Source organism: Bacillus salacetis (assembly GCF_003581585.1).
In the GTDB taxonomy this organism is placed as follows: domain Bacteria; phylum Bacillota; class Bacilli; order Bacillales; family Bacillaceae_B; genus Rossellomorea; species Rossellomorea salacetis.
Window position 1 is genome coordinate 115,344 of record NZ_QXIR01000005.1, and the last position, 57,671, is coordinate 173,014.

Annotated in this window: 59 protein-coding genes and 1 riboswitch (2 of these 60 cut by a window edge); all 59 genes read left to right on the forward strand. The window is 43.3% G+C overall.

Annotation, left to right across the window (positions count from 1 at the left end):
* A protein-coding gene (gene hslU / locus D3H55_RS05695; RefSeq protein ID WP_119545951.1) for an ATP-dependent protease ATPase subunit HslU crosses the window boundary here: on the forward strand, nt 1–489 show its 3' end. Its footprint begins 924 nt before the window's first position; only the last 489 of its 1,413 coding nucleotides appear in the window; the start codon falls outside the window, past its left edge; the stop codon is at nt 487–489.
* A 149-nt stretch (nt 490–638) separates the two neighbouring features.
* Nucleotides 639–1,418, forward strand: coding sequence for a GTP-sensing pleiotropic transcriptional regulator CodY (gene codY, locus D3H55_RS05700; RefSeq protein ID WP_119545952.1), 780 nt, complete (start codon nt 639–641; stop codon nt 1,416–1,418).
* A gap of 189 nt (nt 1,419–1,607) precedes the next feature.
* A riboswitch (cyclic di-GMP riboswitch) is annotated at nt 1,608–1,702 on the forward strand.
* Between the two features lie 432 nt (nt 1,703–2,134).
* The gene (flgB, locus tag D3H55_RS05705) at nt 2,135–2,524 is read left to right on the forward strand and encodes a flagellar basal body rod protein FlgB (protein WP_119545953.1); all 390 of its coding nucleotides are present in this window, start codon (nt 2,135–2,137) and stop codon (nt 2,522–2,524) included.
* 2 nt (nt 2,525–2,526) lie between these two features.
* Nucleotides 2,527–2,988, forward strand: a complete 462-nt coding sequence (gene flgC, locus D3H55_RS05710; protein WP_119545954.1) for a flagellar basal body rod protein FlgC — start codon at nt 2,527–2,529, stop codon at nt 2,986–2,988.
* 11 nt (nt 2,989–2,999) lie between these two features.
* The gene (gene fliE, locus D3H55_RS05715; protein WP_119545955.1) at nt 3,000–3,305 is read left to right on the forward strand and encodes a flagellar hook-basal body complex protein FliE; all 306 of its coding nucleotides are present in this window, start codon (nt 3,000–3,002) and stop codon (nt 3,303–3,305) included.
* A 53-nt stretch (nt 3,306–3,358) separates the two neighbouring features.
* Nucleotides 3,359–4,945 (forward strand): flagellar basal-body MS-ring/collar protein FliF, encoded by a 1,587-nt coding sequence (gene fliF / locus D3H55_RS05720; protein WP_119545956.1) that lies wholly within the window; start codon nt 3,359–3,361, stop codon nt 4,943–4,945.
* A gap of 11 nt (nt 4,946–4,956) precedes the next feature.
* Complete coding sequence (gene fliG / locus D3H55_RS05725; protein WP_119545957.1) at nt 4,957–5,973, forward strand: flagellar motor switch protein FliG; 1,017 nt, start codon at nt 4,957–4,959, stop codon at nt 5,971–5,973.
* A 1-nt stretch (nt 5,974) separates the two neighbouring features.
* Complete coding sequence (gene fliH, locus D3H55_RS05730) at nt 5,975–6,748, forward strand: flagellar assembly protein FliH (RefSeq protein WP_240628496.1); 774 nt, start codon at nt 5,975–5,977, stop codon at nt 6,746–6,748.
* Complete coding sequence (fliI, locus tag D3H55_RS05735) at nt 6,745–8,058, forward strand: flagellar protein export ATPase FliI (RefSeq protein WP_119545959.1); 1,314 nt, start codon at nt 6,745–6,747, stop codon at nt 8,056–8,058. The genes fliH and fliI overlap by 4 nt, the downstream gene beginning before the upstream one ends.
* A gap of 5 nt (nt 8,059–8,063) precedes the next feature.
* Entirely contained in the window at nt 8,064–8,507 is a 444-nt protein-coding gene (fliJ, locus tag D3H55_RS05740; protein ID WP_119545960.1) for a flagellar export protein FliJ, read from the forward strand.
* Nucleotides 8,508–8,515: 8 nt separating this feature from the next.
* Nucleotides 8,516–9,115: a MotE family protein gene (locus tag D3H55_RS05745; protein ID WP_119545961.1), complete on the forward strand. Its 600-nt coding sequence runs from the start codon at nt 8,516–8,518 to the stop codon at nt 9,113–9,115.
* A 31-nt stretch (nt 9,116–9,146) separates the two neighbouring features.
* Nucleotides 9,147–10,481, forward strand: coding sequence for a flagellar hook-length control protein FliK (locus tag D3H55_RS05750; RefSeq protein WP_119545962.1), 1,335 nt, complete (start codon nt 9,147–9,149; stop codon nt 10,479–10,481).
* Between the two features lie 9 nt (nt 10,482–10,490).
* Nucleotides 10,491–11,132: a flagellar hook assembly protein FlgD gene (gene flgD, locus D3H55_RS05755; RefSeq protein WP_119545963.1), complete on the forward strand. Its 642-nt coding sequence runs from the start codon at nt 10,491–10,493 to the stop codon at nt 11,130–11,132.
* 16 nt (nt 11,133–11,148) lie between these two features.
* A complete protein-coding gene (locus D3H55_RS05760) occupies nt 11,149–11,544 on the forward strand; it encodes a TIGR02530 family flagellar biosynthesis protein (protein ID WP_205685392.1) in 396 nt (131 codons plus the stop codon).
* A gap of 71 nt (nt 11,545–11,615) precedes the next feature.
* On the forward strand, nt 11,616–12,821 hold the full coding sequence (locus D3H55_RS05765) for a flagellar hook protein FlgE (RefSeq protein WP_168412976.1): 1,206 nt from the start codon (nt 11,616–11,618) through the stop codon (nt 12,819–12,821).
* 50 nt (nt 12,822–12,871) lie between these two features.
* Nucleotides 12,872–13,093: a flagellar FlbD family protein gene (locus tag D3H55_RS05770; protein WP_119545964.1), complete on the forward strand. Its 222-nt coding sequence runs from the start codon at nt 12,872–12,874 to the stop codon at nt 13,091–13,093.
* Nucleotides 13,083–13,508: a flagellar basal body-associated protein FliL gene (fliL, locus tag D3H55_RS05775; protein WP_119545965.1), complete on the forward strand. Its 426-nt coding sequence runs from the start codon at nt 13,083–13,085 to the stop codon at nt 13,506–13,508. Before D3H55_RS05770 ends, fliL begins: the two co-directional genes overlap by 11 nt.
* 31 nt (nt 13,509–13,539) lie before the next feature.
* Nucleotides 13,540–14,538, forward strand: a complete 999-nt coding sequence (gene fliM / locus D3H55_RS05780) for a flagellar motor switch protein FliM (RefSeq protein WP_119545966.1) — start codon at nt 13,540–13,542, stop codon at nt 14,536–14,538.
* Nucleotides 14,528–15,733, forward strand: a complete 1,206-nt coding sequence (fliY, locus tag D3H55_RS05785; RefSeq protein WP_119545967.1) for a flagellar motor switch phosphatase FliY — start codon at nt 14,528–14,530, stop codon at nt 15,731–15,733. Before fliM ends, fliY begins: the two co-directional genes overlap by 11 nt.
* A gap of 18 nt (nt 15,734–15,751) precedes the next feature.
* A complete protein-coding gene (locus tag D3H55_RS05790) occupies nt 15,752–16,114 on the forward strand; it encodes a response regulator (protein ID WP_119545968.1) in 363 nt (120 codons plus the stop codon).
* Between the two features lie 82 nt (nt 16,115–16,196).
* A complete protein-coding gene (gene fliO, locus D3H55_RS05795; protein ID WP_240628497.1) occupies nt 16,197–16,853 on the forward strand; it encodes a flagellar biosynthetic protein FliO in 657 nt (218 codons plus the stop codon).
* A complete protein-coding gene (gene fliP / locus D3H55_RS05800; RefSeq protein WP_119545970.1) occupies nt 16,846–17,511 on the forward strand; it encodes a flagellar type III secretion system pore protein FliP in 666 nt (221 codons plus the stop codon). Before fliO ends, fliP begins: the two co-directional genes overlap by 8 nt.
* A gap of 13 nt (nt 17,512–17,524) precedes the next feature.
* Nucleotides 17,525–17,794 carry a flagellar biosynthesis protein FliQ gene (gene fliQ / locus D3H55_RS05805; RefSeq protein WP_119545971.1) on the forward strand — a complete coding sequence of 90 codons (270 nt, stop codon included), beginning with the start codon at nt 17,525–17,527 and terminating at the stop codon, nt 17,792–17,794.
* Between the two features lie 4 nt (nt 17,795–17,798).
* On the forward strand, nt 17,799–18,575 hold the full coding sequence (gene fliR / locus D3H55_RS05810; RefSeq protein ID WP_119545972.1) for a flagellar biosynthetic protein FliR: 777 nt from the start codon (nt 17,799–17,801) through the stop codon (nt 18,573–18,575).
* A 1-nt stretch (nt 18,576) separates the two neighbouring features.
* Entirely contained in the window at nt 18,577–19,659 is a 1,083-nt protein-coding gene (flhB, locus tag D3H55_RS05815; RefSeq protein WP_119545973.1) for a flagellar biosynthesis protein FlhB, read from the forward strand.
* Nucleotides 19,660–19,683: 24 nt separating this feature from the next.
* Complete coding sequence (flhA, locus tag D3H55_RS05820; protein WP_119545974.1) at nt 19,684–21,720, forward strand: flagellar biosynthesis protein FlhA; 2,037 nt, start codon at nt 19,684–19,686, stop codon at nt 21,718–21,720.
* Nucleotides 21,717–22,868 carry a flagellar biosynthesis GTPase FlhF gene (gene flhF, locus D3H55_RS05825; protein WP_119545975.1) on the forward strand — a complete coding sequence of 384 codons (1,152 nt, stop codon included), beginning with the start codon at nt 21,717–21,719 and terminating at the stop codon, nt 22,866–22,868. Before flhA ends, flhF begins: the two co-directional genes overlap by 4 nt.
* The gene (locus D3H55_RS05830; RefSeq protein ID WP_119545976.1) at nt 22,865–23,737 is read left to right on the forward strand and encodes a MinD/ParA family protein; all 873 of its coding nucleotides are present in this window, start codon (nt 22,865–22,867) and stop codon (nt 23,735–23,737) included. Before flhF ends, D3H55_RS05830 begins: the two co-directional genes overlap by 4 nt.
* On the forward strand, nt 23,734–24,825 hold the full coding sequence (locus D3H55_RS05835) for a protein-glutamate methylesterase/protein-glutamine glutaminase (RefSeq protein WP_119545977.1): 1,092 nt from the start codon (nt 23,734–23,736) through the stop codon (nt 24,823–24,825). Before D3H55_RS05830 ends, D3H55_RS05835 begins: the two co-directional genes overlap by 4 nt.
* A gap of 5 nt (nt 24,826–24,830) precedes the next feature.
* Nucleotides 24,831–26,906 carry a chemotaxis protein CheA gene (locus D3H55_RS05840; protein ID WP_119545978.1) on the forward strand — a complete coding sequence of 692 codons (2,076 nt, stop codon included), beginning with the start codon at nt 24,831–24,833 and terminating at the stop codon, nt 26,904–26,906.
* A gap of 17 nt (nt 26,907–26,923) precedes the next feature.
* The gene (locus D3H55_RS05845) at nt 26,924–27,361 is read left to right on the forward strand and encodes a chemotaxis protein CheW (RefSeq protein WP_119546013.1); all 438 of its coding nucleotides are present in this window, start codon (nt 26,924–26,926) and stop codon (nt 27,359–27,361) included.
* An 81-nt stretch (nt 27,362–27,442) separates the two neighbouring features.
* Entirely contained in the window at nt 27,443–28,078 is a 636-nt protein-coding gene (locus tag D3H55_RS05850) for a chemotaxis protein CheC (protein WP_119545979.1), read from the forward strand.
* Nucleotides 28,075–28,572 carry a chemotaxis protein CheD gene (locus D3H55_RS05855; RefSeq protein WP_276310206.1) on the forward strand — a complete coding sequence of 166 codons (498 nt, stop codon included), beginning with the start codon at nt 28,075–28,077 and terminating at the stop codon, nt 28,570–28,572. The genes D3H55_RS05850 and D3H55_RS05855 overlap by 4 nt, the downstream gene beginning before the upstream one ends.
* 94 nt (nt 28,573–28,666) lie before the next feature.
* The gene (locus D3H55_RS05860) at nt 28,667–29,422 is read left to right on the forward strand and encodes a FliA/WhiG family RNA polymerase sigma factor (protein ID WP_119545980.1); all 756 of its coding nucleotides are present in this window, start codon (nt 28,667–28,669) and stop codon (nt 29,420–29,422) included.
* A 93-nt stretch (nt 29,423–29,515) separates the two neighbouring features.
* A complete protein-coding gene (locus D3H55_RS05865; RefSeq protein ID WP_168412977.1) occupies nt 29,516–30,061 on the forward strand; it encodes a hypothetical protein in 546 nt (181 codons plus the stop codon).
* A 152-nt stretch (nt 30,062–30,213) separates the two neighbouring features.
* Nucleotides 30,214–30,924 carry a 30S ribosomal protein S2 gene (rpsB, locus tag D3H55_RS05870; protein WP_119545982.1) on the forward strand — a complete coding sequence of 237 codons (711 nt, stop codon included), beginning with the start codon at nt 30,214–30,216 and terminating at the stop codon, nt 30,922–30,924.
* 195 nt (nt 30,925–31,119) lie between these two features.
* The gene (gene tsf / locus D3H55_RS05875; RefSeq protein WP_119545983.1) at nt 31,120–32,004 is read left to right on the forward strand and encodes a translation elongation factor Ts; all 885 of its coding nucleotides are present in this window, start codon (nt 31,120–31,122) and stop codon (nt 32,002–32,004) included.
* A gap of 106 nt (nt 32,005–32,110) precedes the next feature.
* Nucleotides 32,111–32,836, forward strand: coding sequence for a UMP kinase (pyrH, locus tag D3H55_RS05880; protein WP_240628494.1), 726 nt, complete (start codon nt 32,111–32,113; stop codon nt 32,834–32,836).
* Nucleotides 32,836–33,393, forward strand: coding sequence for a ribosome recycling factor (gene frr / locus D3H55_RS05885; protein WP_119545984.1), 558 nt, complete (start codon nt 32,836–32,838; stop codon nt 33,391–33,393). Before pyrH ends, frr begins: the two co-directional genes overlap by 1 nt.
* A 329-nt stretch (nt 33,394–33,722) precedes the next feature.
* Entirely contained in the window at nt 33,723–34,517 is a 795-nt protein-coding gene (uppS, locus tag D3H55_RS05890; protein ID WP_119545985.1) for an undecaprenyl pyrophosphate synthase, read from the forward strand.
* Entirely contained in the window at nt 34,514–35,308 is a 795-nt protein-coding gene (locus D3H55_RS05895) for a phosphatidate cytidylyltransferase (RefSeq protein ID WP_119545986.1), read from the forward strand. The genes uppS and D3H55_RS05895 overlap by 4 nt, the downstream gene beginning before the upstream one ends.
* A gap of 57 nt (nt 35,309–35,365) precedes the next feature.
* Nucleotides 35,366–36,517: a 1-deoxy-D-xylulose-5-phosphate reductoisomerase gene (locus D3H55_RS05900; RefSeq protein ID WP_119545987.1), complete on the forward strand. Its 1,152-nt coding sequence runs from the start codon at nt 35,366–35,368 to the stop codon at nt 36,515–36,517.
* A 147-nt stretch (nt 36,518–36,664) separates the two neighbouring features.
* Nucleotides 36,665–37,921 (forward strand): RIP metalloprotease RseP, encoded by a 1,257-nt coding sequence (rseP, locus tag D3H55_RS05905; RefSeq protein WP_119545988.1) that lies wholly within the window; start codon nt 36,665–36,667, stop codon nt 37,919–37,921.
* Between the two features lie 128 nt (nt 37,922–38,049).
* Nucleotides 38,050–39,756: a proline--tRNA ligase gene (locus tag D3H55_RS05910; RefSeq protein ID WP_119545989.1), complete on the forward strand. Its 1,707-nt coding sequence runs from the start codon at nt 38,050–38,052 to the stop codon at nt 39,754–39,756.
* A 321-nt stretch (nt 39,757–40,077) separates the two neighbouring features.
* Nucleotides 40,078–40,311: a hypothetical protein gene (locus tag D3H55_RS24050; protein ID WP_119545990.1), complete on the forward strand. Its 234-nt coding sequence runs from the start codon at nt 40,078–40,080 to the stop codon at nt 40,309–40,311.
* Nucleotides 40,312–40,391: 80 nt separating this feature from the next.
* Complete coding sequence (locus D3H55_RS05920; protein ID WP_119545991.1) at nt 40,392–44,714, forward strand: PolC-type DNA polymerase III; 4,323 nt, start codon at nt 40,392–40,394, stop codon at nt 44,712–44,714.
* A gap of 409 nt (nt 44,715–45,123) precedes the next feature.
* Complete coding sequence (gene rimP / locus D3H55_RS05925) at nt 45,124–45,594, forward strand: ribosome maturation factor RimP (RefSeq protein ID WP_119545992.1); 471 nt, start codon at nt 45,124–45,126, stop codon at nt 45,592–45,594.
* Between the two features lie 38 nt (nt 45,595–45,632).
* Nucleotides 45,633–46,757, forward strand: coding sequence for a transcription termination factor NusA (nusA, locus tag D3H55_RS05930; protein ID WP_119545993.1), 1,125 nt, complete (start codon nt 45,633–45,635; stop codon nt 46,755–46,757).
* An 11-nt stretch (nt 46,758–46,768) separates the two neighbouring features.
* On the forward strand, nt 46,769–47,038 hold the full coding sequence (gene rnpM / locus D3H55_RS05935) for an RNase P modulator RnpM (protein ID WP_119545994.1): 270 nt from the start codon (nt 46,769–46,771) through the stop codon (nt 47,036–47,038).
* A gap of 11 nt (nt 47,039–47,049) precedes the next feature.
* Entirely contained in the window at nt 47,050–47,370 is a 321-nt protein-coding gene (locus D3H55_RS05940; RefSeq protein WP_119545995.1) for a YlxQ family RNA-binding protein, read from the forward strand.
* Nucleotides 47,371–47,374: 4 nt separating this feature from the next.
* Complete coding sequence (infB, locus tag D3H55_RS05945; RefSeq protein WP_119545996.1) at nt 47,375–49,519, forward strand: translation initiation factor IF-2; 2,145 nt, start codon at nt 47,375–47,377, stop codon at nt 49,517–49,519.
* The gene (locus D3H55_RS05950; RefSeq protein WP_119545997.1) at nt 49,519–49,797 is read left to right on the forward strand and encodes a DUF503 domain-containing protein; all 279 of its coding nucleotides are present in this window, start codon (nt 49,519–49,521) and stop codon (nt 49,795–49,797) included. The genes infB and D3H55_RS05950 overlap by 1 nt, the downstream gene beginning before the upstream one ends.
* A gap of 48 nt (nt 49,798–49,845) precedes the next feature.
* Nucleotides 49,846–50,205, forward strand: coding sequence for a 30S ribosome-binding factor RbfA (rbfA, locus tag D3H55_RS05955; protein ID WP_119545998.1), 360 nt, complete (start codon nt 49,846–49,848; stop codon nt 50,203–50,205).
* 361 nt (nt 50,206–50,566) lie between these two features.
* A complete protein-coding gene (truB, locus tag D3H55_RS05965; RefSeq protein WP_119546000.1) occupies nt 50,567–51,472 on the forward strand; it encodes a tRNA pseudouridine(55) synthase TruB in 906 nt (301 codons plus the stop codon).
* Nucleotides 51,473–51,491: 19 nt separating this feature from the next.
* Complete coding sequence (gene ribF / locus D3H55_RS05970; protein WP_119546001.1) at nt 51,492–52,442, forward strand: bifunctional riboflavin kinase/FAD synthetase; 951 nt, start codon at nt 51,492–51,494, stop codon at nt 52,440–52,442.
* Nucleotides 52,443–52,570: 128 nt separating this feature from the next.
* Nucleotides 52,571–52,840, forward strand: a complete 270-nt coding sequence (rpsO, locus tag D3H55_RS05975) for a 30S ribosomal protein S15 (RefSeq protein WP_006837488.1) — start codon at nt 52,571–52,573, stop codon at nt 52,838–52,840.
* A 360-nt stretch (nt 52,841–53,200) separates the two neighbouring features.
* Entirely contained in the window at nt 53,201–55,321 is a 2,121-nt protein-coding gene (pnp, locus tag D3H55_RS05980; protein ID WP_119546002.1) for a polyribonucleotide nucleotidyltransferase, read from the forward strand.
* A gap of 183 nt (nt 55,322–55,504) precedes the next feature.
* A complete protein-coding gene (locus tag D3H55_RS05985; protein WP_119546016.1) occupies nt 55,505–56,503 on the forward strand; it encodes a polysaccharide deacetylase family protein in 999 nt (332 codons plus the stop codon).
* Nucleotides 56,504–56,536: 33 nt separating this feature from the next.
* On the forward strand, nt 56,537–57,671 hold the 5' portion of the coding sequence (locus D3H55_RS05990) for a M16 family metallopeptidase (protein WP_119546003.1). 110 nt of this gene lie beyond the right edge of the window; the window shows 1,135 of its 1,245 coding nt (coding positions 1–1,135); the start codon lies at nt 56,537–56,539; the stop codon falls past the right edge of the window.

The window sequence follows — 57,671 nt, forward strand, 5'->3', positions numbered from 1 at the left end:
CTTCCAATCGTGGAGGGGTCCACAGTGGTGACAAAACATGGCTCTGTGAAGACAGACTATATGCTGTTCATTGCTGCCGGAGCATTTCATACTGCAAAACCTTCAGACTTGATTCCCGAGCTTCAGGGCCGTTTTCCGATAAGGGTCGAGCTGAAGAAGCTTTCCGTTGAGGATTTTGTCAGGATCCTTGTTGAGCCGGATAATGCTATTGTAAAACAATATATAGCACTTTTGGAAACAGAAGGTATACAAATTGAATTTTCTGACGATGCTATTCGTAAGATGGCTGAAATAGCCTTTTCGGTGAATCAGAACACGGATAATATCGGGGCAAGGCGTCTTCATACAATCATGGAAAAGCTGCTTGAAGACCTCTCATTTGAGGCACCTGAAATCACCATGGAAAAGATCACTATCACACCTTCCTACGTAGAAGACAAACTTGGAGCAATTTCTCAGGATAAGGACCTGAGCCAGTTCATCCTGTAAGTTTGCCGTTCAGCCTCAAAGGGTAAAAAGTAATGGCAGACTTAAAAGTTTGAATAAGTTAAACTATCCTGATTGCGGACTATACCACTCAATCGCGGATCTTATTATATAAATATAGAAACTATTCAGTTGCACTAGGAGGAAAAGAAATGAATTTACTAAGTAAAACAAGAACCATCAATGCAATGCTGCAAAAGGCAGCGGGAAAACCGGTAAACTTTAAGGAGATGGCTGAAACACTAAGTTCAGTCATCATTGCCAATGTTTTCGTTGTCAGCCGCCGGGGAAAACTTCTTGGCTTTGCAGTCAATCAGAAGATAGAAAATGAAAGAATGAAGAAGATGCTTGAAGACCGTCAATTCCCTGAAGAATATACAAACAGCCTGTTTAACATCCAGGAGACTTCTTCCAACCTGGATATTGACAGCCAATATACAGCCTTTCCTGTTGAGAACAGGGAATTGTTCCAAAATGGCCTTACAACCATTGTACCGATCATTGGCGGAGGAGAGCGCCTCGGTACTTTGATCCTTGCCCGATTGGAAGACAGCTTTGATGACGATGACCTGATCCTTGGGGAATATGGCGCCACTGTAGTCGGTATGGAAATCCTCAGGGAAAAATCAGAAGAGATTGAAGTGGAAGCCCGCAGCAAGGCAGTTGTGCAAATGGCTATCAGTTCCCTTTCTTATAGTGAACTTGAAGCGATCGAGCATATTTTTGAAGAACTTGATGGAAACGAAGGATTGCTAGTTGCCTCCAAGATTGCTGACAGAGTCGGAATTACACGCTCAGTCATCGTCAATGCACTCCGTAAGCTTGAGAGTGCCGGTGTCATCGAGTCCCGTTCACTTGGTATGAAAGGAACATATATCAAGGTCTTGAATGATAAATTCCTCGTTGAATTGGATAAATTGAAGACGAATTAATGAGAAAGCCGCTAGTCCAAAAGGATTGGCGGCTTTTTTTATTTCTTGAAAAAATAAGGAGAATTTATGAAAAAAAACTCGAAAAGAGGTACAAAGTCCTAATACTATTCTTAAGGAAAGGGTTGAAATTGCCGACGCAAATAGTACAATAAGATTACACACTATTTCCGACAAATTTCTACAACATTTCACAGAAAATGGCAAACTCATCTGAAAAGAGAGGACGCAAAGCCACGGGCCTAAAGGCAATTTCAAGATTGTTTATTGGCAGCCGGGTTACCTAATGGAGACAATGCATTTATGCGGAGCGATCTCATTGGGGGTCGCTATATTTTTAGGGATTTTTTATGGGTTATTATCCCATTTAATTGGATAATATTCCTTAAAGACTTCTCATCATATACCGGTTATAGTTTTGTAATGTGCCTGTAATAAAGAAAATGTTTTTAGTGGCGAGATCTTTAGGAAATAGTGGAAATAAATGAGGCGGATAGTCCTTTTTAAAAAGCTGACATCCATCAAATAAGATTCAAATGGAGTATTTTCTTAGAAAATATGGAAAAAGTCCTTCAAAAAAATGAATAATAAGTAGGAATATAATTATCAAATTAATCATAGACACCTATTTTTCTTAATATTACAATAGAGACTGTGATTCCGTAAAAAATGTCAAATTTCATTAATCTTTGACAAAATTCTGGTTAGAGGTGTAAAAAATGAGCTTGTTTTCCAGCACCATTCAATCACTCGAGAATGGTTTGAATTATTCTTCTGCTAAACAAAAAGCCATATCCCAAAACATTGCCAATGTCGACACTCCCAACTACAAAGCAAAGACAGTGAGTTTCAAGGAACAGTTGAATGCTTCCATATCAACTATGGAAGCAAATAGAACCAATCCCCGCCATTTTGAATTCTCCGGAAGTGGGAAGGGCACTCTTAATATCAGGAATAACCCATTTCAATACAACCATAACGGCAATGGAGTTGACATAGATAAGGAAATGTCAGAAATGGCTTCCAATCAAATATATTTCAATGCCCTTTCCGACAGGATGAATGGCAAATTCAATTCTTTGAAAACTGTAATAAGGGGAGGTAAGTAAGAATGTCGATCTTTCATAGTATGAATGCATCAGCTTCCGCGCTTTCAGCACAAAGGCTTAGAATGGATGTCATCTCATCCAATATGGCAAATGCAGATACGACAAGGGGGAAGATGGTTGATGGGGAATGGCAGCCTTATCAAAGGAAATCAGTTGTTTTCCAGCCGAAAGGAAACCAGTTTTCTTCGTTTTTAAATAAAGCCATGGGCTCAAAAGATTCAGAGACTGTCGGAAGCGGTGTCCGTGTTTCAGAAATAAAGGAAGATGAAGATACTCCTTTCAACCTTGTATACGATCCTGAGCATCCGGATGCCAATCAGGAAGGATATGTCCGCCTTCCAAATGTCGACCCGCTTCGTGAGATGATTGACTTAATATCCGCTACCCGTTCGTATGAAGCAAATGTCACGGTCTTTAATGCTAACAAATCCATTATGATGAAATCACTGGAAATTGGAAAGTAAGGAGGATACTTATGGCGATACATAATATATATTCTGCAACGGATAACAGATTAGGTCCGTCGTTTGAGAAAAACAACATTAAACCTGTACAGAATCAACAGAATTTCGCTGACTTCCTGAAAACATCAATTGAAGAAGTGAACGCGAGCCAGAAAGAATCAGATATGCTTACCGAAAAGCTGGTAAGAGGGGAGAATGTCGACCTGCATCAAATTATGGTCGCTTCGCAAAAAGCCAGCATTACACTGCAGACTACGATGGAGGTCCGCAACAAAGTAGTGGAGGCATACCAAGAGATCATGAGGATGCCGATGTAACTTGTACGGTTATGAATGCCGCGTAAATCAGACAGAGTAACCGGGGGATTATGATGAATGAAACTTTAAATAAATATAAAGAACAATTAAATACATTCTGGTCATCACGGACAAAGAAACAAAAGGCTGTGTATGGCGGTGTTTTGCTGGCCGTCATTTTGGCGGTCGCCATTACAGGTTTCCTCTCAACGAGGACTGATCTTGTGCCGCTATACAGTAATTTGGCCCCCTCGGAGACAGGAACGATAAAAGAAAACCTGGACGGAAGAGGCATTGTTTCGGAAATCACAGATGGCGGTTCGACAATCATGGTGCCGAGCGAAATGGTGGATACATTGAAAGTTGAACTCGCGGCAGAAGGAATACCGAATTCCGGAAGCATCGACTATTCGTTCTTCAGTCAGAACGCCGGATTTGGTATGACTGACAATGAGTTTAACGTCATGAAGCTGGATGCCATGCAGACTGAGCTTGCCAACCTTATGAAAGGAATTGAAGGTGTACAGGATGCCAACGTGATGATTACACTCCCTGAAAAAGGTGTATTCGTCAGCGATGACACAGAGATGGCCTCTGCTTCAATTGTCCTGAATACCAAACCTGGTTTCAATTTTGACCAGAAGCAGATCAAATCCTTATACCACCTGGTATCAAAAAGTGTTCCTGACCTTCCTACTGATAATATCGTCATTATGAATCAATTATTTGAGTACTTTGAGCTGGAAAATGAAAATTCTTCCTTTGGAGGAAGCGTAGTCCAGCAAATGGATGTTAAGGACAGGGTGGAAAAGGATATCCAGAAACAGGTTCAGAGCATGCTGGGGACATTGATCGGCTTCAATAAAGTCGTTGTTTCTGTTACCACCGATATAGACTTTACCCAAGAAAACAGGGAAGTAAACGAGGTAACACCTGTAGATGAAGAAAATATGGAAGGAATCGCTGTGAGTGTCCAGAGAATCACTGAAACATTCACCGGTAATGGACAAGCAGCGGGAGGTGTCCCTGCTGCAGAAGATAGTGGAGACGGACTCGGTACGTATGTTGAGGGCGAAAATTCCAATGGCGACTATGAAAGAATTGAAGAGACGATAAACAACGAGGTTAATAGAATCCGGAGAGAGATAGTCGAAAGTCCTTACAAGATAAGGGACATCGGAATTCAAGTGATGGTGGAACCGCCAGATCCCGAAGATCCAAATTCATTCCCTCAAGACAGGCAGGAAGATATATCCCAGATTTTATCCACAATCATTAGGACTTCAATTGATAAAGAATCCGGAACGGAACTGACACCTGAAGCCATTGAAGACAAAATTGTCGTTTCTGTACAGCCGTTCAATGGCAAGATGGAATTCGAACAGACTCCTGCATCAACACTTCCGTGGTGGACATATGTTGTAGGCGGAATCTTGCTGGCAGTTATAATCTTGCTGGTTGTTTTGATGATTAGGAGAAATAAAAAAGCAGTAGAAGAAGAGGCTGTTTTTGTAGAAGAGAGCCAGCCTATCACTATACCTGATATTGGAAATGAAAAAGAGACTGAAGGATCAGCCAGAAGAAAGCAGTTGGAGAAAATGGCCAGGGAAAAGCCGGAAGAGTTCGCAAAATTACTGCGATCCTGGCTGGCTGATGAATAGGAGGAACTATTATGGCAATACAGCGTGAAAAAGAATTGACAGGTAAACAGAAAGCAGCCGTCCTCCTAATCTCGCTTGGCCCCGATGTTTCTGCATCCGTGTATAAGCACCTGTCAGAAGAAGAAATTGAAAAATTGACCCTCGAAATTTCCGGAGTCAAGAAAGTCGAATCAGCAGCTAAAGAAGAAATACTTGAGGAGTTCCATAATATAGCCCTAGCCCAGGACTATATTTCGCAGGGTGGGATTGGCTATGCCAAAACAGTTCTGGAGAAAGCGCTTGGCAATGAGCAGGCTTCCGCTATTATTAACAGACTGACATCATCGCTGCAAGTCAAGCCTTTTGACTTCGCAAGGAGAGCGGATGCTTCTCAAATACTCAACTTTATCCAAAGTGAACATCCCCAGACAATTGCACTGATTCTTTCATATCTGAACCCTCAGCAGGCAGGTCAGATTCTTTCAGAATTGTCACAGGAGGTCCAGGCGGATATTGCAAGGCGGATAGCATTGATGGATGGAACATCCCCGGAAGTAATTAGTGAGGTAGAGGCAATCCTGGAAAGGAAACTATCAACTACAGTGACACAGGATTACTCGCAAACAGGCGGGGTTGAAGCGGTTGTGGAAGTATTGAATGGTGTGGACAGGTCCACGGAAAAGACAATTCTCGATGCACTGGAAATCCAGGATCCTGAACTTGCAGAAGAAATCAAGAAGAGGATGTTCGTGTTCGAAGATATCGTCACATTGGATAACCGTTCGATCCAACGAGTGATCCGTGATAGTGAAAATGAAGATTTGCTTTTGTCTCTTAAGGTATCAAGCGAGGAAGTCAAAGATATTGTCTTCCGTAATATGTCTGCAAGAATGGTTGAAACCTTCAAGGAAGAGATGGAATTCATGGGGCCGGTCAGGCTTAGGGATGTTGAAGAAGCACAGTCAAGGATTGTCAGCGTGATAAGAAGGCTGGAAGATGCAGGGGAGATCATCATTGCCCGTGGTGGAGGAGACGATATCATTGTCTAAAGTGATAAAGAATTTGCAAGCCTCGAGCCGGCAAAACCGGCAATCGAAAATCATTGCCGTGAGGAATGTCCTCCAATCATCAGGAGCATCCGGGGGAAAGGAACTCCAGGAAAGCCGGACCCTCATGCAATCAGAACGGCAGGAGATTTTGCGGGATGCCCATGCTGAAGCAGAGAAGCTGATGGAATCCGCCAGGATCAAAGCTGAAAGGATAGAAGATGAAGTATCTTCCCAAAGATTAAAATGGGAACAAGAAAAAGAAATGCTGCAGCAGGAAGCTTATCAACAGGCCTATCAGCACGGACTGGAGGAAGGAAGAGCCAATGGTCTGGAGGAGTATAGAGAACAAATCAGTCAAGCGGTCCAAGCAGTTAGTTTCGCTAAAGAAAACTATTATAAACAGATAGAGAAGGCGGAAAGTGTCATATTGGAGCTGGGCATGAAAACAGCAGAAAAGATTTTGGGAACGAACCTGGATGGAGATCCTAATGTGTTTCTTGGCCTCATCAAAAGGGCAATCAAAGAAGTCAAAGAATACCCGGAGGTCCAAGTACATGTCCACCCTTCCCACTACACGATGTTATGCGAAAATCAGGAGGAGCTGGAAGCCATGTTTCCGGTATTGCGACAGCTGTTGATTTTTCCTGACGATGAACTTGGCAGGGAAGAATGCTTTATTGAAACAGGTGAAGGCAGAGTAATTGTCAGTGTAGATGTTCAATTAAAGGAAATCAAAAATAAACTGATCGAAATTTTAGAAGGTGGAGAAGAATGAAAGCCAATGACCTTTTAGAATACATTCCTTCCTTACAGACCTTTAAGAAGTTTGGGAAAGTGAAAAGAGTGGTCGGCCTGATGATTGAATCACAAGGCCCTAAAAGTTCGATAGGGGAAATGTGCTTCATCCATATTTCTGAAAGCCGGAAAAAGATCAGGGCGGAAGTCGTGGGTTTCAAAGAAGAAACTGTTATATTGATGCCTTATTCCAATATTAATGAAATTTCACCGGGAAGTCTTGTCGAAGGGACGGCAACCCCGCTTACAATCAAGGTTGGACCTTCTTTGATCGGAAAGGTTGTAGACTCCCTTGGAAATCCGCTGGATGGTGAAAGCCTTCCGAAAGGCTTGACACCTGCTCTTACGGAACAGGAGCCCCCCAACCCTCTGACAAGGCCACCCATAAATGAAAAGATAGAGGTCGGTGTAAGGGCGATCGACAGCATGCTTACAGTCGGCAAAGGGCAGCGGGTTGGGATATTTGCCGGGAGCGGTGTGGGAAAAAGTACACTCCTTGGCATGATTGCCCGGAATACAACAGCAGATCTAAATGTAATTGCCCTGATTGGTGAACGCGGACGTGAAGTGCGTGAATTCATTGAGAGAGATTTAGGTGAAGAAGGATTGAAAAGGTCAATTGTGGTAGCAGCTACTTCTGACCAGCCTGCGCTGATGAGAATCAAAGGAGCGTTCACTGCAACAGCGATTGCCGAATACTTTCGTGATAAAGGTTTGAATGTCATGCTGATGATGGATTCTGTTACCCGTGTTGCAATGGCGCAGAGGGAAATCGGATTGGCAGTGGGAGAACCTCCGGCTACCAAAGGGTATACCCCGTCAGTATTTGCCATTTTGCCCAAGTTGCTTGAAAGGACCGGGACCAATCAATATGGCAGTATCACTGCTTTCTATACTGTACTTGTTGACGGTGACGATATGAATGAACCAATAGCCGATACGACCAGAGGGATTTTGGATGGCCATATCGTCCTGGACAGGAACATAGCCAATAAAGGTCAATTCCCAGCTATTAATATCCTCAAAAGTGTCAGCAGGCTCATGAACCACTTGGCCACCCCCCAACACCTTAAGGCAGCGGAAAAAATCAGGGACTTGATGAGTACATACAGTAATTCGGAAGACCTGATCAATATTGGTGCATACAAAAAAGGAACTTCACAGGAAATCGACCAGGCAATTGTATACCAGCCAAAAATTATTTCCTTTTTGAAACAAGGGACAGGTGAAAAGGTAACAATGGATGAAAGTGTCACGGATATCATCAATCTGGCAGAAAAAGGAGAGTGAACAGGATGACTTATACTTTTAAGTTTGATAAGATTCTGACACTCAAAGAAAGAGAAAAAGAAGAAGTCAGGGTTTCATACCAGGACTCAATTGAAAAATTCGAAAAAATCGCACAGAAACTCTACGACTTATTAAGGAAGAAAGAAGATCTTGAAATCTTTCAATCCGAGAAACTGTCCCACGGTTTATCTGTGCAGGATATCAGGCACAACCAGAATTTCATTACAAATATAGAAAAAACTATAGACTATTATCAAGGACTGGTCATTCAAGCAAGAAACAGGATGAACTGGCATGAACAAAAGCTTTCAGAAATGAATATTGAAGTGAAAAAATACGAAAAGATCAAAGAGAATGATTTTAACAAATATACTGAAATGCTTTATTCATCTGAAAGTAAAGTTCTCGATGAACTGGCTGTCATGCAATACATGAATAAAAGAAATTAGGTGAGGACATGGGGAAAACAGCAGAGAAGGAAAAAAACGAAAAATCAACAAGCCGCTTCCAATGGGTTCTATTTGCGGGCATCATCCCTCTTCTGTTTGCCGTAGTCATTGCCTTGCTTGTAATGACGGTAGCAGGCGTCAACATTTTTGAAAAAGCAAAAGAAGCAGGAGAAAAGATTCCTTTCGTCTCTTCCATGATCCCTACAGATGCCAAAGAAGAAGCAGCAAAACTGGAGGACAGGGTTCTTTCCCTTCAAACGGAAATTGAAGAAAAAGAGTCAGAAATCAATAGTCTTCAAGGCAAGATTGATTCACAGGAGAAAGAAAGGGAACGAATGCTGCTTGAACAGGAACAGCTTCATTCACAAATTGAGGAACTCGAGCAGATTCAACAGGAAAACAAACGGGCATTCAAAGAAATGATTTCAACTTATGAATCCATGTCGGCCAAAAGCGCGGCTCCCGTACTGCTTGAAATGGAAAATGAGGAAGCGGTAAAGATATTATCCAATATTAAGCCGGATACCCTGGCGAAAATACTGGAGAAGATGCCTCCTGAGGATGCAGCGAAATATACTGAACTGCTTTCAGCCAAAGTAGACCAGTAATCATAGAAATGAATTGAAAGGAGGTGAAAAAATGAACGTCGGAGCCATTCTCTCTATGCAGAATTTGGGTCAGGTTGCCAGCAAGAGTGTGAACCAAGCAAGTGCGGAAGGCGGGCAGGACTCCCTTTTCAGCAGTTTGTTAACCAAAGCAAACGGCATGGCCGAGATACCCGATCAAATCGAACCGGGATTGATGAAAATCATCAAGCTTCTGCAAGCTCTTCGTGCAGAAGGTGGGGAAGCTTTGGAAGGAACTGAGTCTTCGGATTTGAATATTGATGATGTCCTTTTGCAAGCAGGAATCAATAAAGAAGACTTACATTCTGCTTTGGATTCCTTATTAGATCAGATTATGAACACGGTTCCGGAATTAAAAGATGTTTTTCCGGACCTGGAAAACGAAAACATGGAAGATGTTTTGTTTCAAGTGATTGAAACACTCAGTCTCATGCCCCTGGAGAATCTGAAGAAAATGGATTCATTCTCACTTGAAACAGCTTTAAAAGCCGCAAAAGCATTTGAACAGGCATTCAGGCAGACAGATCTGGGTTTCCGGCAAGCTGAAAGAGCTGAAACATTGAGTCAGAACCTGAAGGTGATCACCAAAAAGATTGAAGAGTTTTTAACGGGCGAAATCCAGAAAAACGGAAAGTGGAAACAGATAGTAGAAAAAGTATTTGATACCATTGTCCATCCAAAGGATCAAGCCATTCAGCAGAATAGTAAACACCAAGTGAATTCTATGCTGAATAAAAACACTGTCAATGAAAAGGTGCCTCAGCTGATATCGGCTGATTCGTCAGGGACTAATAAAGCAAAGGCAGAAGGTGAACAGGCGGCAAAGCTGAATCTTCCACCAAACCTGACAGGTAGTTGGGGCCAGCAGCACTTGAGCCGCGCTGAACAGTTCTCGCTTTTTGTGAGTAAAGGGCAGCCTGGGACGACCTCTGAGCAATTTGTTAAAGAATTTGCAAACATCATTGGAAAATCACAAATTGTGCAGACACCCAATATGAGTAAATTGCTGATTAAGCTATACCCTGAAAGGCTTGGCTCAATAAGGATTGAGCTACTCCAGCAGGATGGTGTCATGACAGCGAAGATACTTGCCGGCACGAAAGCTGCAAAGGATATTTTGGATTCAAATCTAACAGGTCTGAGGCATGCGTTGAACAGCCAGAATCTTCAGGTGGAGAAAATTGAAATAGCTCAGACCTTCTCGGAATCACAAAGACAGGAACGCCAGCAATCTCAACAGCAGCAAAGCGGACAGCAGCCAAAAGGACAATCCGATAATCAGCAGTCCAACGACAAAGATGAACAGGAATCAACATTCAAAGAATTGCTCAAAAGCAATGAAGTATAGGTGATGACTATGTCTAATACGATTAATTCAAATTTATTATTATCCTCCCTGCAGCAAAAACAAAGGGAAGGTGGAAAGGATGTACTGGGAAAAGATGATTTCATGAAAATCCTAATGACCCAGCTGCAAAATCAGGATCCGCTCAATCCCATGCAGGATAAGGATTTCATTGCCCAAATGGCAACATTCTCAACCTTGGAACAAATTACGAACCTGAGCAAATCAATGGAGACCTTTATTGAATCGCAAGCACAAAATAACTTGATTTCCTATAACCAGTTTGTCGGAAAAGAAATTACATGGCATAAGCTGGAGGAATCTTCTGAAGGAAAGACCGAAATCAAGGAAGGAAAAGGCATTGTTTCGTCTGTCCGTTTTAAGGATAACGAGGTCCAATTCATCTTGCAGGATGGCACTGCCTTAGCACCCGGAAATGTATCACAAGTCAATCATCAGGATACTAATAACGGAGATAACTCGTTAGTGAACGCTAGCGGGCTGATTGGAAGGACTGTGTACTGGAACGAAAAAGAAACAGGTTCTGAATTGCATAGCGCAGTGAAATCAGTTTCACAAAAAGACGGCAGTCTCTGGTTCCATCTTGAGAATGGAGAAAAGATAAAAGAGGACAGTGTCTGGAAAATCGAATAGTAAAGGAAGAGGTTGAATGCAAAGAAATAGTATCAATCGTTTGCCATCTCAACCGATTACATCACAATTTCCACCCAGGGGTTTCACCAATAAAGCCCTGCCTTCAAAGACATTCGCTGAAACGTTAAAGGAAACTTTAAATAGTAAGGAAGATTCCCTTTCCATCAGCAAGCATGCAGACAGCCGATTGAAGCAGAGAGGGATTATGATCCCCGCGGAAACCTGGAAAGAAGTTGAAAGTAAGGTTGCTCAAGCCAAGTTGAAAGGTGTGAAAGATTCGCTGGTTTTACTGGACAACGCGGCATTGATTGTAAGTGCGAAGAACTCTACAGTCATTACTGCCATGAACAGAAAAGAAGCAGCGTCACAAATTTTCACAAATATTGACGGAACAATAATCATCGATAAATAGGCTGGACCTTTACAGGAAGCCTGACGCTGCTGACTGACAGATGCAGTGATTAAGAAAGGGGAAAAAATAATATGCTACGTTCTATGTATTCAGGGATCAGTGGAATGAAGAATTTCCAAACCAAGCTTGATGTAATCGGTAATAATATTGCGAATGTAAACACTTATGGATTCAAAAAAGGCCGTGTAACGTTTAAAGATACAATGAACCAGACAATCTCCGGAGCATCGGCTGCACAGGAAGCACGAGGAGGAAGAAATCCTATGCAGGTTGGATTAGGATCGACACTATCGACTATCGATACAATCCATACCCAATCTAGCCTTCAATCAACCGGACGTCCTCTTGACCTGGCCATCAATGGCGATGGTTACTTTGTCGTAAAACAAGGGGATGCCCAGTTCTACTCACGGGCAGGAAACTTCTATTTGGATGACAATGGAACGCTTGTAAACGGAGATGGGATGAAAGTTCAATCATATGAAAATGGGGTTCTTCAGGACATCAAAGTTAATGTAAATGCACAGCTTCCTGCAAATACAACGGAAACAATCTCAATGTTTGGCAATCTATCAAACAATGCAGTAGGAAATGAGCCGTTTGTTCAGCAAATCAACGTTGTAACAGCGGAGGGAAAACAAATGACGCTGGATATGAAGCTGACTCCCCAGGGGACGCCTTCAACTAATTGGAGTATGCAATTTGTCAATCAAAACGGAGAAAACCCTTTAACTTCAGATTCTTATACTATTGATTTCTCTCAAGACCCAGTTGTTGCTCCAGGAACTGTTACCTTGCCAATCGCTGATGCTGATGGAGATGGAACAGCTGAAAACACAATGGATATTGAAATGGATTACTCCCAGCTTACAAATCTCGCCGGTGACCTATCAGCCTCAGCTGACCCAGACGGAAACACTGCAGGATCACTTGAGAGCTTTAATATCGGTTCAATGGGAGAAATCAACGGAGTATATTCTAATGGAGAAATCACTACCATCGGATATCTGGCCCTGGCTAAATTCAGTAATCCTTCCGGCCTTACAAAGGCAGGCGGGAACTCGTTTCAGCAGTCAGTGAATTCAGGGACTCCGAATATCAATGTAGCAGGTGAAGGAAGAGGGACCGTTGTTTCCGGATCACTGGAAATGTCCAATGTTGACCTGTCTGAAGAATTCACTGAAATGATTACTGCGCAGCGTGGATTCCAGGCAAACACAAGAATCATCACCACATCTGATGAAATCCTTCAAGAGCTTGTAAACTTGAAACGATAATAGATTGCAAGGGAGGGACAGGGCTGGTTCTATACAGCCCTGACTAATATTTGATAACACTAACCAAATTAAACGGCAAAACTTTTTCACTTAACTGTCTGTACATAGAAAGTGCTGAAGCCTTTCCCGATACGACCATCACCCTTACAAACGGTAAGAAAATCGTGGTGAAAGAAACAGTGGATGAGGTTGAGGAGAAGACCATCATCTTCTATAGAAAGGTTAATATAATGGGACTCAGAAATGCCGCGGGGGTACGAGATGAAGAATAAACTGCTTACTATTACTCTTATTTTACTGGTAACAATTACTTTGGTAGGAGCGCTTGCCCTCATCGTTCTGTTGAAATTCAACGACAAAGATGAAGTGAAGGAACCGAGTATAGATGAAGTGATTGAAGCATCTGTGGATATACCGGAACTTACCACTAATCTAATGAGCGGAGACTACATCCGTATTTCTTTCAAAGTCCAAACGGACAGCAAAAAAGCGAAAGAAGAACTTGAAAAAAGAGATTTCCAAGTGAATAACATCATAATAGAAGAGCTTTCTGAAATGAAATCAGATCAATTGCAAGGCAAAGAGGGAAAGCAGCAGCTGGAAACGACCATCATGGAGAAAGCAAACAGCCTTATGCAAGAGGGGAAAGTTGAGAAGGTATATATCACCTCTTACATGATCCAATGACATTACATCTGAAAGAAACGGGGGTGAGGAAATGTCCAGTGAAGTACTTTCGCAAAATGAAATAGATGCATTGCTCTCTGCCTTGTCCACAGGTGAAATGAGCGCAGATGATTTCAAGAAAGAAGAAGAACAGAAAAAAGTAAAAGTTTATGACTTTAAGAGAGCTTTAAGATTCTCAAAAGACCAGATAAGAAGTTTGACAAGAATACATGAAAATTTCGCAAGGATCCTGACCACCTATTTCTCGGCACAGCTAAGGACCTATGTTCAAATATCGGTTGTTTCAACTGACCAGGTCCCATTTGAGGAATTTGTAAGGTCGGTCCCAAAAATGACATTATTGAATATCTTTGACGTTCCCCCCCTGGACGGGCACATCTTAATGGAAGTAAATCCTAACATCGGGTATGCAATGATGGATCGTGTAATGGGTGGAAAAGGAACAGGCATGAATAAGATTGAGAACTTGACAGAGATTGAAACCAAGATCATGTCCAACCTATTTGAGAGGGCATTTGATAACCTTCGAGATGCCTGGAGCAATATTGCAGAAATTGATCCCATGCTTTCTGAATTCGAAGTGAATCCACAGTTTCTGCAGATGGTTTCCCCCAATGAGACAGTTGTGGTCATTTCAATGAATACAACGATTGGTGAAACAAGCGGAATGATTAACATCTGCATCCCGCATGTGGTGCTGGAACCGATTATCCCTAAGCTGTCTGTAAGTTATTGGATGCAGACAAAACAAAAGGATAAAAATCCAGAAGACACGAAAAATCTGGAGAAAAGAATAAAGACAGCCCATGTGCCGGTTGTTGCAGAACTGGGGAACTCTGATATAACGATTGATGATTTTCTTATGCTTGATATCGGTGATGTCATTCAACTGAATAGACGCATTGATGATCCATTGCTGATTAAGGTAGGGGAAATGCCAAAATTCACTGCCCAGCCAGGTGAATTGAATAACCGGCTGGCAGTACAGATTTTGGATTCTTTGAAGGGGGGAGAAGAGGATGATGAGTGATGATATGTTATCACAAGATGAAATTGATGCCTTGTTGAGAGGCACAGCCAACGAAGAGAAAGAAACAGAAACAGCTTCTTCTCAAAAGTTGAATGTTGAAGATTACTTAAGTGAATTCGAACAAGATGCCCTTGGGGAAATAGGGAATATCTCATTTGGCAGCTCGGCAACTGCACTCTCGACACTGCTGAATCAGAAGGTTGAAATTACAACTCCAAAGGTTTCAATATTGGAAAGAAGCAAGCTTGAAGATGACTTTCCTCATCCATATGTAGCTATTCAGGTACAATATACCGAAGGGTTCTCTGGTGCAAACCTTCTGGTCATCAAACAGGATGATGCTGCCATAATAGCAGATCTGATGCTTGGGGGAGACGGATTGAATCCATCAGGGGGACTTGGTGAAATTCAAATCAGTGCCGTACAGGAAGCCATGAACCAAATGATGGGTTCTGCAGCGACCTCCATGTCTACAGTTTTCAGCAAGAAAGTGGATATCTCACCGCCGACGGTCGATATGTTATACCTTCCGGAAGGAGAAGGGGCCGACACCATTCCCCAGCAGGATTTATTGACTAAAATATCCTTCTCATTGAAAGTTGGGGAATTGATAGATTCCAGTATCATGCAGCTGCTGCCGTTGCCATTTGCTAAACAACTTGTGGATGAATTAACAAATGATAACTCACAGTCGACAAATTCCGATATAATGGAACAAGGCAATGTAAATCAAGGAACAAGCTTGGAACAGTCGTCTCCGCAAGTGCATCAGCCATCAGGGCCGCGGGAAGAAAACCATCCTGATGCTGCAGTGAACGGTGCTTCGCATCAGCAACCACAGCATTTTGGCAATAATACAAGCTTTGAACAGCCAGTGCAAGTCCAGCCTGCTTCTTTTACAAGTTTTGAACAGCCGGCAATGCATAAGCCGGAAAGCAAGAACCTGGATATGCTCCTGGACATCCCATTGAACGTGACAGTTGAATTGGGAAGGACTAAGCGTTCAGTAAAAGACATTCTAGAGTTGTCATCAGGTTCAATCATTGAACTGGACAAGCTTGCCGGAGAACCTGTTGATGTCCTGGTGAACAGCAGATTGATTGCCAAGGGAGAAGTTGTGGTCATCGATGAAAACTTCGGTGTAAGAATAACAGACATTGTCAGCCAATCAGACAGATTAAAAAAACTAAAGTAAAAAACGGGGGAAAAGAAAATGGCGAATAAAATTTTAATAGTTGATGATGCAGCATTTATGAGAATGATGATTAAGGACATTCTGACGAAAAATGGATTTGAAGTAGTTGGTGAAGCGGCAGATGGAAATCAAGCCGTTGAGAAATATAAAGAATTAAGCCCGGATCTGGTAACGATGGATATCACCATGCCGGAGAAGGACGGGATTGCTGCCCTTAAGGAAATTAAGGCTGTTGATGGAAACGCAAAGATTATCATGTGTTCTGCAATGGGTCAGCAGGCAATGGTTATTGACGCCATTCAAGCTGGTGCAAAAGACTTCATTGTCAAGCCGTTCCAGGCCGATCGTGTCATTGAAGCGATACAGAAAGCTCTGAGTTAAAAACTTTATTAAGCATATTGATAAGTGGCGAAAAGTTACTTATAGCAACAGAAGTAAGGAGAAGGTGCTTTTTTTGAGGAACATGATTAGGAAGCTTTCTTTGATTATGGTGGTTATTGCTTCTCTGCATATGACTGGTACTATTCCGGCATATGCAGAGTTTGATGGGACTGTTGATGATTACTTGGAACAGCCTGAAGATCATAATAAAGAAAATCCACCTGCTGAAGAAACGGAAGACAGCGTTGCAGATGCCTCAACAGGTGTTTCTGCATTCGATTATTTAAAAATGGTATTTGCACTGATTTTTGTTATTGCATTGATATATTTCTTACTTAAATTCATTAATCAAAAAAGCAAATCATTTCAACAGACCAAATTAATCCATAATCTCGGGGGGACGACGCTGGGGGGGAACCGTTCTGTCCAATTAGTTAAGGTTGGCGAGAGAATCCTTGTCCTTGGAGTCGGGGAAGACATTCAACTGCTGAAGGAAATAGAGGGTAAAGAAGAAAAAGAGGATATCCTTACCTATTATGATGAAAGAACCAATGGATTGCAGCAGCCCAAGGATATGCTGTCACAGTGGTTGGGAAAGAAGATGGGTCAAGGGTCTCATAACACAAATGACAGCCAGTCGTTCCAAGCTATACTGAAATCCCAAATTGAGGACATAAGGAAGGGCAGAAAAAAAATGCTTGAGGATTTGACGAACAGGGAGAAAGATAAAGATGAATGAATTCATGGAGTTTTTCAATTCGACTTCCCCCGACTCCGTCTCTACGTCTGTAAAGCTTCTTCTGCTTTTCACTGTGTTATCGATTGCTCCAGGTATCCTTATTCTAATGACTTGTTTTACCCGGATTGTCATCGTTCTCTCATTTGTAAGGACTTCATTGGCAACTCAGCAGATGCCTCCGAATCAGGTATTGGTAGGATTATCTCTTTTCCTGACTTTTTTCATTATGGCTCCGACCTTTCAGGAGGTAAATGAAAACGCACTGCAGCCTTTGTTCAATGAAGAGATCAATTTGGAGCAGGCATATGAAAGTGCAGTTGTTCCTTTCAAAGATTTTATGAGTAAGCATACAAGGCAAAAGGATTTGGAATTATTCCTTAACTACTCTGGGGCAGAACGGCCCGAGTCCATAGAGGATATTCCTTTGACATCACTTGTTCCAGCTTTTGCCCTGAGTGAAATCAAGACCGCTTTTCAAATCGGTTTCATGATATTCATTCCTTTTCTTGTGATAGATATGGTGGTTGCCAGTGTTCTTATGTCAATGGGTATGATGATGCTCCCTCCTGTCATGATTTCACTGCCGTTTAAAATTTTGCTGTTTGTGCTCGTGGATGGCTGGTACCTTGTCGTTAAATCTTTGCTTCAAAGCTTTTAAGTAGGTGAAAAACATGAATGCTGAATCGGTAATTGCTTTAGCTGAAAGAGGAGTTTATACAACCCTGGTCATTTGCGGTCCGTTACTTCTGCTGGCTTTGGTTGTCGGGCTGGTTGTCAGTATCTTTCAGGCCACCACCCAGATTCAGGAGCAGACCCTTGCGTTTATTCCGAAAATTGTTGCAGTCCTAATAGGCGTAGTCTTTTTCGGCCCTTGGATGCTGACCAAACTGGTCACTTATGCCTCTGAGATCTTCTCGAACCTTAATAGGTTTGTAGGTTAGAAGAATGGAAGAGCTGATTCCAAACCTGTCTATTTTTTTGTTGGTATTTATGAGGGTCTCTGCTTTTTTTATAACCCTCCCGCTTTTTTCTTACAGATCCATACCCGCACAGCACCGTATCGGTTTTGCAGGTGCCATTGCCTGGATAATGTATTACACAATCGATGCTTCCCCGATAGCCTTGGATGCTGCCTATATTTTGTTGATCATGAAGGAAGCCATGATAGGGTTATTCATCGGGTTTACAGCCTATATGATTATTTCGGCCATCCAGGTTGCCGGAAGTTTCATTGATTTCCAAATGGGCTTTGCGATTGCTAATGTCATTGATCCGCAGACGGGGGCACAATCTCCTCTGGTTGGACAATATTTATATACATTTGCTTTGCTGCTGCTGCTTGCAGTGGACGGGCATCACCTTTTGCTTGATGGTGTCTTTTATAGTTATCAATTCATTCCAATTGATCAGGCATGGATCCCCTTTGGAAATGAAAATCTCGTGGAATATATCATCAATACTTTCAATTCAGTGTTTATAATTGCTTTTCAGATGTCCATCCCGGTTGTGGCAACATTGTTTTTGGTTGACGTAGCACTGGGCATCGTTGCAAGGACTGTACCGCAGTTAAATATTTTCGTTGTTGGTTTTCCTATTAAAATAGCAGTGAGCTTTCTTGTGTTATTCATTGTGCTTGGTGTGATGATGGCTTTGATGCAGCAGATGTTTGAATTGATGATGTTTACAATGAGAGATTTAATGAAAATTATCGGAGGCGCTTAATGTGAAATTGCTTTCCCTTGATCTGCAGTTTTTTGCAGGTGAGAAAACTGAAAAGGCCACCCCGAAAAAACGGCAGGATTCAAGGAAGAAAGGTCAGACAGCCAAGAGTCAGGATGTCAATACAGCCATCATTTTGCTTGCTGTATTTTTATTTTTGACTTTTAGTGCTTCTTTTTTTGGAAATATCATTTTTGATTTATTCCGTGTCTCTTTTCAGGATTACATGATGATGGATTTGACTGAGGAATCCTTTATGTTGATTGTCATCGAGGTTCTCAAAGAAGTTGCTATTCTGCTTGGCCCCATCATGCTGGTAGCTTTGCTGGCTGGAATCTTTTCGAATTACATCCAAGTGGGCATCATGTTCACGGCAGAGCCTTTGCAGCCAAAATTAGAAAAGATCGATCCCATCAAAGGGGCAAAGAGGATATTCTCTATAAGAGCGATCGTAGAATTATTGAAATCGATATTGAAAATCGGATTTGTCGGAGCAGTTACATTTGTTATATTGTGGCTGAACATCGATGAGGTGCTTGGTCTGTCTTTCAAGACGATCCATGACTCATTAGCAGCGATGGCATCATTGACAGTCCAGATGGGGATCGCAGCTTCATTGGCGCTGCTATTTTTATCCGTTTTTGACTATCTATATCAGAAATATGATTTCGAAAAAAATATCCGGATGTCCAAGCAGGATATTAAAGATGAACACAAAAACATGGAAGGCGATCCGCTGATCAAATCCAAAATTAAGCAAAGGCAGCGGGAGATGGCGATGAGAAGGATGATGCAGGAAGTTCCTGATGCAGATGTGGTCATCACCAACCCTACCCATTTCGCAATTGCTTTGAAGTATGATGAGAATAAATCTGAAGCTCCTTATGTTGTTGCCAAAGGAGTGGATTACCTGGCGCAGAAAATTAAATTCATCGCCGGTGAAAATGACATCATCATGGTTGAAAACAGGCCGTTGGCAAGGTCGTTATATGACAGTGCAGAAATCGGTGATGCCATACCGGAGGAATTCTTTAAGGCCGTCGCTGAAATACTGGCATATGTTTACCGGATGAAAAATCAGCTGTAGCAGCTTATGTTAGGGGGAATGCAATTGTCAGCAAGAGATTTATCTGTATTATTCAGCGTCATCCTTATAGTAGCCATGCTAATCATTCCTTTTCCGCCTTGGCTGTTAAGTGTACTGATCATCATAAATATTTCCTTGGCTCTTCTAGTGCTTCTTACATCCATGAATATGAATGAACCGCTTCAATTTGCGATTTTCCCATCCTTGCTCTTGTTATTGACTTTATTCAGGCTTGGCCTGAATGTATCAACTACACGTTCCATCCTGAGCAACGGTGAAGCAGGAGATGTGGTGGAAACATTCGGGACCTTCGTGGTTGGCGGAAATGTCCTGGTAGGTCTGGTCGTTTTTATTATTTTAATCATTATTCAATTTATTGTTATAACAAAGGGTTCAGAGCGTGTTTCCGAAGTTGCTGCAAGATTTACCCTTGATGCGATGCCGGGTAAACAAATGAGCATTGATGCAGATCTTAATGCAGGCATCATCTCTGAACATGAAGCCAGGGACCGCAGAGAAAAAGTAAGCCGTGAAGCCGATTTTTACGGGGCAATGGATGGTGCATCAAAGTTTGTTAAAGGAGATGCGATTGCCGGAATCATAATAGTATTGATGAACTTAATATTCGGCATCATCATCGGAATGACCCAGCAGGGACTTCCGATCGGGGAAGCAGCGACAAGGTACTCATTATTGACAGTCGGTGATGGGATTGTCAGCCAGATACCTGCGTTGCTGATTTCGACAGCGACAGGTATTGTCGTAACCAGAGCGGCATCCGATGGAAATCTCGGAAAGGACATCATAGATCAGCTGCTTGCCTTTCCGCCAATGTTATATGTGGCGGGGGGAACTATCTTCCTTCTCGGGTTATTTACGCCAATAAATGATATCCTGACGATCCCAGTAGCGGCAGCTCTCGGTGTCGGGGGCTTCATGCTCTCGCGGGCTCCTCAAGAAGATGAGGAAGACCTTATTGAAATGGAAGAAGAGAGAGAGCAGGATGAAATGAAAAGCCCAGAAAGCGTTGTTAATCTGCTGAATGTGGATCCAATAGAATTTGAGTTTGGTTACGGCCTGATACCTTTGGCTGATGCCAATCAAGGCGGAGACCTTCTGGACAGGGTAGTCATGATCCGCAGACAGCTTGCGATTGAACTTGGGTTAGTCATCCCTGTTGTGCGGATCAGGGATAATATTCAGTTGCAGCCAAACGAATACAGGTTGAAGATCAAAGGCAATGAAATGGCAAGGGGTGAATTGCTGCTTGATCATTATCTGGCCATGAGCCCGGGAGTGGAAGATGAGTCTATTGAAGGAATCGATACGATTGAACCATCATTTGGACTGCCGGCAAAATGGATAGGCGAAGACATGAAGGAACAAGCGGAAATCTTCGGTTACACCGTGGTTGACCCTCCTTCTGTCGTTTCCACGCACATCACGGAGGTAATCAAGAACAATGCCCATGAACTGCTCGGAAGGCAGGAAACAAAACAGCTTATTGATCACCTTCAGGAAACGTATCCAATCCTGGTCGAAGAGGTGACACCCAATCCATTGTCAGTCGGTGAAGTACAAAAAGTCCTTGCTAAGCTTCTGCGTGAGAATGTTTCTATCCGGAATCTGCCGATCATATTTGAAACGCTGGCTGATTATGGAAAGATGAGTACTGACACTGATTTACTTGCTGAATATGTCCGTCAATCTCTGGCAAGACAGATTACTTCTCAATATGTAGATCAGGGAGGCACCCTGAAGGTCATCACCTTATCCGGAAGGGTGGAAAAATTGATTGCCGACTCTGTGCAGCAGACTGATCATGGAAATTATTTATCCATGGATCCAAATGATTCCCAACGGATCCTTGAAGCTCTTGCTTCACAGATTGAGCAGCTTTCCCTTATGGAAGAGTCACCTGTGATTCTGTGTTCCCCTGCTGTCAGAATGTACCTGCGTCAATTGATTGATCGGTATTTTCCTCAAGTGCCGGCTCTTTCATATAACGAATTAGAAGCAAATGTCGAAGTTCAAAGTTTAGGGTTGGTGAATATAGAATGAAGGTAAAAAAATATACAGCGCCTACGATGCCTGAAGCCATGAAGAAAATTCGAGCTGAACTGGGCGAGGGTGCAGTCATACTGAATTCAAAGATGATCTATACAGGTGGATTTCTCGGTTTATTCAAAAAGAAAAACATCGAAGTGATTGCTGCTATCGATCCAAACCCAAAACAAAACCCCAGGGAGAAACGGGAGACACCATATCAGCCTAAGGTTCAGGAGCAGGCGGACCCCCCAGTTATGAAGAAACAGGCTGATTCAGCGGAAGGGAAGAATACACTGCAATTCAGAAAAGAGATCGCTGAACTAAGGTCCATCGTTCAACAGATGAAAACGAATAACGGATATGAATATTATCCAGAGAGTGTCCGGAAACTCCTATTGAAACTGAAGGATCAGGAATTGGCTGATAAATATATCAATGAGGCAGCTGATCACCTGATGAATATCAGTGAAATCAACGGCACCTTCTCTTCTGAGGAGCTGAAGGCTGAAGTATCGGTTTATCTAAAAAAAGAACTTGGTGCGTTTGCTTTTGGAGGAATCAGTTATAAGAAGAAGTATGTGAATGTAATTGGTCCTACTGGAGTCGGAAAGACTACCACACTGGCGAAAATTGCCTCGGAAGCGGTTTTGGAAAAACGGAAAAAGATTGCATTCATCACTACTGACACATACAGAATTGCTGCTATTGAACAATTGAAAACATATGCCCAGCTCTTGAATGTACCTTTGGAGGTGGTTTATAAACTGGCTGATTTTCAAAAGGCTATTGAAAAGTTCAATGATTACGATGTCGTTTTCATTGATACAGCCGGAAGGAACTTCAGGGATGCAAAGTATGTGGAAGATCTCAAAAAAATGATCGACTTCAAAAATGATATGGAAACCTTCCTAGTATTATCAGTGACAGCCAAGGAAAAGGATTTAAATGAGATAATAAGTAACTTCTCGACACTTCCAATAGAAAAATTCATCTTTTCCAAAGCAGATGAAACATCAAGTTATGGAACAATGTATAACATTTTGAGGAATGAGGGCAAAGGGGCCGCTTATATTACAGCGGGACAGAGCGTGCCAGAGGATATATCCGAGGCATCCCCTGAAGGCATTGTCGACTTAGTGATGGAAGGTATTGAAAAATGACAGATCAAGCGCAGGGCCTGCGAAAGAAAATTCTTGAAGTGCAGTCCAGGAATGCCAAGACAATTGCTGTGGTCAGCGGAAAGGGAGGCGTAGGCAAATCGAATTTTGCCGTGAATTTCTCCCTGGCTTTGCAGCAAAAGGGAAAAAAAGTCCTATTGTTTGATATGGATATCGGGATGGGGAATATTCACATCATCCTGGGCAGACAGCCTGACAGGACGATTGCCGACTTTATGAACCATCGTGATACAGGGATAGACGATATTATCTTCAGGGATGGTGAAGGAACATCCTATATTAGTGCCGGAAATGGACTTCAGAACATTGTAGAATGGGCCGATACTGATATAGAGAGGTTCCTAAATGCCCTCTCAGAGCTTGTCCATTCCTTTGACTATATTGTTTTTGATATGGGGGCGGGTGCAGCCCGCCATACGTTGGAAATCCTGATGTCGGTAGATGATATTTTCGTTGTGACAACACCTGAACCGACAGCAGTGACAGATGCTTATTCAATGATGAAATACATCTACATGAGAGACGAGTGTAAGGAGTTTTATCTGATTTGCAATAGAGCTGAAAATGAAAGAGAGGGTCTTGAAACACTAAGCCGCTTGAAGCAGGCGATGGGTAAATTCCTGAATAAAGAGGTTTACCTTTTCGGAGTTCTCCCTGAAGATTCTTCAGTCAGGAAAGCGGTGACCCTCCAAGTACCATTACTGCTTTCTTTCCCGGACTCGGCCATTGCATCGTCCTTGCAGCGCTTACTCAAACAGTACCTGTCGGGAATTACAACATTCACCCCGGCAGAGAAAAAAGGATTCGTTTCAAATTTGAAGAAGATCTTGTTCAGGAGGAATGGCAGATGAAACGAAAAAAAGTCCTGGTGGTTGACGATTCTGCTTTCATGAGAAAGCTCATTAGCGACTTCCTCTCAAGTTCACCTCTTTTAGAAGTGGTGGGTACAGCCAGGAACGGAAGGGATGCCCTGGATAAAATCGAGATGTATCTCCCCGATGTACTGACCCTGGATGTGGAAATGCCGGAAATGAATGGAATAGAAGCTCTAAAGGCCATTATGGAATTGAATCCCCTTCCGGTAGTCATGCTTTCTTCCACAACAAAAGAAGGAGCTGAAAACACCATAACTGCGATGAATATGGGTGCTGTGGATTTCGTCCCTAAGCCATCAGGAGCCATTTCATTGGACTTGCATAAAGTCAAAGAAGATTTGATTGCCAAGGTGCTGAATGCCAGCGAGGTGCCGGTTAGACATCTTAAGAAAGCAGAAAGGCCATTCCAGGGAATCACCCGTCCGGCTGCAAGCAGCCAGCAAAGCGGCAGGAACCAAATGGCTGCATGGAACAGTCATTCCGAGAAAATCATTTGCATTGGAACCTCCACAGGAGGGCCAAGAGCTCTGCAGCAGGTTGTGACCGCCATTCCAGAGAATGTTCAGGCTCCGATCCTGATTGTACAGCATATGCCTCCAGGCTTTACAAAGTCGCTTGCTAACCGCCTTGACTCACTTTCCCGTATTTCAGTAAAGGAAGCAGAAAATGGGGAACTCCTCAAAAAGGGTACAGCTTATATTGCACCAGGCGGATTCCATCTGAAAGTCAAGGAAAAGAGCTCGGGTCTCATTGCTGTTCTGGATGTGGATGAACCTCCGCGGAGCGGTCATCGGCCGGCGGTGGACGTTATGTTCGAATCAATCAGTAATATCAGCAGTTATGATAAAATCGCCGTCATCATGACAGGAATGGGGACGGATGGTTCTAAAGGTTTGTTGGAATTAAAGGAAAAAGGCAATGTCAAAGCAATTGCCGAAGCAGAAGAATCCTGCATCGTCTACGGTATGCCGAAAGCTGCCATATCTACTAATCTGGTAGATGATATCCAATCAGTAGAAAATATTGCAGGATGTATAATGAAGTATTTGCCAAGAGAGGTGTGAAACCCATGGAAATGAATCAGTATTTAGAAGTTTTTATTGAGGAAAGTAAGGAACATCTGCAAACCTGTAACGTTCAATTGCTTGAACTTGAGAAAAATCCTGAGAATCTGTCAATCGTTAACGAAATTTTTAGATCCGCCCATACGCTGAAGGGCATGGCTGCCACAATGGGCTACGAAGACCTCGCCAGTTTGACGCATCAGATGGAGAATGTACTGGATGCAATCAGAAACAGCAAGTTACAGGTTTCGTCACTCATCCTGGATGTTGTATTTATGGCAGTGGACGATTTGGAGGCAATGGTCATGTCCATTGCCGAAGGCGGTGACGGTAAACGTGATGTAACGGAGATTGTCCGTAAGCTTTCACTTATAGAAAAAGGTGAGTCTCCAGAAAGCCTCAATGCCCATGATGAAGCTGCTGCAGCTGTATCGGCCCCGGCCGATTCCCAAACGCGGACAGCCGAGTATGATCAGTTTGAACAAACAGTCATTGAGCAATCAAAAGAGCAAGGTTTTCAATGTTTTGAAGTATCGGTCTCTTTAAGGGATGACTGCCTTTTAAAAGCTGCAAGGGTATTTATGGTCTTTGAAGTTCTCGAAAAGTGCGGTGAAGTAATTAAATCCGTGCCGGCAGTGGATGTTTTAGAAGAAGAGGATTTTGATCAGGACTTCCTTGTCAGCATCGTTACGAAAGAAACCCAGGAAGATATCAAGAAAAAGGTCATGAAAGTTTCTGAGGTACATAAGGTAAAGATTGGTCTTGTAGATCTGGGCAAAGCTGGAGAAAAACCTTCTCAAGATCTTGAACTGACAGGGTCAGCGGCGAATGGTTCACTTGAACAACAGCAGAAAGTACAGGAAAAGCCTTCCGTAAATCAGGCAGCCAGGAAAGAAGATAAGAAAGAGGCTCCTCCTTCCAAACAAGCAGGCGCAGGGAATAAGACAATCAGGGTGAATATTGAACGACTGGATATTTTGATGAATCTGTTTGAAGAGCTCGTTATAGACAGGGGGAGGCTGGAGCAAATTTCAAAGGACCTTGACCACCCTGAATTAAATGAAACTGTCGAAAGAATGTCCAGAATATCAGGAGACTTGCAGAATATTATCCTGAATATGCGGATGGTCCCTGTAGAAACAGTGTTCAATAGATTTCCACGAATGATCAGGCAGCTGGCAAGAGATTTGAATAAAAAAATTGAATTGGACATCATCGGTGCCGAGACAGAGCTAGACAGGACAGTCATTGATGAAATCGGCGATCCGCTTGTTCATTTACTAAGAAATGCCATTGACCATGGCATTGAAACCCCGGAACACCGCAGCCAGAATGGTAAACCTGAAGAAGGTACGGTCACACTGAAAGCGTATCACAGCGGAAACCACGTCTTTATTGAGATTTCAGATGACGGCGGCGGAATCAGCAGGGAAAAAGTGCTGCAAAAAGCAATTTCAAAAGGGGTCGTCTCTGAAGAAACGGCTTCAGCATTATCCGACCGCCAAGTGTATGAGCTGATACTGGCATCTGGTTTCTCCACAGCAGAAACTATCTCTGATATCTCTGGAAGGGGTGTAGGTCTGGATGTCGTAAAAGCAACAATAGAATCCCTTGGAGGCTCTATAACGATCGATTCTGTTTTAGGAGAAGGAAGCACATTCTCCATACAGCTTCCGCTTACATTATCTATCATCTCGGTTATGCTGGTTGAAGTGAATCTGGAAAAGTATGCAATCCCGTTATCATCCATAATAGAGACAGCAATCATTAAAAAAGAAGATATCATGAACGCACATAACCAAAAAGTGATTGATTTCAGAGGGAAAGTTGTTCCATTGCTATTCCTGGAAGATGTATTTGAAGTTCCTAAACAAGAAGAGGATGAATTCTATTCTGTTGTCATTGTCCGAAAAGGGGACAGAATGGCTGGCCTTGTAGTGGATTCATTCATCGGCCAGCAGGAAGTGGTCCTGAAATCACTTGGAAATTATCTCACAGATGTATTTGCAATTTCCGGAGCAACAATCCTGGGTGACGGTCAGGTTGCTTTGATTATCGATTGCAATGCATTGATTAAATGACAGGAGGCCGAGACATGATGGAAAATACAGCAGCTGCTTCAGAATTAAAAGTGATTGTGTTTCAATTAATGGAAAAAGAGTATGCAATTCCTGTGAGCCAGGTGCGTTCCATTGAAAAAGTCGAATATATAACCCGTGTTCCCAAAGCTGCACCTTATGTAAAAGGGGTAATCAACCTCCGGGGAGTAGTGACACCTGTGATTGATTTAAGGAGCAGATTCTCACTTCCCAAAGAGGAACATACAGAGGATACAAGAATCATCATTGCCGGTATCAATGATATGGAAGTCGGCCTGGTCGTGGATGCAGCAAATGATGTCCTTGACATTCATTCAGATGGAATTGAATCGCAGCCTGAAGTTGTAGGAAGCGTCGAGGCTGGATATATCAGCGGGGTTGCAAAAATTGAAAAGAGACTGCTTGTTCTTCTGAACTTGGAAGAAGTCCTGAACTAAAGTGTTACCGGACCAGGGGGAAGGGCGGCTTACCCGCCTTTCCCGGTATTCTTCAAAACTATAAATCGGGGTATATAATTTATGAGATTCGACCAAAAGGTTTCCAGCCTTCATCTGGATATACTGAAAGAAATCGGGAATATTGGTGCAGGGCATGCTGCGACAGCCCTGTCCACTCTGCTTAATAAAAAAATCGATATGAAAGTTCCTCAAGTAAGGGTGGTATCCTTTGATGAGATGATGGAGATGGCGGGAGGGCCGGATAATGTGGTTGTCAGTGTTTTCCTCCGTATTGAAGGCGATGCTCCAGGAAGCATGTTCTTCGTTCTCCCTCTATCACAAGGTTCCCGTTTCATTCACCAGATGACTGGGGAGACAGGGTTTTCATTTGAAAGGCCTCCTTATTCTGAACTTGGATTATCAGCAATGCAGGAACTTGGAAACATTCTTTCAGGCTCTTACCTTTCTTCTTTAAGTGACTTCACCAATTTAAACCTTTATCCTTCAGTCCCTGCCCTGACAGTGGATATGGCAGGAGCCATAATAAGTTTCGGGCTTTTGGAGCTCTCTCAAATCAGCGATCATGCGATTGTCATAGACACAGCCCTTAAAGAAGATGATATGGCAGAATCAGAAAGTGTAAAGGGACATTTCTTCCTGCTTCCCGACCCTGAATCCTTTGAAATCATTTTTAAATCACTGGGAGTAGTGTCGTGAACCTGTTACAAGAAGTTATCAAAGTAGGCATTGCGGATATGAAAATCATTGAAGGCTCGCGAACAATCCGTACGTCAGGGCTTGGTTCTTGTGTAGGGGTAGTCATTTTTGATGAGGCTGTCAGGCTGGCGGGGATGGTCCATGTCATGCTGCCTGAATCCAGCATCGCCAAAGGTAATGACTTTAAAGCGGCTAAATTTGCAGATACGGGGGTACGGGAGTTAGTAAGACTTTTGATTCTTCAAGGGGGAAGGATGAACCGTTTCAAAGCAAAGATTGCCGGCGGGGCTCAGATGTTCCAGTTTACTTCAGGGAATGAATTAACAAGGATCGGTCCGAGAAATACCGAGGCGGTCAAACAAGCATTGTCAGGTTTGAAGATCCCTTTACTGGCTGAAGATACCGGCGGGAGCAATGGCAGGACGATTGAATTCAACCTGGATACCTTCCTGCTGAATGTCAGGACCGTAAATATGGGGATCAAGGATATATAAAGATATTTGATGAAATTTCTTACAGTCAAAATGATATCATAATTAATTACACCTTAATTAAACAGCCAATCAATAAAATGGGAGGAGGAGTACTATGTCTCAGCCCTCTGCAGCAGATGAGCAAAAATACTGGGATCTCTGGAAGAAGTCCAAAGACCCATATGCTGGAGATATGCTAGTCAAAAAATATTTGCCGCTTGTTTCTTATCACGTCCAAAGAATCTCAGTGGGACTGCCGAAGAATGTTTCCCGGGAAGACTTGAAAAGCCTGGGCTTGATGGGCCTTTTGGATGCACTTGAAAAATTCGACCCTTCAAGGGATTTGAAGTTCGATACCTACGCATCTTTCAGAGTAAGGGGTTCCATCATTGATGGTCTCAGAAAAGAAGATTGGCTGCCGCGTTCAACAAGGGAAAGAGCCAAGAGGATTGAAGCGAAGATAGAATCAATGGAACAGCAGATGCTCCGTCATGTCACACCTGAAGAAATCGCTGGTGAAATGCAGATGCAGGAAGGTGAAGTATACCAGACAATGAATGAATACTTCCTGGCCAATGTCCTCTCAATAGATGAACAGGTTTCGGATGATGACAGCGATGGAAACCATTCTTTTTCTATAAGAGATGACCAGACCATCATGCCTGAAGTTCAGCTGCTCAAAAACGAAAACATAGCGGAATTGACAGAAACGATCCGTTCTTTATCGGAAAAGGAACAGATGGTACTAAGCTTGTTCTATTATGAAGAGCTGACTTTGACAGAAATCGGGGAAGTCATGAGTTTGTCGACATCCCGCATCTCGCAAATTCATTCAAAAGCAATCTTCAAACTTCGCACTTTATTATCATAATGAACCTGCGGCGGCGGAATCGGGCAACAATACTTTGAAAAAAGGAATCTTGGTGAGCAGATGCAAACATTTTTAATTCTTATTTCTTTTATTTTGAACATAGCAGCACTTCTGGCAATTGTCATTCTTTATACCAGGCAGAACCGGCTGCTGGAGATAGAAAAACAACAAGGGAAAACCGTTAAGGAGATGGAAGATTTGATATCTTCTTATCTGCTTGAAATGAAAGAGGATAATGATCGGTTCATCCGGCAGTTCGAGGCGGTAAAAGAAAGTAAAACTGAAGATGAAACTGAACACCGGCAGGAAAAAGTCGAAAAGATCAGACAAGCTGCAGCGAAGGTTCTGCAGAATGAAAGTCTCCCTTCAGAACCGGATGAAGATAACGATTTGCACCGCAGCCAGTCATACATGCGCCTGAATGCAGTGAAAGCATACTCCTTAAAGAACAAGAACGGGCAGGCTTCCAATGTGGCTGATAATTCCTCTGAACTCATTCATTCGGATGAAGACCCGCTGTTGGCCCAGGTCCAGTCCCTTCAAGAAAAGGGGTACACGGTGGAGGAAGCAGCCAGGGAATTGGGCAGGGGAGTCACGGAAATTGAACTGTTATTGAAGTTTCGACAAAATCAAAAATAAATTTCTTGATTGCTGTTATTGATTGTGCTATATTAATTAACGGTGTGATTACACACGCTTATAGGATCCTGGCGGAAGGTGCTTTAAACAAGTTTCTGCCTGGAGATGATCATGAGCGGAGGAAAATAAAAACCAATTAGGAGGAAACACACATGTCAGTAATTTCTATGAAACAATTGCTAGAAGCTGGTGTTCATTTCGGCCACCAAACTCGCCGATGGAACCCAAAAATGAAGAAATACATCTTCACAGAGCGTAACGGCATCTACATCATCGACCTTCAAAAGACAGTCAAGAAGGTTGAGGAAGCTTATAACTTCGTTAAGGAACTGGCTGGCAACGGCGGAAAAGTTCTTTTCGTAGGTACAAAGAAACAAGCACAGGAATCTGTGAAAGAAGAAGCAGAACGTGCTGGAATGTACTTCATTAACCAACGCTGGTTAGGTGGTACACTGACTAACTTCGAAACAATTCAAAAGCGTATCTCCCGTCTTAAGCAAATCGAAAAGATGGAAGAAGACGGAACTTTTGAAGTTCTTCCGAAGAAAGAAGTAGTCCAACTTAAAAAAGAACATGAGCGTCTAGTCAAATTCCTAGGCGGAATTAAAGATATGCAAGAACTTCCTGATGCACTGTTCATCATTGATCCTCGTAAAGAGCGCATCGCAGTTGCGGAAGCACGCAAATTGAACATCCCTATCGTTGGTATCGTTGATACAAACTGTGATCCGGATGAAATCGATGTTGTTATCCCTGCAAATGATGATGCAATCCGTGCGGTTAAACTTCTTACTTCAAAAATGGCTGACGCTATCCTTGAAGCTAAGCAAGGCGAAGAAGCAGCTGTTCCTGCTGCTGAGTAATTAAAAGCATTAAAAGACCGGCTTATATGGAAGACAGATAATCTGCACCTTACTTTAGCAGAAACTGCTGTGGATCATACTTGGTACGGTTGATCTGAAAAGGTGATGAGTGGATAACCCTTATCACCTTTTTTTAAAAACCAGAGTACAAGCATACCTATGCTTACATAATATAACTAAAGGAGGACTATCATTATGGCAATTACTGCGCAAATGGTAAAAGAACTTCGTGAAAAAACTGGCGCTGGAATGATGGATTGTAAAAAAGCTTTACAAGAAACTGATGGCGACATGGACAAAGCAATTGATTTTCTTCGTGAGAAAGGTATCGCAAAGGCAGCCAAAAAGGCTGACCGTATTGCAGCAGAAGGTTCAACTTTCATTCAAAGCGAAGGAAACACTGCAGTTATTCTTGAAGTGAACGCTGAAACGGATTTCGTTGCAAAGAACGAAAACTTCCAAAATGTTGTTAAAGATCTTTCTCATCACCTGCTGACAAACAAGCCGGCTGATGTTGAAGAAGCTCTTGACCAAAAAATGGACAACGGAAGCACGGTAGGCGAGTACATCAACTCCGCTATCGCTAAAATTGGTGAAAAGATCACTCTTCGCCGCTTCGCAATCCGCACTAAAACAGATGCTGACGCTTTTGGCGAGTACCTGCACATGGGCGGAAGAATCGGTGTATTGACTGTTGTGGAAGGTACTACCGATGCTGATGCTGCAAAAGATGTTGCAATGCATGCAGCTGCTTTGAACCCTAAGTATGTTTCCCGCGACCAGGTTTCTGAAGAGGAAGTTGAGCGTGAGCGTGAAGTTCTTACTCAGCAAGCTCTTAATGAAGGGAAACCTGAAAATATCGTAGCTAAAATGGTTGAAGGACGCCTTGGCAAGTTCTTTGAAGATGTGTGTATCCTTGATCAGCCTTTCGTTAAGAATCCTGATCAAAAAGTACGCCAATTCCTTGAATCTAAAGGTGCTGTACTAAAAGACTTCGTACGCTATGAAGTTGGGGAAGGCCTTGAAAAACGCCAGGAAAACTTTGCTGATGAAGTAATGAGCCAAGTAAATAAGAAGTAACCCACAGGGTCTGCTTTATACAAAAAAGGGAACACACTGTGTGTTCCCTCTTTTTCAAAGCCTTGAACACCAGAGTCAAAAAAATCAACTACATATGGAGGTTCAAATGGGCATTCCAAAGTACAAAAGAGTAGTATTAAAATTAAGTGGTGAAGCATTAGCCGGTGAACAAGGGTTCGGCCTTAGCCCGGCAATCATCAAAAGTGTGGCGGAAGATGTAAAGGAGATTGCTGAACTGGATGTTGAAGTTGCCGTCGTAGTAGGCGGAGGAAACATCTGGCGAGGCAAGGTCGGCAGTGAAATGGGAATGGACCGTGCCTCTGCGGATTATATGGGAATGCTTGCAACAGTCATGAATTCCTTGGCGCTTCAGGACAGCCTGGAACAACTTGGTGTAGAAACAAGGGTCCAGACCTCCATTGATATGCGCCAGGTTGCCGAACCTTATATCCGACGCAGGGCGATTCGCCATCTGGAGAAAAAACGAGTTGTCATATTTGCTGCCGGAACAGGAAATCCTTACTTCTCAACTGATACGACTGCTGCCTTAAGAGCTGCGGAAATTGAAGCGGAAGTCATCCTTATGGCTAAAAACAATGTGGATGGGGTTTATACTGCTGATCCTAAAATGGATGAAAATGCTGTGAAATACGATGAATTGTCTTACCTTGAAGTGATTAAAGAAGGTCTGGCAGTCATGGATTCCACTGCTTCGTCCTTATGCATGGACAATGATATTCCACTGATTGTCTTCTCGATTGCAGAAGATGGTAACATTAAACGAGCTGTTATGGGTGAATCAATCGGAACAATAGTTAGGGGGAAAGTATAATGCCAAGTCAAACCATGTCCAATACAAAAGAACGAATGACAAAAGCAATCCAAACTTTCACGAGAGAGCTGGCTTCTATCCGTGCGGGAAGAGCTAATGCATCTCTTCTTGACAAGATCAATGTAGACTATTACGGAGCTCCTACCCCGGTTAACCAATTAGCCGGCATTTCCGTTCCTGAAGCAAGGATGCTGGTCATCCAGCCTTACGATAAATCTGCTTTGGGAGATATCGAAAAAGCAATCATGAAATCCGATTTGGGAATCACTCCTACCAGCGATGGAAACATCCTGCGCATAGTGATTCCACAGCTTACTGAAGAGCGTCGTAAAGATCTTGTGAAACTTGTAAAGAAAGAGTCTGAAGACGCGAAGGTTGCCATCCGCAATATCCGCCGCGATGCCAATGATGACCTGAAGAAATTGGAGAAGAATGGCGAAATCACAGAGGATGACCTTCGTGGTTACTCTGACGACGTTCAGAAGATGACGGATGAACATATCAGCCAGATCGATTCCATTGCCAAAGATAAAGAAAAGGAAATCCTGGAAGTCTGATTCCGTTTATTCAGTTAAAAACCCTCTGCCCAGGGGGTTTTTTTCATCTTATGGAATCCAGCATACTTATATGTGCAGCTTACAGTGGATGAAAGCAGGATTAATAGTCCAATGAATATTTTGAATTAAATACATAACTCCAATGGAACAGAGTATTTCCTGTTTTTTAAAGATAAATATACATATTTTTGATATGATAGTAGGGAAAAAAGTATTTCGAATCAATTTCATAGTTGTTTGAACTGGCGAAACAGGCCATGCTAAGGGATAGGTCTGTCTAAAACATCATAGAAATGAAATTGATACTAATGTTTTGTGGAGGATCAATTATGTTAAATAAAATGAAATTATGGAAAAGTCAAAAGGATAAGACAGAGTTTGACGAAAAATTTCATGAAGTCTTAAAGCATCGAATCCCTAATCATATCGCAATAATCATGGATGGCAATGGCAGGTGGGCAAAGAAGAGGGCTCTCCCAAGGATTGCTGGCCATCATGAAGGCATGAAAGTAGTGCGTAAAATCACAAGAATGGCAAATTCACTTGGAGTCAAGACGCTGACTTTATATGCTTTCTCTACAGAAAATTGGAAAAGACCCAAATTGGAAGTGGATTATCTGATGAAGCTTCCCGAGGAGTTTCTCGGTACCTTCCTGCCTGAACTCATTGAAGAGAACGTTAAAGTTACAATGATGGGCTACGAGGACAAACTGCCAGCACATACAGCAAATGCAATTAAAAAAGCAATGAAGGAAACAGAGCATAATGATGGACTGATTTTGAACTTTGCTTTGAATTACGGAAGCCGTTTTGAAATCATCGAAGCTGTCAAAGATGTCTTAAATGATGTCAGCAATGGTATAATAGATAAAAATCAATTAAATGAAGAAACATTTTCAAATTATTTAATGACCAAGGACCTTTCAGACCCCGACTTGTTGATACGGACAAGCGGTGAAATCCGCTTGAGTAATTTCATGTTATGGCAGCTCGCCTACACAGAATTCTGGTTTACGCCGGTGCTTTGGCCTGATTTTCAGGAGGAACATCTGCTCGAAGCCATAGAGACTTATCAGGGAAGATCCAGAAGGTTCGGCGGTATACAAAGCGAGGAATTAGAATGAAACAAAGAATACTTACCGGTGTTGTAGCAGCGGCGGTGTTTTTGCCAATCGTCCTGTTTGGGGGCACTCCCTTCCTTATATTGACATACTTGATAGCCACAATCGGCTTGTATGAAGCGCTGAAAATGAGGAACCTGAAATTAGTATCAATACCAGGATTCATTTCTATTGCACTTTTATGGATTTTTTTACTTCCTGATCAATATATTGATGTTATAGAGGATATCGGTTATAGCAAAATTGAACTTGCCCTGTTAGCGGTCCTGTTGTTCTTGACCTATACTGTGGCAGCAAAGAATCGGTTTTCGTTCGATGATGTTGCGTTTTCCATCCTTGCGACTTTATATGTTGGAATAGGGTTTTACTATTTTATCGAAACAAGGAATGCGGAAGCCGGAGTCCAGTTTGTCTTTTATTCGCTGTTCTTGATTTGGGCAACGGATTCAGGGGCTTATTTTATTGGACGGGCCTATGGAAAGAGAAAGCTGTGGCCTGATATCAGCCCTAACAAAACCATCGAAGGCTCTATAGGCGGAGTGGTATGTGCAATGATCGTTGCCATCATCTTCACCTTTGTTGCAGATGTTGATATTTCAATACCCAAGTTATTGATCGTATCTGCGGTTTTATCTGTTTTCGGACAAATAGGCGATTTAGTGGAATCAGCCTTAAAACGGCATTATGATGTTAAGGATTCAGGTCAACTGCTGCCGGGCCATGGTGGTATTCTTGATCGATTCGATAGTTTGTTATTCGTACTTCCCCTTCTTCATTTCTTAAATGTGCTTTAGAACAATGATGCAGGGATTCAACACAGACCAGAATGGCAATTTGCAGGGGTGATGATAATGAAGAAAATCAGTTTAATGGGTGCAACAGGATCCATCGGATTACAGACCCTGGATGTTATCAAGGAAAATAAGGAACAGTTTAAACTTACAGCGATTTCGGCGGGCAGGAACATTGCCGAAACAAAAAAGATTATTACGGAATTCCAGCCTCAATTGGTTTCCGTTCAATTGAAGGAAGATGCCCTTTCTTTGAGAAATGAGGTGCCATCAGGAACAAAAATTGTATGGGGTGAAGAAGGGCTGCTTGAAGTTGCCTGCCATCAGGATGCAGATATATTAGTCAATGCCGTTCTCGGGAGTGTCGGACTGTATCCGACACTCCAGGCAATAGAGGCGGGGAAAACCATTGCGATTGCAAACAAGGAAACCCTTGTTACTGCAGGCCATATAGTCATGGAAGCCGCCAAGAAACATGGTGTGGATCTCTTGCCTGTTGATAGCGAGCATTCAGCCATTTTCCAATGTCTCCAGGGAGAAAACCAGAAGGATATAGAATCCCTTATCATCACGGCTTCCGGGGGCAGTTTCAGGGACCGGGCCAGATCAGAACTGGAAGGCGTCACAGTGAAAGATGCTCTTAACCACCCGAATTGGTCCATGGGAGCCAAGATTACAATCGATTCAGCCACCATGATGAATAAAGGGCTGGAAGTCATTGAGGCTCATTGGTTATTCAACATTCCGTTTGAGGGTATCAAAGTCTTATTGCATAGAGAAAGTATTATCCATTCCATGGTTGAATTCCATGACAGTTCAGTAATGGCACAACTTGGCACACCTGATATGAGGGTGCCGATCCAATATGCGCTTACTTATCCTGAACGGCTCGAAAGGCCAAAGGCTGGAAGATTGAATTTGGCCGAGATTGGAAAGCTTCACTTTGAGGATATGGATTTTGAACGGTTTCGATGTTTAAAATATGCATTTGAAGCAGGGGAGGCAGGAGGTTCACTGCCGGCTGTGCTGAATGCTGCAAATGAAGCAGCTGTATCAAGGTTTCTGAATGGGGAAATTTCTTTCTTGCAGATCGAGGCTTTGATAGAAAAAGCCCTCGAAAAGCATGAGTTGATTAAGCAGCCTGATCTGGATACAATCAAACTCATTGACTCAGAAACGAGGAATTTCATTAAGAAAGTCAGCTTCAATTAAGCATTTTATACTTGGAGCAGTGAGCCCTGAATAAAGCAAAGACAGACTCATTGTTCCGGTCTGTTTCAAAAAGGCATTACTGAGAAATGGCATTATTTTGTTTCACAATGATTTCATCTATATATCATTACAAAGGTGGTTTTTTATTTGCAGACAGTGATAGCCTTTATTGTGATTTTTGGCGCACTTGTTTTCTTCCATGAGTTAGGGCATTTAATCTTTGCAAAGAGGGCGGGAATCATGTGCCGGGAATTTGCAATCGGTTTCGGTCCGAAAGTATTTTCTTATAAAAAATCGGAAACGACCTATACAATCCGCCTGCTCCCGCTTGGAGGGTTTGTACGTATGGCGGGCGAAGATCCGGAGATGGTGGATATTAAGCCTGGCTACCGGGTAGGATTGGTCCTGAATGAAGATGAAACCATTCAAAAGATCATTCTGAATAACAAGGACAAATATCCAAACCTGCGGGTATTGGAAGTAGAAGAAAGCGATCTAGAACATAACCTTTTCATAAAGGGCTTTGAAGACGGGGAGGAAGAGACAAAGACTTTCCCGATCAGCAGAGATGCTGTAATCATCGAGGATGGAGTCGAAACCCAGGTTGCTCCATGGGACCGCCAATTCGCTTCAAAAACACTTGGCCAAAGAGCAATGGCTATTTTTGCAGGACCGCTTTTCAACTTTATCCTTGCATTTGTCATCTTTTTATTGGTCGGGTTACTGCAAGGTGTTCCGGTAAATGAACCTCTGCTTGGAAAGCTCACCGAAGACGGTGCGGCGCGGGAAGCCGGTTTGCAGCAGGGAGATGAAGTGGTGAGCATAGATGGCAACGAAATTTCCACTTGGGAAGACATCGTTGCCATCATTCAAAAGCATCCTGGCGACCAGCTGTTGTTTACAGTAGACAGAAACGGTAACACGGAAGAAGTGTCCGTCACTCCGAAGCCGCAGGTGATCGAGGATCAGGAAATCGGCATCATCGGGGTTCACAGCCCGGTTGAAAAATCCCCTTTGAAAGTGATCAGCAATGGTTTCGAACAAACGTATGAATGGACTAAGTTGATATTCGTCATGCTTGGCAAACTGGTCACAGGACAGTTCTCAATTGATGCTTTATCAGGCCCTGTCGGCATTTATCAATCAACTGATATTGTTGCCCAATCGGGTATTTATTACCTGATGAGGTGGGGCGCCATTCTCAGCATCAACTTGGGAATAATGAACCTGCTTCCGATACCTGCCCTGGACGGGGGGAGGTTGATGTTTTTTGCAGTGGAAGCTGTAAGGGGAAAACCGGTCGACCGCCAGAAAGAAGGTATGGTCCATTTCATCGGGTTCGCTCTTCTCATGGTATTGATGCTGGTAGTTACCTGGAATGATATACAGAGGTTCTTCCTGTAGGAATTGTTAAAGAGCAAGAAGAGAGAATGAACCTGTTCGTTCTCTTTTCTTTTTAAAATTTTGTGCATGGTTACACCAATTCTTTAACGAACAGTGCACCAACCAAATAATAAATGAGGTGGTAGGATATGAAACAAAGTATGACGCTGATCCCGACTTTAAGGGAAGTCCCTGCAGATGCGGACGTGAAGAGTCACCAGCAGTTATTGAGGGCAGGTTTTATCAGACAAAATGCCAGCGGAATTTACAGTTTTCTTCCGCTTGGACGAAAAGTCCTTCAGAAAGTCGAAGAGATAATACGTGAAGAAATGGTGAATGCAGGCGGAGCCGAATTATTAATGCCTGCATTGCAGCAAGCAGAATTATGGCAGGAATCAGGAAGATGGAATACATATGGACCGGAATTGATGAGATTGGAAGATAGACATAACCGGAACTTTGCTTTGGGGGCGACTCACGAAGAGGTTATCACGTCCCTTGTGCGCGATGAAATCAAATCTTATAAAAAGCTGCCATTGACATTGTTCCAGATTCAGACCAAATTCCGTGATGAGAAACGGCCGCGCTTTGGGCTCTTGAGGGGCAGGGAGTTCATTATGAAGGATGCATACTCCTTCCACTCTTCTTACGAAAGCCTGGATGAAACGTATGAAAAGATTTTTCAAGCATACCAGAATGTTTTCCGCCGTTGCGGGTTGAATTTCAGGGCTGTCATTGCTGATTCGGGAGCAATGGGAGGAAAGGATACTCATGAATTCATGGTCCTTTCTGATATTGGGGAAGACACGATTGCCTACTCTGATACCTCCCAGTATGCGGCAAACATTGAGATGGCGCCAGTTGTTACAAAGTATAAAGAGTCAACGGAAGCAAAGAAAGACTTAGAGAAGGTTGAAACTCCAGGGAAGAAGACCATTGAAGAGGTCAGCAGCCATTTACAGACTGGAAAAGATAAGTGTATCAAGTCGCTCTTGTTCAAAGCGGATGAAGAATTTGTGCTTGTCATTGTACGCGGTGACCACGAAGTAAATGATATCAAGGTCAAAAATCTCCTTGATGCTTCAGTTGTTGAATTGGCGACTGCTGAAGAAACAAAGGAAATATTGGATGCTCCATTTGGCTCGATTGGACCAGTAAATAGTAAAGCTGGTGTGAAGATCATAGCGGATGAAGCAATAAAATATCTTATTAATGCAGTGTGTGGCGCTAATCAAGAAGGGTTACATTATACGAATGTAAATATCGAGAGAGACTTCAAAGTGGATCAATTTGCCGATTTAAGATTCATTCAGGAAGGCGACCCGTCCCCTGATGGTGAAGGGACAATTCAATTTGCCAAGGGAATCGAGGTAGGGCACGTCTTTAAATTAGGAACAAGATACAGTGATGCTATGGGTGCGCAGTACCTCGATGAAAATGGCAGGGCTCAATCGATGATTATGGGCTGCTATGGAATTGGTGTTTCCCGTACTCTTGCAGCGGTAGCTGAACAGTATAGTGACGAAAGCGGGCTGCAATGGCCGGCAAGCCTGACGCCTTTTGATCTGCACATCATTCCTGTCAACATCAAGAATGATGAGCAAAGAGAGCTGGCGGATCAGCTTTATAAAGAGCTGAAGGATCAGCGTTTCGACGTCCTGCTTGATGACCGCCAGGAGCGTCCGGGAGTTAAATTCACTGATTCCGATCTTATCGGACTGCCTTTCAGGGTGACAGTAGGCAAGAAAGCTTCAGAAGGTATCGTGGAAGTGAAAGTTAGAAAAACAGGCGACGTCATCGAAGTCCATAAAGATGAACTCGCAGCAAGACTGCAGGAATTATTTCGCAATCAATAAATAAGGATTTTATGATAAGATAGTAAGTAATTCGTAGAATTCCTGAAGACAACAGGGTCTGATCATGTGGTCAGCCCCTGTTGTTCTATATAAAGCGGAACGGCCCCGTTCAGCGCCGTACAGATTGGAGGGCTTTCGCATGAGATATAGGAATCACGAAGAGCGAAAGCGATTCGATGATGACTTATCATTAAAAAGTGGAAAGGTCCGGTCAACTGCGTACAGACTGGACTGGCTCCGCATGAGATAAAGGAAACACAACAAAACGAAGTGAGTTGATGTTGACCAATCGTAAGGAGGAGTCTGGAAGTCTGCTAGCAGTTGGGCCTTGGAACTGGATTCGGAAGGAGAAAAACCGAAATCTGCCAGGCGTTGGGGATGTTGAGCTGGATTGAGTTTAATGCGAAAGCCGCAGTTAAGGGGCTTACGGATTGGGGTTCCGGCATGAAACGGAGTAAACCCGGTAAGCGCAGTGAGCTGATGTTGACTTATTGCAGGGAAAAAGACCAAAACCCGCCAGGAGCCGGCCGCTGGGGATCCAGACGGTTCAAATAGTGAAAGTGAAATTGTGACCTTTACAACGGGCAGCAATATTCTTAAATAGAGAAAGAAAAAAAGATTGGGGGAGAATTGATTTGCGAGACAATCCCGCCGGTAAAAAAGAAAGATTCCAAGTCCTGCTTATGCAGCTGGGGTTGACCGAAGATGCCGTAGTGAAGCATTTTCAATCAGCACAGATTGATAAGCTTCTGGTAGATCGCCAGGAAAAGAAATGGCATTTTCATTTTACACTTGAAAAACTGGTGCCATGCCAAGTGTGGAATGCATTTTCTGTGAGGCTTCATCAAGCGTTCCAACATATAGCCAAAGTTCAGTTTTCTATTAAACTGCTGGATGATTCTCACACACAGGAGGAACTACTTGAATATTGGAGTGAATGCATCAAAGAAATAGATGGTATTTCCCCCCCTCTTCTAGCGCTGTTGAACCAGCAGGTGCCGACAATCAAAGGCAATAGAATTGTGGTTCAAACTTCCAATGAAACGGAAGCTACCGCCCTTAAGAGAAAGTATTCGGGTTTTATTTCCTCTGTCTTTCAGAACTATGGATTTCCTGCTTATACAATTGACGCTGAAGTAAAGCAGTCAGAAAGCGGGAATGATGATTATCAGAAATTCCTGGAAGCAAAAAGGCTGGAGGATGAGGAGAGGGCGAAACAGGCGGTCATCGAGATGCAGAAACAGGCGAGTGAAAACAATCAGGATGCAGCTCCTTCAGGTCCAGTCAGTATCGGCCTGACCATTAAGGATGATGCAGAATTCAGGAAGATCGAACAAATATATGATGAAGAAAGAAGAATAGCCTTGGAAGGTTACGTCTTTGCTGCCGAAACCAAGGAACTCCGCAGCGGGCGGACTTTACTGACCTTTAAAATCACCGATTATACAAGTTCGATCATGGTCAAAATGTTTTCTCGTGATAAAGAAGATGCAGCCGTGATGGGAAGATTGAAAAAAGGAATGTGGGTACGATGCAGGGGAAGCATTCAGAATGACACCTTTGTAAGGGACCTGGTCATGATTGCCAATGATGTCAATGAAATCACGCCTGTACTGCGGAAGGACACTGCTCCAGAAGATGAGAAAAGGGTGGAACTTCACCTCCATACACCGATGAGCCAGATGGATGCCGTGTCTTCAGTAGCCGATTTGGTTGGACAAGCTAGTAAATGGGGACATAAAGCAGTGGCCATAACAGATCATGCCGTAGTCCAGTCGTTCCCAGAGGCATTTAATGCCAGTAAAAAACATGGCATTAAAATTTTGTATGGACTTGAAGCAAACCTTGTGGATGACGGTGTGCCGATTGCCTATAACGACGCCCATCGAAATCTCGAAGAAGATACTTATGTAGTATTTGATGTGGAGACCACAGGCCTGTCAGCAATGTATAACACGATCATTGAATTGGCCGCGGTAAAGATTCATGAGGGGGAAATCATCGACAGATTCGAATCGTTCGCCAACCCCCATCATCCCTTATCAGCCACTACCATCGACCTGACAGGTATCACAGATGACATGGTGCAGGATGCCCCGGAGGTGGAAGAAGCACTGAGATCGTTCAGGGAATGGGCAGGGGATTCCGTTCTAGTTGCTCATAATGCTTCTTTTGATATGGGATTCCTTAATGTCGGCTATGGAAAGGCAGGTTTTGAAAAAGCAGTAAATCCTGTCATAGATACACTCGAACTTGCAAGGCTGCTATACCCTGAGATGAAGAATCACCGCTTGAACACTCTTGCCAAGAAGTTTGATGTAGAACTTACTCAGCATCACAGGGCCATCTATGATGCAGAAGCAACCGGCTACCTGCTGCTTAAAATGCTGAAGGATGCCAACGAAAAGGGAATTCTTTATCATGACCAATTCAATGATTACATGGGGAAAGGCGATGCTTATAAACGCTCCCGCCCTTCTCATGTAACGCTGCTTGCCCAAACCGAGGAAGGTCTTAAGAACTTGTTCAAGCTTGTCACTGTTTCGCATCTTAATTACTTCTTCCGTGTGCCTCGTATCCCAAGGTCATTGCTTCAAAAATACCGCGGCGGTATCCTGGTCGGTTCTGGCTGTGATAAAGGCGAGGTATTTGAAGGAATGATGCAGAAGGCCCCCGCGGAAGTTGAGGAATTGGCACGCTTCTATGATTATCTGGAGGTACATCCAAAAGAGGTATATCAGCATTTGATTGAATTGGATTTGATCCAGACAGAACAGAATCTTGAAGAAATCATCAGCAATATAGTGAAAATGGGTGAGAAATTGGACCTTCCTGTTGTAGCAACGGGTAACGTCCACTATATAAACCCAACAGATAAAATCCATCGGGAAATCCTTGTAGGATCTCAAGGCGGTGCTAACCCGCTCAATCGTCATAAACTGCCGGATGTTCATTTCAGGACAACAAATGAGATGCTCGATTGCTTCTCTTTCCTCGGGAAAGAAAAAGCTAAAGAAATTGTGGTAACGAACTCAAACAAGATTGCCGATTTAATAGAAGAGATCAAGCCCATAAAAGATGACCTCTATACACCTAAAATCGAAGGTGCCGACGAAGAAATGCGCCGAATGAGTTACGCAATGGCGAAAAGCATCTATGGTGATGAACTTCCTGAAATCGTTGAGGCAAGGCTTGAAAAAGAATTAAAGAGCATCATCGGCCATGGATTTGCGGTCATCTACCTGATCTCAGCAAAGCTTGTTAAGAAATCTCTGAGCGACGGGTATCTGGTGGGGTCACGTGGATCAGTTGGTTCATCTTTAGTGGCGACAATGACGGAAATAACGGAAGTAAATCCGCTCCCTCCTCATTATGTCTGTCCTGAGTGTAAACATTCCGAGTTCTTTGATGACGGGTCGGTCGGTTCAGGTTTCGACCTTCCCAACAAAAACTGTCCTGAATGTGGCACAGTTTTCAAGAAAGATGGACATGATATTCCGTTTGAAACCTTCCTTGGGTTCAAAGGGGACAAAGTTCCGGATATTGATTTGAACTTCTCTGGAGAATATCAGCCTCAAGCCCATGATTATACAAAGGTATTGTTTGGAGAGGACAACGTATACCGTGCAGGTACAATTGGTACTGTTGCTGATAAAACGGCATTTGGATATGTAAAGGGCTATGCCTCCGATAATAACCTTCAAATCAGGGGAGCCGAAGTAGACAGGCTGGCCCAGGGCTGTACAGGGGTAAAGAGAACGACCGGGCAGCATCCCGGGGGGATCATTGTTGTTCCGGATTATATGGATATATTTGATTTTTCGCCTATCCAATTTCCGGCGGATGATAAGAACTCAGAGTGGAAAACGACTCACTTTGACTTTCATTCCATACATGATAACCTTTTGAAACTGGATATCCTTGGCCACGATGATCCAACAGTTATCCGTATGCTTCAAGACCTATCTGGAATCGACCCTAAAACGATTCCTACAGATGACCCTGAAGTAATGAAAATCTTCAGCGGAACAGAATCGCTTGGTGTGACGGAAGAGCAGATCATGTGCAAGACAGGCACCCTTGGAATCCCTGAGTTTGGAACCCGGTTTGTAAGGCAGATGCTCGAGGATACAAAGCCGACCACATTTTCTGAACTAGTACAGATTTCCGGGCTTTCACATGGCACGGATGTATGGCTTGGGAATGCCCAGGAACTGATCCATAACAATATCTGTAACTTGAGTGAAGTGATCGGTTGCCGTGACGATATTATGGTTTACTTGATTTACCAGGGGCTAGAGCCTTCTTTAGCCTTTAAAATCATGGAGTTCGTCCGAAAAGGAAAAGGACTGCAGCCTGAGTGGGAAGAAGAAATGGCCAAGAATGGAGTTCCAGGATGGTATGTAGATTCGTGCAAGAAAATCAAATACATGTTCCCGAAAGCCCATGCCGCCGCTTACGTATTGATGGCTGTAAGAATTGCGTATTTCAAAGTCCATCATGCATTGCTTTACTATTCTGCCTACTTTACTGTACGAGCTGAAGATTTTGATATCGAAGCGATGGTAAGGGGAAGCCAGGCAATCAGGGCTAAGATAGAAGACATCAATCACAAGGGGCTCGATGCTTCCCCAAAAGAGAAAAATACATTGACAGTACTTGAACTCGCATTGGAGATGTGCGAAAGAGGCTACAAACTCCAAAAAGTAGACTTATATCGTTCATCTGCTACCGAATTCATCATCGATGGCGACTCCCTCATTCCTCCTTTCAATGCTATTCCGGGACTGGGAACAAATGCTGCCATCAATATCGTGAATGCAAGGAAAGAAGGAGAGTTCCTCTCCAAAGAAGATCTACAGCAGAGAGGCAGGGTGTCAAAAACCATCATCGAGTATTTGACGAATCACGGGTGCCTTGATGCGCTCCCTGACCAAAACCAGCTGTCCTTATTCTGATCAGGAGGCAGGCTGTCAAGGGTTATATTTGCAAAAAAATGTTGGTTATGGTATATTTTTATTGGAAATACTAATGATAACTCTGAAGGAAAGAGTGGGGCGCCCCCACTCTTTCGTTTGTTGATTAGGGATTTTTGCTTGACTGGATTCTATTTGTTCATCTTTAACAGAAACGAATCTTGCTCTGCCTTTCATCCCTCAAGCCGAAAGTCATCTTGCAGCAGGAATGATAAAATATCTTTCAAGTTATTTCAGGCTTGTACCAGACTAACGGGAGTTCATGCGATAGACAGGGATTACGGCTGGTTCTGTAATGCTGCCTGTCTATATTACTAGGCGGTCCGATATTTTATTAGCTGGGAATGATTATTCCTGGTCCAAGATTTCTTTTATAATCCAGGAGGTATGTATGAGTAAAATCACTGAACTCGTAGATGAACTCGTGACACCGATTTTAGATGACATGTCACTTGAATTGGTAGATGTTGAATATGTTAAGGAAGGCTCCAACTGGTTCCTGCGTGTATTTGTCGACAAAGAAACAGGAGTCGATATTGAGGAATGCGGGATTGTCAGCGAACGGCTGAGTGAAAAGCTGGATGAACTCGATCCGATCACCCATAATTATTTTCTTGAAGTTTCTTCACCGGGTGCAGAACGCCCGCTTAAAAAGGAACGGGACTTCGAGAAAGCGGTCGGCAAGACGGTCCATGTGAAAACATATGAACCTATCAATGGCGAAAAAACGATTGAAGGGAAGCTTCTGTCTTATGATGGAAACTCTTTATCAATAGAAATGACAATTAAGACTAGGAGAAAACAGGTAGACATTCCGATGGAAAAAGTAGCTAAGGCCCGCCTGGCTGTCACTTTTTCATAAGACGGAAGGGCCTTTACTAGAAGGGGGATGACATAACAATGAGTTCTCAATTACTTGAAGCTCTAAATGTACTTGAAAAAGAAAAAGGCATCTCTAGAGATGTAATTATTGAAGCGATTGAGGCAGCGCTCGTTTCTGCGTATAAGCGAAACTTTAACCAGGCGCAGAACGTAAGGGTTGACCTGAACCTGGAAACAGGGTCCATGCGGGTATTCGCCAGAAAAGAGATCGTGGATGAAGTCTTTGATTCCCGCTTGGAAATTTCCCTGGATGACGCAAAAGAAATCAATCCGGGATATGACACGGGCGATGTTGTGGAACTTGAAGTCACTCCAAAAGACTTTGGCAGAATCGCTGCACAGACAGCAAAGCAGGTTGTCACCCAGCGTGTCAGGGAAGCAGAACGCGGAATCATTTATTCTGAATTTGCGGACAGAGAAGAAGACATCATGACCGGCATTGTCCAAAGACAGGACGGCCGCTTCATATATGTTGCCCTGGGCAAAATTGAGGCACTCCTTCCGGTGAACGAGCAAATGCCGAATGAATCCTATAAACCGCATGACAGGATTAAAGTATTTATTACGAAGGTCGAAAAGACCACCAAGGGTCCTCAGATTTTCGTATCAAGAACCCATCCCGGGCTTCTAAAAAGATTGTTCGAGATTGAAGTGCCGGAAATCTTCGATGGCACAGTTGAAATTAAGTCGGTAGCCAGGGAAGCAGGCGACCGCTCAAAGATTTCGGTAGCTGCCGCCAATGAAGAGATCGATCCTGTTGGTGCTTGTGTAGGGACAAGAGGTGCCCGCGTCCAGGCAATCGTGAACGAACTAAAAGGTGAGAAAATCGACATCGTCCACTGGTCGGAAGATCCTGTAACGTTTGTTGCTAATGCTTTAAGTCCTTCCAAAGTGCTTGATGTTCAGGTCGATGAAGGAGCAAAAGCAACCACAGTTGTCGTACCGGATTATCAATTGTCGCTCGCCATTGGAAAAAGAGGGCAGAATGCACGCCTTGCAGCAAAGCTGACAGGCTGGAAGATCGATATCAAAAGTGAAACAGATGCACGTGAACTGGGCATCTATCCAAGGGCAGATGAACCTCTTCTTCCGGTGAATGATGAAGATGACTATGAAGATAATCCTTCAGAAGATCTGGAATAAGGTGATAAGCTATGAGTGCGAAGAAGAAAATCCCTTTAAGAAAATGCTTGGCCACCGGGGAAATGAAGCCCAAAAAAGAAATGATAAGAATTGTGCGGTCCAAGGAAGGCGAAGTATCCGTCGACCAGACTGGTAAAAAATCAGGGAGAGGGGCATACCTTTCTAAAACGGAAGATGCCATCCTGACAGCAAAAAAGAAAAATGCAATAGCCAATCAACTCCAGGCGAAAGTGGATGAGTCAATTTATGATGAACTCTTTTCGTTAGTGGAAAAGGAGTAGTTCTCGATTATATGAATCAGCAAAATCGATGGATGTCTCTGCTAGGATTGGCAAATCGGGCACGCAAGGTGATTTCAGGCGAAGAGCTTGTCATTAAGGAAATCCGCAGCAATAAGGCAAAGGTCGTCATTATGGCACGTGATGCATCTGAAAACACCAGAAAGAAAATCACTGATAAATGCAGTTACTACAATGTTCCTGTTTATCAAGTGGCAGACAGAGGTGTTCTCGGACAAGCAATCGGCAAAGAAGCCCGGGTGACTATTGCAGTATTGGATGCCGGTTTTGCAGCGAAGATTTCCGAGCTGCTCGATGAATCTCAATGGGGGTGAACATATGAGCAAAGTACGTGTATACGAATACGCGAAGAAACATAACGTTTCAAGTAAAGACGTTATTTCAAAATTAAAAGAAATGAATATTGAGGTATCAAATCATATGGCAACACTAGAAGACGACACCGTTAAGAAGCTGGATAAATCTTATGGCGGCAATGCCGGCAATTCTGCGGACAAAGCGCCAAAGAATGAAAAGGCGGACACTTCAGCACCGAAAAACCGCGACGGTAAGAAGCCTGCACAGCAAAACCAGCAGAACCAGCAGAAAAAAGGGTTTAATAATAATAAAAAAGGTAAAAGCAACAATAGGCCCAACAACAATAACAAATCAAACAAGAACAACAGAAATCAACAGTCCAATAATCAGCCACAGAAGAAGAAGGAAAAAGAGCTTCCTGAAAAGATCACTTTCTCTGAGTCTTTGACCGTCGCTGAATTGGGCAGGAAGCTTCACCGTGAACCTTCAGAAATCATCAAGAAGCTGTTCATGCTTGGTGTTATGGCGACTATTAACCAGGAGCTTGAAAAAGAAGCGATTGAACTTGTTGCCGCTGAGTATGGAGTGGAAGTTGAGGAAGAAATCCTTGTCGATAAATCCGATTTGGAAGTATATTTCACGGAAGATGAAGAAGCAGATCAAGTTGAACGTCCTTCTGTTGTGACGATAATGGGTCACGTTGACCATGGTAAAACAACCCTGCTTGATTCCATCAGGAACACAAAAGTGACTGAAGGTGAAGCTGGCGGTATTACACAGCACATCGGTGCCTATCAGATTGTCGAAAACGATAAGAAAATCACATTCCTTGATACACCGGGACATGCTGCGTTTACAACGATGCGTGCACGAGGAGCGCAGGTGACGGATATTGCGATTATCGTAGTTGCCGCTGATGATGGTGTCATGCCTCAGACCGTTGAAGCAATCAACCATGCTAAAGCAGCAGAGGTGCCGATCATCATTGCTGTTAACAAAATGGATAAAGAAGCAGCAAATCCTGACCGTGTCATGCAGGAACTTACCGAGTATCAGCTTGTTCCGGAAGCGTGGGGCGGAGATACGATCTTCGTACCGCTGTCTGCACTCAAAGGTGAAGGAATCGATGACCTTCTTGAAATGATTCTGCTTGTAAGTGAAGTGGAAGAGCTGAAGGCTAATCCAAACCGTCTGGCACAAGGTACTGTCATCGAGGCAGAGCTGGATAAAGGGCGCGGTTCAGTTGCAACCCTCCTTGTTCAGAATGGTACATTGAAAGTCGGTGATCCGATTGTAGTCGGAACTACTTTCGGGCGAGTCCGTGCCATGGTCAATGATCTGGGACGCAGAGTCAAGGAGGCAGGCCCTTCAACCCCTGTCGAAATTACAGGGTTAAATGATGTTCCTCAAGCAGGCGACAGATTCGTTGTATTTGAGGATGAAAAGACTGCCCGCTCTGTTGGAGAAACTCGAGCACAGCAGGCTCTTCAGGCACAGCGTGGAGAAAAATCCCGCGTCAGCCTTGAAAATTTATTCGAACAGATGAAACAAGGCGAAATGAAAGACTTGAATATCGTTATGAAAGCAGATGTTCAGGGGTCTGTGGAAGCATTGGCTGCTTCACTTCAAAAGATTGAAGTGGAAGGTGTAAATGTGAAAATCATCCACACAGGTGTCGGGGCATTGAATGAGTCAGACATCACACTTGCCGCTGCTTCAAATGCTATCGTCATCGGTTTCAATGTCAGACCTGATGTCAATGCTAAACGTGCTGCTGAAGCAGAAGGTGTGGAAATCCGCCTTCACCGCATAATTTATAATGTCATCGAAGAAATCGAATCTGCCATGAAAGGCATGCTTGATCCAGAGTTTGAAGAGAAGATCATCGGCCAGGCAGAGGTGCGCCAAACATTTAAAGTGTCTAAAGTCGGGACAATTGCGGGAAGCTATGTAACAGACGGGAAAATCACACGTGACAGCGGTGTTCGTGTGATTCGTGATGGAGTTGTCATCTATGAAGGTGAACTCGATGTTTTGAAACGCTTTAAAGATGATGTGAAAGAAGTTGCTACCAACTATGAGTGTGGTATCACAATCAAGAATTTCAACGATATCAAAGAAGGAGATATCATTGAAGCGTTCGTGATGGAGGAAATCAAAAGATAATGATTGCTTATGTGGAATGTGAGTTTATCATTCATGATTCTCATTCTCTTAAGGACAAAAGAGCTGTGCTTCAGCGGGTATTGACCCGGCTGAAGCAGAAATACAATGTGGCGGTATCAGAAATTGACCATCAAGATGTATGGCAGCGGACAAGGATAGCCCTTGTCACTGTCTCATCTTCAAGTCAATCCGCCAAATCTGTCATTGACAGTGCTTTGAAGCTTACTGACTCTTTCCCTGAATGGGAAAGAGGCGAAACAGTTCACGAACTTCTTTAGTTCAACAAGCTTCAGAGGTATCCACAAGGAAGTTAAGAGGTGATATTGATGAGCCATCGTTCTAACCGTGTTGGCGAGCAGATGAAAAAGGAGCTCAGCGATATTATCGGACGAAAAATCAAAGACCCTAGAGTCGGCTTTGTGACAGTGACTGATGTAGAAGTATCAGGCGATCTGCAGCAAGCCAAAGTATATATCACTGTTCTGGGTGATGAAGAGCAGAGAGAAGATACATTGAAGGGACTTGCAAAAGCTAAAGGATTTATTCGTTCGGAAATCGGACAGAGGGTTCGTTTGCGCAAAACACCTGAACTCATTTTTGAATTTGATGAATCGATTGATTATGGTAACCGGATCGAGTCATTGCTGAAAAAGATTCAAGATGACCCTGAAGAAAAGCAAGACTGATCTTTCCAGCTGGAATTCAGAAGCTTTCTTCATACATGAACAAAGGCTGACCAAGAGATTGGGTCAGCCTTTTTCATTGAGAGTAAATATTGAAACCAGTAGCTCTTCCACATTGATTGGAGCGGAAGGTGTGAGACCTCCTGAGGGATTAGCGGGACAGGTGAGACCCCGCCGGCGCAGCGGAGGAGGCTCACCTGTCCGCCCCGCGGAGTCGCGCACCTGGAGCGGAAATCATTGCTTCATCTGTATTTTCATCATCTTAAATTAAAATTAACTATTATTAAGCGGTGCATTTTGGTGAAACATTTTAAAAACAAGTCTTTCAAGAACCTAATTATAGAAAGAAAGGCAGGGACTAAACATGAATGGCATTCTGCCACTATGGAAGCCAAGAGGGATGACATCCCATGATTGTGTATTCAAGGTCAGGAAACTGCTGAGGACCAAAAAGGTGGGACATACAGGTACACTTGATCCAGAAGTGACCGGTGTCCTTCCCCTCTGTATCGGCAGGGCAACCAAAGTTGCTGAATATATCACGAATGGCGGAAAAGCCTATGAGGGGGAAGTAACGATCGGCAGGTCAACCACCACTGAAGATGCCTGGGGAGAGACAGTCGAAGAGACGGGGGTTGCGGAATCGTATACCCGGAAGCAGATCTCGGACATGCTGGCCACTTTTAAAGGGGAAATCACTCAGACCCCCCCGATGTTCTCAGCAGTAAAGGTGAACGGCAAACGCTTATATGAGTATGCCAGAGAAGGGAAAACGATAGAACGTCCCAGCAGGAAGGTGATAATACATGATATCGAACTTCTTGATGACCGGGAAATCTTTGAAGGAGAAACTATCAGCTTCAAATTTCGTGTTTCATGCAGCAAAGGGACTTACATTAGAACACTCGCAGTCGAAATGGGAGAAAAAATGGGTTATCCTGCGCACATGTCAGAGCTGAAAAGGATCCGCTCTGCGGCATTTGAAGAAAAGGACTGTATCACCTTCGAAGAACTGGAAGGACTCATTGAAACGGAGCAAGTCGCCGAGACATTATACCCTATAGAAACGGGTATCTCTCATTTGCCCAAATGGGATATAAGTGATACATTAGCTATGAAGGTAAAGAACGGTGCAGTGCTCGATATGCCGAAGGAGTGGCCGGGGGATCAGGTAGCTATGAACCATGAAGGAAAGACACTGGCGATTTATCAGGCCCATCCAGAGAAACAAGGCATCATTAAGCCTGTGAAAGTACTGTTTAATGATTAGCGGAAATAGGTGAGATAACATGAAGGTTATTACGGTGCATCATCCCCACACATTCAGCCCTGAGGATTTCCCTCCTCTTTCCATGGCACTGGGTTATTTTGACGGAGTGCATAAAGGCCACCAAAGAGTGATTGGAACAGCTGTATCAGAAGCGGAGAAACGCAGCTTGAAGAGCGCTGTCATGACATTTGACCCCCATCCATCCGTGGTATTGGGACAAAAGCATAAACACGTCCGGTATATAACACCGCTTCAGGACAAAATTGAACTGATTGAAAATCTTAAAGTGGATTACTTATTCATTGTCCGATTCACTTCAGATTTTGCAAATTTGCTTCCTCAGGAATATGTGGACCAATATATCATCAATTTGAATGTCAAACATGTATCAGCAGGCTTTGATTTTACATATGGAAAGCTTGGAAAAGGCAATATGGAAACACTTCCGTTCCATTCCAGAAATGAGTTTAACCATACTACGGTGAAAAAGCTCGCGGAGAGTGAAGAAAAGATCAGTTCGAGTGCAATAAGGCAGTCCCTTAGTGAAGGGGCAGCTTCAAAAGCTGAAAGGCTCCTGGGCCGCTTTTATACCACATCAGGGACTGTAATACACGGTGACAAGAGGGGCAGGAAAATCGGCTTCCCGACAGCCAATATTGAACTGTCTGATGATTACATCATTCCGAAAATCGGTGTCTATGCTGTGAGGATATATGTCCAGAACAAATGGCATAACGGCGTGGCTAATCTTGGCTACAAACCGACTTTCAATAATCCTGATGATAAGGCACTGTCCATTGAGGTTCATATTTTTAATTATGATTCTTCCATTTACGGTGAAGAAGTGAAGGTTGAATGGCATAAATATATCAGGTCTGAGCAGAAGTTCAATGGGATCGAGCAATTAATAGCCCAGATTGAAAAAGATAAACATCAGGCTATTGAATACTTTCAAAAAATATTTGTTTAGACTTGATTTAATTTTAAAAAAGTAGTATTCTAATTAACGTATGACAATGAACCTTTACTTGGCAGCACGATTCACCAACGTTTGCTGGGTCTCAGGGGATTTTGAAAAGATATTAGGAGGTGAAATGGATGGCTATCACACAAACACGTAAAAACGAACTAATCAACGAGTTCAAAACTCACGAGAACGATACTGGTTCTGCAGAAGTTCAAATTGCTATCCTTACGGAAGAAATTAATACTTTGAACGACCATTTGCGTACTCATAAGAAAGACCACCACTCTCGTCGCGGTCTTTTGAAAATGGTAGGACGCCGTCGTAATCTTTTAACGTACCTACGTAATAAAGATGTTGCGCGCTACCGTGATTTGATCAACAAACTAGGTTTACGCCGATAAGTGACTCAGAAGCGGGATTTATTCCCGCTTTTTATTTAGGTTTAAGGTATGCGGCCCAAGGGACATACTGCTAATCAAACAATCAAGAATGAAGCAGCAAAAAGCGTTTGCTTTTTCATTTTTGATTGTTGACTTTCAATCCCATTTGAAAGTTTGCGGATTTTTCCGCTGGCGGGCATGTTCCAGGGCGGTGCCGTTGACTTTATAATTCTGGAAAGGGCCACTTTAGGGAATATTCCTTTGCAGAGCTAGTCAAAATACATATAAAAGTCGCTTATTTCAATTAAATGTATATATCAGCTTCAAGGGTATGAGAGAAACCGAATACTCTTAATTGAGAAGTAAAGGAAGGGGTTCATTATGGAACAAGAAACAAGAGAGTTTTCCATAGATTGGGCAGGCAGGAAGTTAACAGTAGAATACGGTCAGCTGGCAAAGCAGGCAAATGGTGCGGTGTTAATCCGCTATGGTGATACGGCTGTATTGAGTTCAGCTACAGCATCAAAACAACCAAAGCCGCTTGACTTCTTCCCGTTGACTGTCAACTATGAAGAACGTTTGTACGCAGTAGGCAAGATACCTGGAGGTTTCATCAAACGTGAAGGACGTCCAAGTGAAAGAGCCATTTTGGCCAGCCGCTTGATCGATCGTCCGATCCGTCCTTTGTTCGCTGACGGATTCAGGAATGAAGTCCAGGTCATCAGCATGGTCATGAGTGTCGATCAGGATTGTTCATCCGAAATGGCTGCAATGTTCGGGTCTTCCCTTGCATTGACGGTTTCTGACATTCCTTTTGAAGGGCCGATTGCAGGTGTCCAGGTCGGTTTGGTTGAAGGCGAATTCATCATCAACCCAAATGTTGAACAGCTGGAAAAAAGTGAAATCAACTTGATTGTTGCCGGTACAAAAGACGCAATCAACATGGTTGAAGCAGGTGCCGATGAAGTACCTGAAGAAACAATGCTTGAAGCAATCATGTTCGGACATGAAGAAATCAAGAGGCTGATCTCCTTCCAGGAGGAAATTGCTGCTCAAGTCGGTAAAGAAAAGATGGAAGTCGAGCTATATCAGATCGACCAGGATATAGAGGCTGAAGTTCGTGGACTGTGCGAAGAAGATATGATCAAAGCGATTCAAGTGCAGGAAAAACACGCGCGTGAGAATGCAATCAAGAAGGTAAAAGATGAGGTCATTGCTAAATTTGAAGAAAAGGAAGCAGAAGATGACCAGATTAAGCAGGTCAAGCAGGTACTGGACAAGCTTGTCAAAGGAGAAGTCCGCCGTTTGATCACTGAGGACAAAGTCCGTCCGGATGGACGCGGCCTGGACGAAATCCGTCCGCTTGCATCACAGGTTGGACTGCTTCCAAGAACCCATGGTTCCGGATTGTTCACACGCGGCCAAACCCAGGCATTGAGCATTTGTACACTTGGCGCCCTTGGCGATGTCCAAGTGTTGGACGGATTAGGGCTTGAAGAGTCCAAACGATTCATGCATCACTATAACTTCCCGTTATTCAGTGTAGGTGAAACCGGTCCTATCCGCGGACCTGGACGCCGCGAAATCGGACATGGTGCACTAGGTGAAAGAGCGCTTGAACCCATCATTCCTAATGAGAAGGATTTCCCTTATACAATCCGCCTGGTATCAGAAGTATTGGAATCCAATGGTTCAACTTCTCAGGCAAGTATATGTGCAAGTACCCTGGCAATGATGGATGCGGGCGTGCCGATCAAAGCTCCTGTCGCAGGTATCGCAATGGGTCTGATCCAGTCTGGTGAGCATTATTCGATCCTTACTGATATTCAAGGAATGGAAGATCACCTTGGCGACATGGACTTTAAAGTTGCTGGAACAGCTAAAGGTGTAACAGCACTGCAAATGGATATCAAAATCGAAGGACTTTCAAGGAATATCCTTGAAGAAGCACTGCAACAGGCTAAGAGCGGCCGTATGCATATCCTGGACAGCATGCTTTCGACCATTTCGGAATCCCGTGAGCAATTGTCTCAATATGCACCAAAGATTGTTACAATGACTATTAATCCTGATAAAATCAGGGATGTCATTGGACCGAGCGGTAAACAAATCAACAAGATCATTGAAGAAACCGGCGTGAAGATTGACATAGAGCAAGATGGCACAGTATTTATTTCTTCCACTGATGAAGAGATGATCAAGAAAGCCAAAAAGATCATCGAGGATATTGTCCGTGAAGTGGAAGTCGGCCAGATGTACCTTGGTAAAGTAAAACGTATTGAAAAGTTCGGTGCTTTTGTTGAAATCTTCAATGGAAAAGATGGCCTTGTCCATATTTCCGAATTAGCTGAGGAAAGAATCGGTAAAGTTGAAGATGTAGTCAGCATCGGCGATGAACTGCTGGTAAAAGTGACTGAAATCGATAGACAGGGCCGTGTGAATCTTTCTCGTAAAGCAGTATTGAAAGAGCAGCGCGAAAAAGAAGAGCAGGCTCAAAAATAAAGGATAAGACAGACAAGAAAAAGGAGCCAGCTGGAAGTCAGCATGGCTTCTTTTTTCTTGATCTTTGTTGGCTTTCAGGAAGGAACGGCCATAGCTGAAAAAGGACTGCCATCTATTTTTCCCGGGTTCTACCTTGTCCAGCCGCATCATAAGATGGTAGGGATAAGAAAGGGTGGGTTAAGGATGAACCTTAAGGTACTGACCGGGATGACCATCTGTGTTGTTGCTGCTGTCATGACAGTCAGCAATCCCATGACTTCACAATATGTATTAAGCCTGAAGGGAAAAACCGTTACAGTTGCAGCCAAGCCTGAAAAGCTGGAGGCTGTTATAAAGAAAGAAGCTGAAAACCTCGAAGTTCCTCCAATAGATGCTAAGAATGATCCTGTTTGGAAAGGAACACCCGGATATAATGGGTTAAAGGTGGACATTAAGAGTTCATATGAGAAAATGAAGGACGAAGGGATCTTTGACAGGGAGAGAATCGTTTTTGATCAAGTATCACCAGATATTCACTTGTCAGACCTGCCGCCGATGCCAATATACCGAGGCAACCCGGAAAAACCAATGGCTTCGTTGATCATTAACGTAGCTTGGGGAAATGAATACATACCGGATATGCTGGCCACCCTGAAAAAGCATCAGGTTTATGCCACTTTCTTTTTAGAAGGCAGGTGGGTCAAGGAGAACCCTGAACTGGCCAAAATGATTGCGGATTCCGGCCATGAAATCGGGAACCACTCCTATTCACATCCGAAGATGGAGACACTAACAGGGGAGAGAATCAGGGAGGAAATCCTGAAGACAAACGATATCATTGAAGCGACAACAGGGAAGAGAGTAAAATTATTTGGACCGCCCAGCGGGGGCTTCAATGATGAAGTCGTCAAAATTGCGGGTGAGTACAAAATGAAAACAATTTTATGGAGCGTCGATACTATTGACTGGCAAAAACCGGCACCAAGTGTCATAGTAGAGAGGGTGACGTCAAAACTCCACAAAGGAGCACTCATCTTAATGCATCCGACCGCATCAACTTCATCTGCTTTGCCTGCACTTATTGCTGCTATAAAAAAAGATGACTTAAGGATTGGAACAGTCTCTAGTTTACTGAAGGAAGAAAGAATTATCGAAAAAGGAAATAATTCTCTCCTAAAAGGAAAAAGTAATGATAAGGACTAGTAGATGTTGACAACATGAACAGGAGGAATTTTTTTGATTAAAAAATATACATGCTCAAACGGCCTGAGAATAGTTCTGGAAGAAATTCCGACTGTCCGTTCAGTCGCAATTGGGATATGGATCGGAACTGGATCGCGTCATGAGAACAAAGAAAATAACGGTATTTCACATTTCCTGGAACATATGTTTTTCAAAGGAACAGAAACAAAGAGTGCCCGTGAAATAGCTGAATCCTTCGACAGTATCGGAGGCCAGGTAAATGCTTTTACATCAAAAGAATACACATGCTATTATGCTAAGGTTCTTGATAACCATGCACAGTATGCATTGGAAACCTTGGCCGACATGTTCTTTAATTCAGCGTTTGATGAGGAAGAATTAAAGAAGGAAAAGAATGTGGTTTACGAAGAGATTAAGATGTACGAAGACACCCCGGATGACATTGTGCACGATGTACTGAGCAAAGCGGTATATGAAAATCATCCTTTAGGCTATCCTATTCTGGGGACTGAAGAAACTCTGGATACTTTCAACGGCCAAACGTTAAGAGACTACATGCATGACATGTACACACCGGATGAAGTAGTCGTATCCGTAGCGGGAAATGTAGATGAATCATTCATTAAGAAGGTAGAAAAGCTGTTTGGTCAGTTTGAAGGTGGAAAAGGCCATGAACAGCATGCGAGCCCTTCTTTTCACCATGACAAGGTGTCCAGAAAAAAAGAGACGGAACAGGCTCATTTATGCCTTGGTTATCCTGGATTGCAGATCGGTCATGATGAAATCTACAGCTTGATCGTTTTAAATAACGTACTGGGTGGAAGCATGTCATCCCGTTTATTCCAGGAAGTCAGGGAACAAAGGGGATTGGCTTATTCCGTTTTCTCTTATCATTCTGCATATGAGGACAGTGGAATGCTTACAATATACGGCGGAACGGGAGCCAGGCAATTGAACCAGTTGTATGACACCATTCAGTCTACCCTTGAAGTCCTCAAGGCAGACGGGATATCTTCCAAAGAACTGGCAAATAGTAAAGAACAGCTCAAAGGGAATCTTATGCTCAGCCTGGAAAGCACCAACAGCAGGATGAGCCGTAATGGCAAAAACGAGTTGTTATTGAAAAAACACCGCTCTCTCGATGAAATCGTCGACGAAATTGATGGGG

Bases quoted from the DNA above. Each gene is read 5' to 3' on its own strand.
- flhF (WP_119545975.1), top strand. From the start codon at position 21,717: ATGAAGGTAAAAAAATATACAGCGCCTACGATGCCTGAAGCCATGAAG.
- pnp (WP_119546002.1), top strand. From the start codon at position 53,201: ATGGAACAAGAAACAAGAGAGTTTTCCATAGATTGGGCAGGCAGGAAG.
- tsf (WP_119545983.1), top strand. From the start codon at position 31,120: ATGGCAATTACTGCGCAAATGGTAAAAGAACTTCGTGAAAAAACTGGC.
- D3H55_RS05910 (WP_119545989.1), top strand. From the start codon at position 38,050: ATGAAACAAAGTATGACGCTGATCCCGACTTTAAGGGAAGTCCCTGCA.
- codY (WP_119545952.1), top strand. From the start codon at position 639: ATGAATTTACTAAGTAAAACAAGAACCATCAATGCAATGCTGCAAAAG.
- fliO (WP_240628497.1), top strand. From the start codon at position 16,197: ATGATTAGGAAGCTTTCTTTGATTATGGTGGTTATTGCTTCTCTGCAT.
- fliI (WP_119545959.1), top strand. From the start codon at position 6,745: ATGAAAGCCAATGACCTTTTAGAATACATTCCTTCCTTACAGACCTTT.
- nusA (WP_119545993.1), top strand. From the start codon at position 45,633: ATGAGTTCTCAATTACTTGAAGCTCTAAATGTACTTGAAAAAGAAAAA.
- flgC (WP_119545954.1), top strand. From the start codon at position 2,527: ATGTCGATCTTTCATAGTATGAATGCATCAGCTTCCGCGCTTTCAGCA.
- fliE (WP_119545955.1), top strand. From the start codon at position 3,000: ATGGCGATACATAATATATATTCTGCAACGGATAACAGATTAGGTCCG.
- rpsB (WP_119545982.1), top strand. From the start codon at position 30,214: ATGTCAGTAATTTCTATGAAACAATTGCTAGAAGCTGGTGTTCATTTC.
- rnpM (WP_119545994.1), top strand. From the start codon at position 46,769: ATGAGTGCGAAGAAGAAAATCCCTTTAAGAAAATGCTTGGCCACCGGG.
- flgD (WP_119545963.1), top strand. From the start codon at position 10,491: ATGTCTAATACGATTAATTCAAATTTATTATTATCCTCCCTGCAGCAA.
- D3H55_RS05760 (WP_205685392.1), top strand. From the start codon at position 11,149: ATGCAAAGAAATAGTATCAATCGTTTGCCATCTCAACCGATTACATCA.
- D3H55_RS05950 (WP_119545997.1), top strand. From the start codon at position 49,519: ATGATTGCTTATGTGGAATGTGAGTTTATCATTCATGATTCTCATTCT.
- D3H55_RS05745 (WP_119545961.1), top strand. From the start codon at position 8,516: ATGGGGAAAACAGCAGAGAAGGAAAAAAACGAAAAATCAACAAGCCGC.
- flgB (WP_119545953.1), top strand. From the start codon at position 2,135: ATGAGCTTGTTTTCCAGCACCATTCAATCACTCGAGAATGGTTTGAAT.
- D3H55_RS05790 (WP_119545968.1), top strand. From the start codon at position 15,752: ATGGCGAATAAAATTTTAATAGTTGATGATGCAGCATTTATGAGAATG.
- fliF (WP_119545956.1), top strand. From the start codon at position 3,359: ATGAATGAAACTTTAAATAAATATAAAGAACAATTAAATACATTCTGG.
- truB (WP_119546000.1), top strand. From the start codon at position 50,567: ATGAATGGCATTCTGCCACTATGGAAGCCAAGAGGGATGACATCCCAT.
- D3H55_RS05845 (WP_119546013.1), top strand. From the start codon at position 26,924: ATGGAAAATACAGCAGCTGCTTCAGAATTAAAAGTGATTGTGTTTCAA.
- rpsO (WP_006837488.1), top strand. From the start codon at position 52,571: ATGGCTATCACACAAACACGTAAAAACGAACTAATCAACGAGTTCAAA.
- D3H55_RS05850 (WP_119545979.1), top strand. From the start codon at position 27,443: ATGAGATTCGACCAAAAGGTTTCCAGCCTTCATCTGGATATACTGAAA.
- frr (WP_119545984.1), top strand. From the start codon at position 32,836: ATGCCAAGTCAAACCATGTCCAATACAAAAGAACGAATGACAAAAGCA.
- D3H55_RS05750 (WP_119545962.1), top strand. From the start codon at position 9,147: ATGAACGTCGGAGCCATTCTCTCTATGCAGAATTTGGGTCAGGTTGCC.
- fliP (WP_119545970.1), top strand. From the start codon at position 16,846: ATGAATGAATTCATGGAGTTTTTCAATTCGACTTCCCCCGACTCCGTC.
- ribF (WP_119546001.1), top strand. From the start codon at position 51,492: ATGAAGGTTATTACGGTGCATCATCCCCACACATTCAGCCCTGAGGAT.
- uppS (WP_119545985.1), top strand. From the start codon at position 33,723: ATGTTAAATAAAATGAAATTATGGAAAAGTCAAAAGGATAAGACAGAG.
- D3H55_RS05940 (WP_119545995.1), top strand. From the start codon at position 47,050: ATGAATCAGCAAAATCGATGGATGTCTCTGCTAGGATTGGCAAATCGG.
- fliJ (WP_119545960.1), top strand. From the start codon at position 8,064: ATGACTTATACTTTTAAGTTTGATAAGATTCTGACACTCAAAGAAAGA.
- D3H55_RS05895 (WP_119545986.1), top strand. From the start codon at position 34,514: ATGAAACAAAGAATACTTACCGGTGTTGTAGCAGCGGCGGTGTTTTTG.
- fliM (WP_119545966.1), top strand. From the start codon at position 13,540: ATGTCCAGTGAAGTACTTTCGCAAAATGAAATAGATGCATTGCTCTCT.
- fliG (WP_119545957.1), top strand. From the start codon at position 4,957: ATGGCAATACAGCGTGAAAAAGAATTGACAGGTAAACAGAAAGCAGCC.
- D3H55_RS05840 (WP_119545978.1), top strand. From the start codon at position 24,831: ATGGAAATGAATCAGTATTTAGAAGTTTTTATTGAGGAAAGTAAGGAA.
- rimP (WP_119545992.1), top strand. From the start codon at position 45,124: ATGAGTAAAATCACTGAACTCGTAGATGAACTCGTGACACCGATTTTA.
- D3H55_RS05835 (WP_119545977.1), top strand. From the start codon at position 23,734: ATGAAACGAAAAAAAGTCCTGGTGGTTGACGATTCTGCTTTCATGAGA.
- fliR (WP_119545972.1), top strand. From the start codon at position 17,799: ATGGAAGAGCTGATTCCAAACCTGTCTATTTTTTTGTTGGTATTTATG.
- D3H55_RS05860 (WP_119545980.1), top strand. From the start codon at position 28,667: ATGTCTCAGCCCTCTGCAGCAGATGAGCAAAAATACTGGGATCTCTGG.
- pyrH (WP_240628494.1), top strand. From the start codon at position 32,111: ATGGGCATTCCAAAGTACAAAAGAGTAGTATTAAAATTAAGTGGTGAA.
- D3H55_RS05985 (WP_119546016.1), top strand. From the start codon at position 55,505: ATGAACCTTAAGGTACTGACCGGGATGACCATCTGTGTTGTTGCTGCT.
- fliY (WP_119545967.1), top strand. From the start codon at position 14,528: ATGATGAGTGATGATATGTTATCACAAGATGAAATTGATGCCTTGTTG.
- fliQ (WP_119545971.1), top strand. From the start codon at position 17,525: ATGAATGCTGAATCGGTAATTGCTTTAGCTGAAAGAGGAGTTTATACA.
- D3H55_RS05765 (WP_168412976.1), top strand. From the start codon at position 11,616: ATGCTACGTTCTATGTATTCAGGGATCAGTGGAATGAAGAATTTCCAA.
- rbfA (WP_119545998.1), top strand. From the start codon at position 49,846: ATGAGCCATCGTTCTAACCGTGTTGGCGAGCAGATGAAAAAGGAGCTC.
- D3H55_RS05830 (WP_119545976.1), top strand. From the start codon at position 22,865: ATGACAGATCAAGCGCAGGGCCTGCGAAAGAAAATTCTTGAAGTGCAG.
- fliL (WP_119545965.1), top strand. From the start codon at position 13,083: ATGAAGAATAAACTGCTTACTATTACTCTTATTTTACTGGTAACAATT.
- D3H55_RS05900 (WP_119545987.1), top strand. From the start codon at position 35,366: ATGAAGAAAATCAGTTTAATGGGTGCAACAGGATCCATCGGATTACAG.
- infB (WP_119545996.1), top strand. From the start codon at position 47,375: ATGAGCAAAGTACGTGTATACGAATACGCGAAGAAACATAACGTTTCA.